This is a genomic window from Enterococcus bulliens (assembly GCF_053761865.1).
Window position 1 is genome coordinate 57,672 of sequence record NZ_JBSMXK010000004.1, and the last position, 57,671, is coordinate 115,342.

Genomic DNA, 57,671 nt, shown 5'->3' on the forward strand with positions numbered 1-57,671 from the left:
ACCTAGTAAAAAGTCCGCTAGCAAGGCAAGGATCGTAACAGGAATCGTTCCTGCTAAAATAAGATCTGGTTGATAATTGTTTAATCCGCTAAAAATCATATCGCCCAACCCACCAGCACCGATATAAGAAGCTAAAGTAGCCCAAGCAATTACATAAACTGCTGCCAAACGAATACCGGCCATAATTGTTGGCACTGCGAGTGGCAATTCTACTCGAAAAATCGATTCTAGATTTGTCATGCCCATCCCCTTAGCGACATCCTTATATTCTGGACTGACATTATTCATACCAATGTATGTATTTCTTAAAATCGGGAGTAAGGAATAGATAAAGAGCGCAATGATCGCGGGAAATTTCCCCACACCAAACAAAGGAATCATCAAGGCGAGTAAGGCAAGTGAAGGAATCGTTTGTAAAGCACTCGTTACGGTAATTATAAGATTTGCTATTTTTTTCGAGCGTGTCAATGCAATGCCTACAGGTACGGCAATCACAATACCTAAAAATAGGGCAATCGCTGAGATGTACAGGTGTTCTAAACTTTTTTGGAGCATTTCGACTCCGTACTTATCAAAAAATTCTTTCATTCCCTTTACTCCTCTCCTTTTGCATCTAAAGCGGTACTGATGGTTTCTTCCTCGCCCCAAATCACATCATATACAAGGTCAACCAACGAAGCTCTCGTTAAAATCCCGGTCAATTTGCGGTCATGATCCACGACAGGAACATATTTTATCCCACGTTTTAAAATTCGTTGCAAGGTATCACGTAATAGAGAATCTTGACGCACATAAAATACTTTGGTATTCATCGCTTCTTCTACTGTTTTTTTCGTTTTGCGCAAGCGGTCAATCATTTCGACATCGATAAATCCAGTTAAGGTATTGGCTTCATCAACCACAAGTAAAGTATCCACACGCTTTTCTCGCATGACGCGTATCGCTTCTTGTAGTGATTTGTCACGAGTGATGGTAATTGGGGTTGCCAATTGTACTTCACCGATCGTTGTTGCATCTGGTCTAGCTTGTAATAAGCGGTCTTCACCAATCAATTCCTCGACAAATGAATTAGCAGGTGCTTGTAAAATATGTTCCGGTGTATCAAACTGTACCACTTTTCCTTCACTCATAATCGCAATCCGGTTGGCTAATTTTAATGCTTCGTCCATATCGTGGGTCACAAAAACGATCGTTTTGCCTAAGCGTTCTTGTAAATCTTTTACCAAATCCTGCAACGCATCACGTGTGATCGGATCTAGCGCGCCAAAGGGTTCATCCATTAAAATAATATCTTGATCTGCAGCTAGTGCACGTACGACTCCAATCCGTTGTTGTTGTCCACCAGAAAGTTCTGCTGGGTAACGATCGAGCATCTCACGTGGCAATTCGACGAGATCGATCATTTTTTCAGCCGTGCGGTCACGCTCTTCTTGACTTACTTTTAACAGTTTTTGAACCAAGGTAATGTTCTCACGAATCGTCATATGCGGCATCAAGCCAATACTTTGAATCACATAGCCGATTTTCCGACGTAGATCAACAGGATTTAGTTCTTCGATATTTTGACCATCAATCAAAATTTCGCCAGTAGTCGGCTCATTCATGCGATTGATCATGCGCATGCATGTCGTCTTGCCACTTCCACTAGTCCCAATAAAACAAATAAATTCCCCTTTATTAAACGATAAATTGACATCTTCGACTGCAACTTTTCCCCCTTTATAAATTTTTGACACATGCTTAAATTCAATCATCTTTGTTTCCTCCTTTTCCCGTACTTCTTTATTTTATTATGCAAGAACTTTCGTCATTTTTCTACTTTAACGCTTTCAACTAAAAAACAGTGAACCTTTAAAGAAAGGTTCACTGTTTTTTTATTCACCTAAGCCTACACGTTCAAAAATCAAATCGACATTTTTCAAATGGTAATTATAATCAAATGCGTCATCTAACTCTTCTTTAGACAACGTAGCCATAATTGTTTCATCTGCTTCCAATAATGGTCTAAATAAGCGTTGCTCATCCCAAGCTTGTGCTGTTTTTGGTTGAACCAAATCATAGGCTTCTTCACGCGTCATGCCATGATCGATCAACTTTAATAAGACACGTTGGCTATAGATCAAGCCAAAAGTCGCATCCATATTGCGACGCATATTTTCTGGGAATACCGTTAAATTCTCTACCAAACGCGCAAAGCGATTGAGCATATAGTCCAATAGAATCGTTGTATCCGGTAAAATGATCCGTTCCGCAGAAGAATGTGAGATATCACGCTCGTGCCACAATGGAACATTTTCATATGCAGTTAAGACGTGCCCACGGATCACACGTGCAAGACCTGCCATATTTTCAGAGCCAATAGGATTGCGTTTATGTGGCATCGCCGAAGAGCCTTTTTGCCCTTTTGCAAAAAATTCTTCGACTTCACGAGTTTCAGACTTTTGCAACCCGCGAATCTCGGTTGCGAATTTTTCAATACTAGTGGCGATCAACCCCATCATCGCGACGTATTCTGCATGCAGATCACGTGGCAATACTTGCGTTGAGATTTCTTGAGCACGAATTCCTAGTTTTTCGCAGACATAACTTTCAACAAACGGTGGAATATTGGCAAAGGTTCCAACAGCTCCACTGATTTTCCCAGCTTCGACGCCTTTTGCCGCATGGTCAAAACGCTCGATGTTGCGTTTCATCTCAGAATACCACAATGCCAATTTCAACCCAAACGTAGTTGGTTCCGCATGCACGCCATGTGTGCGTCCCATCATGACTGTATGTTTATACGCTTTAGCCTTTTGACCGATCACCTCTGTCAAACGAACCAAGTCTTCTCTTAATAAATCATTGGCTTGTTTTAATAGATATCCGTAAGCGGTATCGACAACGTCTGTTGATGTCAATCCATAATGGATCCACTTGCGTTCTTCGCCAAGTGTTTCAGATACCGCACGTGTGAAGGCTACCACATCATGATGGGTTTGTGCTTCGATCTCTAAGATTCGTTTGCTATCAAATGACGCATGTTCACGAATTTTTTTGACATCACCTTTAGGAATCTCACCTAATTCTGCCCAAGCTTCATCGGCTAATATTTCCACTTCTAACCATGCATTGTAGCGATTTTCATCTGTCCAAATTTTCCCCATCTCAGGGCGTGTATAGCGTTCTAACATGTGTATCTCCTTTTTATTCCCAAATTTTTGTTTGTTTTACTTCTTCTAATGTCGACTCAACATCTTCAGTCGGAATGGTGATATGTCCCATTTTACGATAGATCTTTGCTTTGTCTTTTCCATAATAATGAAATTGCCAATGCGGTTTTTCAGGAATCATCGTATAGGATTTTTGCAGTTCAATCCCTAAAATATTGACCATAACGGCAGCAGTTGTTTGACGTACTGGAGCAAGTGGCCAACCACAAATCCCACGAATATGAGCGTCAAATTGACTCATCGTACACGCTTCGATTGTATAGTGTCCAGAATTATGCGGACGCGGTGCCAATTCATTGACATAAAGACTGCCAGAAGCCGTTAAAAACATTTCCACTGCTAATACACCGCGCAAATCAAGCGCTTGTGCCAATACCAACGCGATTCGTTTAGCCTCAGCAGCAACGTCGTCTGAAATTCTTGCTGGAGCGATCGTTTGGTATAAAATATTTTTACGATGCACGTTTTCGACTACAGGAAAAGTCGTATATTCACTCCCGTTACCGGCAACTAAAATTGATAATTCTTTTTCAAAAGGAATCCATGCTTCTAATTCACACGTTCCTTGGCGCAATAACGTCATCGCTTCAGAGACATCACTGCGACTTTTCAAGACCAATTGTCCTTTGCCGTCATATCCTCCACGCGTTTGTTTTAATACACAAGGATAACCTAAACTATCGATTGCATCTTGGATATCCGTTGGACTGATGATCGTAGCGTATGGGGCAATCACGATATTTTGTTCTTCTAAAAAGGCTTTTTCTAATAAACGATCTTGAGTAATAGCTAAGAGATCCGTCCCTTGAGGAATCGATGCATCTGCTGATAAATGATTCAATGCTTCTACACTTACATTCTCAAATTCATACGTCAACACATCACAGCGTTTAGCCAATTCACCCAACGCAAGTGTGTCTTCATAATCAGCGACAATATGCCAATCGGCAACTTGCGCTGCTGGACAGTCATTTGTTGGATCTAATACTCCTACTCTAAAGCCCATATTTTTGGCACTCATGGCCATCATTCTTCCAAGTTGTCCGCCACCGACGATTCCAATCGTCGCACCTGGCATCAATAGGTTACTCAAGTTGATCACTACTTTCTTCAACGATTTGCATCAATTCATTTCGATATGTTGCTAATTTTGCTTCTATATCTCTATCATATATGGAAAAGATTTGTGCCGCAAGTAGTCCCGCATTAATTGCACCAGATTTTCCAATTGCAGTCGTCGCTACTGGGATCCCACCTGGCATCTGTACGATCGAAAGTAACGAATCCATTCCATTCAATGCTTGACTTTTCACTGGTACCCCAATCACTGGCACTGTAGTTTTCGCTGCAACCATTCCTGGTAAATGTGCTGCTCCTCCTGCACCCGCAATAATCACATCGTAGTGCTCGCGAGCAGTACCTGCAAATGCATATAATTTGTCTGGCGCTCTATGCGCCGATACGACTGCTTTGTCATATGCAATACCAAATTGTTCTAATACTTCACAACTGTGCTTCATGGTTTCCCAATCCGACTTACTTCCCATAATTACTGCAACTTTTCGTTTCATCTCACCGACTCCTTTATTTTATCTAGCTCAAAAAAGCACATACGTCTAATTCGACGTATCTGCTATAGGCATTGATTTTTGTTTACGAGATTTTACTTGAAATAAACTATTTAAACAAACTGCACTAATACTGCTCATCACGATGCCATTGCTCGTAAACATTTGGATCGCTTCAGGAAAATGTGCAAATAAAGTCGGCATCATATTAAACCCTAAACCAAAACCTAGAGAAATTGCAACTGTCAATAAGTTCCGTTCATTTGAAAAATCGATATGATGCAACATTCTAAGGCCGGCCACTGCGACCATGCCAAACATCACTAGCATTCCTCCGCCTAATACAGGTTCTGGAATGACTTGGGCTACAGCACCTACTTTAGGAAATAAGCCCAATACGACCAATAGACCACCAGCGATCATGATCGGTTTACGCGAGGTGATCGCTGAAAGTTGAACAAGTCCGACATTTTGCGAAAAACCAGTATGCGGAAATGTATTGACGATGCCTCCTAATAAGATCGCCAATCCTTCTGTGCGATATCCACGTTCTAAATCTTTTGTTGTCAATTCTTTACCACTTAGTTCTGCTAAGGCAAAATAGACACCTGTCGACTCTACCATGCAAACTGTAACAATAATGATCATTAAAACGATGGGGATGACATGGAATGTGGGCAAACCAAAATAAAATACTTTAGGCAACTGAAACAGCGCAGCCTGTTGGATCGGTACAGTTGAAATCCCTGTTGTGACCATTGCAAACAGTGTTCCCCCAACTAGACCGATTAACACGGCGATCGAACGTAAAAACCCTTTACCAAATCCTTGAACCAGTAAAATCAGCACAATCGTAACAAAGGCTTGACTTAACGATACAAATGAACCAAAGTTTTCACCGTTTTGATTGCCACCACCCATTTTTTCAATAGCGACAGGAATCAGCGTCAATCCAATCGTCGTAATGACCGTCCCTGTCACGATCGGTGGAAACAAGCGCTTGATTTTTGAAAACGCACGTGCAAAGAACATTAAAAAGAAGCCAGCAGCAATAACTGCACCAAATACTGCGGGCAAGCCGTATTGTTGACCAATCAAAATCGCTGGTCCTACTCCTTGAATCGCACATCCTAGCATCACCGGTAATCCAATCCCAAAAAAGCGACTGATCGTTACTTGAAGTAAAGTGGCGATCCCACACATTAAAATATCGATAGATAACAAATACGTCAAGGCTTCATTGGATAAGCCTAACCCAGTGCCGATTAATAACGGCACAGCAATCGCACCTGCGTACATTGCGAGTAAATGTTGAATCCCTACTAAAGAAGCTTGTGCATGACGTGTCTTCATTTTGTCTCATCCTCTACAAATTCAATTTTTTCTTGTTCTAAAGAGGCGATTCTCGCCAAAGAATAAACTGATAATCCTAAAGATTCTAATACGTGACGTCCTGGCTGGAAGGATTTTTCAATCAAAATCCCAATACCACAAACACTAGCTCCAGCTTGTTGGCACAACTCAGCTAATCCTTTTGCGGCTTGACCGTTAGCTAAAAAATCATCGACAATCAAGATGCGATCTGATTTCTGTAAAAATTTTTTAGAGATCGAAATTTGGCTCGTTACTTGTTTCGTAAATGAATAGACTTCACTTGTGACTAATTCTTCATCCATCGTTAAACTTTTCGTTTTGCGGGCAAAAATCATCGGAACACCTAATGCTTGTGCTGTATAAACAGCCGGTGCAATACCAGAAGATTCTAGTGTGACGACTTTTGTAATGTGTTGTGCTTGAAATTTTCGGGCAAATTCTTGTCCAATCTTTGCCATTAATTCTGGATCAACTTGGTGTGTGATGAACGAATCCACTTTTAATACCCCTTGTATCAATACGTTGCCATCTTGTAGAATTCGATCTTGTAATTCTTTCATACGAAACCCCTTTTAACTGTAGTAAGGTATTTTCCACTGCCAAACTTATGTTAGTCTCCGTCAATAAAAAAAGTGCACCTTTTTTGCTACGCAAAAAAGATACACTAAGACAGCGTACTTTTTTACTCATAGTCTGATATTTACGGTATCAGGTAGAAACTGTCGACCAATTACGACGATATATAAGTAAGGACTAATTATGAAAAACTCAAGTTTTATTATGCCGATTATTTTACAAAAAAACAAGCAAAAAAATAGGTAAAGACCTATTTTTTTGCTGAATGTTCGGAATCAAACTGTTCTTTTTCAGATTCACGGTATTTTTTCATTTTTGCACTAAACAATTCTCCATTGGTAGGAGGCGTATAGCTGATCGCATTGGCTCCAGCTTTGATTGTTGCCAATATTTCTTTTTCTGTCGGGCCGCCAGTCGCAATAATAGGCAATTCTGGATATTTTTCTCGAAAATAACGAACAGTATCTGCCGTGTCTTTTCCAGCACTGATGTTGATGATCTTCACACCAGCTGCTAATTTTTCTTCAATTTCACTATAGCGACTCGTCACAGTACTAATTACCGGAATATCAACGACTTTACAAACTGATTTCACCGTTTGAACAGGCGTTGGTGCATTGACCACGACACCTAAAGAGCCTTGGGCTTCTGCAAATAGGCTCATATACACACACCGTTGGCCTTGAGTCAACCCTCCTCCAACACCAGAAAATACTGGGATATTTGCTGATTCAATGATACTTTTTGTAATTGCTGGATGAGGGGTAAACGGATAGACTGCAATCACCGCGTCTGCATTGGTGTTGTGAATTACGGCGATATCAGTTGAAAATAAAATCGATTTGATTTTTTTACCAAATAATCTGATCCCGCTTGCTTCTTTAATGACCTCAGGTACTTTGACGATGTCTTGACGTAATGCCGAACTGACTTCTGGAACAAATGCTTCCATTTGGATCACTTCCTCTAATCATATTGGTATAACGCATTTTCTTCGATAACAGTTTTGATTTTTTGCGCATAAGTAGGATCAGTTGCATAGCCTGCTTCTTGTAAAGCGTCCGCTGCTGCTTCATAATTTGTAGCCGTTAATACACCTTCATATTTTTGTGGATTCCAGGTTACTCCATTGACAAATAATAACGTGTGATCGTCCATAGAGGCTTCCCATGAATCATAAACACGAAACTCGCCTTTAATCGTAATCCACTGCTCATTGACGAATTCTTGTGTATCTAACTTGATTTTTTTTTGATTCCCATATGCTTTGATCCCAAATAAATTATTGTATTTACTTGCAAGTTCACTTTGGCCCCAATCGGATTCTAAAATCGCTTGCCCTAAAATAATACTAGGCAAGATACCATATCCTTCTTGTAATTCTTTTGCATGAGGAACTAGTGTCTCGATAAAGGCTTCGCGACTTACTGGTTCATTTGATTGTGTATGGGTTGCGTATTCAAAGATGGGTGTCGTCAGTTGCTTTAAGGAAAGGACAAACGCGCCTAAAATGAGTACAAACCCAAGCAAAATCATTCTTTTTTGACGTTGCTGCTTCTTTTTCTTCATGATCCCTCTTTTTTTAAATTTCTTCTAACCGCTCATTCATCCATTCGATCAAGGCTTGCGGCTCTCTTGTAATGGCTTTTTGCAAAACAGCCGGTACCCGAAAACTTAATACGTCATCAAAGCCCCACTCTCCATAAGCGACTGTTACTTTTAAATGCAACCACTGTTGGCCGTTTTGTTGCCGATCTTGTGGTAATAACTCTACCGATCCAAACCCATGTTGCAACCATTCTTGAGCAATTTTTAATTTCATTTTTCGATACTCTTCCATTGCAACAGTTCGTTTTTCTGGATAGATCACTGTTTGTCGGAGTACTTTTTGGACGACCATCCATTCATAGTCGCTAAATAAATTGACAATTTTTTGATTGAGTTCTGGTGAAAGATTCGTCAGGCCATCTTTCCATAATTGCCATTTTTCATCTGTGATCCCTAACGTGTTTGCCACAAATTCCTCTTCTGAAAGATATTTTTCCAAGATCGTTTGCGTTACGATATCTACATAAATCGAATGCATGTTTTTTCCTCCTTTTACTTTCGCTTGACATCTTTGAATGTATCAAAAAATTCGGATTTAATTTCGATAAATCCTTTAAATGATTGTAAAAATTGAAATAATCGCGCTCTGTTTTCAAATTCACTACGGTCTTTTGGCAAAGGTTGTTGTTGATAGAAATGAAATAGTTGTTCCACTTTTTCAAGTAGGCGTGTGCCATCATTCCGCTCTGCAAACGTATTGGCAGTAAAAGCTAAAACCAATTTCAACTCTACTAATAAAGCAGGGTCGACTGTGATCGTCTGTTGCAAAGCTAACATGTCTTGTAGCATGCGAACTTGGGCGCTACGCATCAAAAAATATTCTTCAAAATAAATCGGCTCGTCAAAGAAATGATCTTCTTGATACAAACGTGCCTGTCGTTGTCCTTCATGCAATTTATTCATTAACACGGTACTATCTTGAACCAATTCGACAAGTTGGTTGGCATCTGGCCATGTCGATAAATCCGATAACAACTGACGAAATAATGATTCTGTTGCTTGTTGTTGTTTCACCAATTCTTTTTGACGATCTGGCATATAAAGATTAAATAACACTGCCATTCCTGCTCCAATGCCCATCAACAAAAATTCGTTGACAATTAAAGACGGTGAAAAATGGGCTTCTGTCAAGTAATGCGTCACCAAAACCGAACTGACTACGATCCCTTCGGTTAACTTCAACTTTACAACAATCGGAATAAAAAGCAATAGATAAATCCCAAAGCCTATTGGCGAAAATCCAATCAACTCAAAAATGATAAAAGAGATCAATGTTGCAACGATTAATGATAAGAGTCGTTCAATCCCTGCGTGCAATGAATTTTTTTTCGTACCTGCCAAACTTAAAATAGCAATGACTCCTGCCGATGCGGAAAAATGCAGTCCTAATATAGATGCAAGATACATCGCAATCACACTGGCAATCGCTGTTTTGATCGTTCGTAATCCAATTCTCATCTAATTGACTCCTTTGTTACTCATTGGCTTTTAGCGCATCAAGCATATTGATTTTTTTAAGCGCGCGATGCGTCGCAACACCTACTATTGCGACAAATAAATACGTCAAACCAATAGCATAGACATAACTCATCGGATTAATCGTCGGTGAGAACATCGTTGTATCCATCTCGACAGTTTGAATGACATACCGATGCAACATCATCCCTAAGCCAGAACCTAAAGCCATTCCTACAGTAGCCAAAATGATATTTTCACGAACAATATAAAACGTCACTTCCCGATCAAAAAATCCTAAGACTTTAATTGTCGACAATTCACGTAACCGTTCGGCGACACTCATTGTATTTAAACTATACAGTACAATAAAGGCCAATAGACCCGCTGAAATAATCAAGACCCACATCACAATCGTCAATACGCCTAAAGAACTTTCCAATTCCGCTTTTGTTTTGCTTAAATAACTTACATTGATCACGTCACTGTTCGTTTTCCACTCATCAGCCAATTGATCTTGTAAGGTGGTTGTTAGAGGGCTGTTAAACGTCATGAGCGCTGTCGTATAAACGGGTGTTTCTTTTGTCACTTCTTGGTAGTATTTGTTTGTCATATAAAGAGCATGCCCAACATAATTTTCCGTAATTCCAGCGATCGTTACAGTAAACTCTTGGTCGTCTGTTTGTTTGACGGTAAATGTATCCCCTTTTTTTAACGAGAATAATTTCGCTAATTTTTGGGTAATGATTGCGCCTTGATCAGTTAAGGTCAACTTGTTTTTTTGATCAGGTGAGATCAATCGGTAAAAGTTTGGTAATGCACCGTTAGTTTCTGGCACAATCACTGAAACCGATTGTTTTGACGCATCTGTACTTGTTGTTGTCACTTCTTCCATAAAAATCGGTAACACTTGTTTGACTTCTTTAGTTTGTTCCAACGTTTTCATTGTAGACGGGTTTTCTTGACTCAGTGTCACGACAGCTTCATAACGCCATAATTTATCAAATTGTAACGGAATCATTTCACTGATCGAATCTTTTAGTCCAAACCCCGTCAAAATCATCGCCGTACAACCTGCAATCCCTAAAATCGTCATCCACATCCGCGTTTTATAGCGAAACAAATTACGAAACATAACTTTATAAGTAAAGCTCAAGCGACGCCATAAAAACGTAATACGTTCTAATAAAATCTTTTTCCCTGCTTTAGGGGCTTTAGGACGCATCAAGACTGCTGGAACCTTTGTCAGTTCGACACGAACGACAAAAAAGGCGACCACAACGGTACAAAGAAGCGAAACGCCTGTAGCTAAAAGTACAAGATTGATTTGCCACGGTGTTTGGTAACCGATAATATCATATACCTGTCCATACGCTTCGATGATAATCCGCGGAAACAAATAAAAACCAATGCTTAACCCCACGACGATACCACTGACACAAGCAAGCGTGACGTACAGTAAAAATTTAGATGCAATCTCTAGCGGACGATATCCTAAAGCAAAATATGTTCCAATTTCTAAACGCTTTTCCTCGACCATCCGGCTCACAGAAGTCAAACTGATCAATGCAGCGACAAAAAAGAAAATAACAGGAAATACGGTTGCCAAAGAAGCGATTCGATCGGCATTTTGATCATATTCTTCATATCCAGGTAGATCTGTTCGCGTCGTAATGAAAATGGGCTGTGAGAGAAAAGTTTGACGCGCATCTTCTGGTAGTGCCTGTGCTTGTTTCATTAGAGCATTTTTGTAGGCTGTTTCAATCGTTTGTTTCACTGCTGCTTTTTCTTTTTTTGTCGTGTGTGGATTAAAAGTCAAAGCCAATCGATTCGGAGTATCTGCTGTAAAATTTTCAGGCAGAGTATACGCAAAATAAGTCAACGAACCGTTTTTTAGCGTAGTCGTTCCACGATTGTCTTTTGCTAAAAATTCAGGACTTAATACGTATCCGACAATTTTATAGTTCTTTTGTTTCAGCTCTTTTGATTGCTCAAAGGTGAGCGTATCCCCCAACTGATAGCCTGTGACCCCTTGTACATTCGCATCGATCACGATTTCATCTTTTGCTTGTGGTAACTGTCCTTTTACAACGGTCAGTTTATTAAGAATTGGATCCTCATCATAAGAAAATAAACGAATGACGGCTTGTTGATCTTTTTGTGTCACGTCTACTCTATCTTGTGTTTGAACTTTAGCCACGTCTGATTCTTCGTTGATCGTCTGCACTGTCGATTCATCTAAACCACTTGGCGCGTAGATAAACCAATCGGCTAGATCTGTCCGCGTGTAATAATCAGTTGCGGCTTGTTTCATATCCGGACCCGTAGCGCTGATGCCCACAAAAAAGGCAACACCTAGTAAAATAATCGTCATCAGAGCGAAAAAGCGTCCGGGTGTCGACTTGATTTCACGTAAACTAGTTTTTAATAACGTTTTTTTCATCAGACCACCACCTCTACCATTCGATTTTCGCAACCGGTGTTGGATTTGGTTGATCGACGACACTCTTGACTTTTCCGTCATTCATACGAATCACGCGATCGGCCATCGGTGCAATCAAAGAATTATGTGTGATAATTACTACCGTCGTATTTTCTTGTCTAGCTGCTTGTTCGAGTAACATTAAAATCTGTTTTCCGGTTTCATAATCCAGTGCTCCTGTGGGTTCATCGCACAATAATAACTTTGGCTTTTTCGCTAATGCACGTGCAATTGTGACCCGCTGTTGCTCGCCTCCGGATAATTGAGCTGGAAAATTATGAATTCGATCTTTTAGCCCAACTTCTTGTAATGTTTGGGTGGCATCTTTCGCTTCTTTAACGATCTCTGTCGCCAGTTCAACATTTTCTAAAGCTGTTAAATTTGGAACTAAGTTATAAAACTGAAAAATAAATCCTACTGATTCTCGACGATAGCGAATCAATTCTTTTTTACTAAACTTCGCGATATCTTCTTGATCAACAATCACTTGACCGCTCGTTGGAGAATCCATACCACCTAAGATGTTTAGCACAGTCGATTTTCCAGCTCCACTAGGTCCTAAGATCACTGTCACGGCACCTTTTTCGATTGCAAAGGAAACTGCATCGTTTGCGGTTATCGTGGTTTCTCCCATTTGATAAATTTTTGATTCTTCAATCAATTCAATATAGGCCACACAAGCTCCCCCTTAATTTTATTCGTAAGCATAGTTTATCACAAAAATTACGAGGATTCGATTGATCTAAACGAAAGAAAAAATTAGTTGTTATCGCAACTATTTGCGAAAACAACTAATTGACTAACCTAATTTACGCTCATAGCGTTTTTGTCCATCTAAATATGTCGCCTGAAGATTCATCTTTGCATCCAGTACAATAAAATCCGCCGCGCGATTTTTTTGAATCCGCCCACACACATCATCGATTTTACAACTGACCGCAGGCACATATGTCGCCATCATGACTGCTTCTTCTGGTGTGGCAAGATCCCAATTGACAACATTTTGAATGGCTTCTTTTAATTTTAAAATACTACCGGCTAAATTTCCGCTCTCAAGACGAACCGTACCATCTTGAACGACTACCGGAAATTCACCTAGTTCATACGCACCTTCTGGCATCCCACCAGCCATCATACAGTCTGTAATCAGCGCTACATGTTCTGGTCCGACTTTATCGATCAACAGACCACACGCCTCTTTATGAACATGATGACCATCACAGATCAATTCAGAAAAAACGTGGTCAAGCTGCATCAACGCCCCTACCATTCCTGGTTCGCGATGATTCAATCCTCGCATGCCATTAAATGCATGGACAAACACACTCGCTCCAGCATCGACTGCAGCTTTTGCTTGATCAAATGTCGCATCGCTATGGCCTAACGCCACCACAACATCTTGCTTTGTCACAGCTTCAACAAAGGCTTCAACCCCTTGACGTTCGGGAGCTAATGCGATTTTTTTAATCAAGCCATTAGCTGCCTGTTGCCATTTTTCAAATGTTTCAATACTTGGATCATTGAAGTAAGCAGGATTTTGCGCTCCTTTGTGGACTTCATCAAAAAAAGGTCCCTCAAAATAAATTCCTGCAATCTTTGCACCAGTGACTTGCTCTTTTGCCTTGGAGATGGTGGCAGCAACTCGTGTCAAATGCTCTTCACTAGAAGTTAATGTTGTAGGTAAGAAGCTCGTTACCCCACATTCTAACAACGCCTCAGACATTACCTTAAGGGCTTCTAAATCATCATCCATCACATCGTGGTTTTTATAGCCATGAATATGGGTATCCACTAAACCGGGTGCGATCATGTATCCCGTATAATCAATCACTTGATGAGTTGAGGTGTCGATCATAGAAGAAAAATCGCCAAATTTTCCATCACTTATTTCTAAATAGCCTGGACCTTTTGTACCAGAAGGATAAAAAAATTTGTCTGCATAAATGTATGTTTTCACGAATGCCACTCCTTTTTGTATACTACTTCTTAAAAATACTCTCTTTTTCACGAAAAATCAAGAAAGGTCTACACCATTTTCATAATTTGTTAACGTTTTAATCGAATCAGCTGTTTTTGTCATCCAACGCGCTTTTTCAAAATTTCCCATTTTCTCATGTGATTCACTCGCAATATGCAACAGATCCTCGATATAGTAGTAGCTTAAGCGATCAAGTGACCATTTGATCCCTTGGATAGCTGTAGTGATACTTTTTTCATATTGCGCTTGCGTGCATAAAAAACGTGCATAATGATAAAAAACTTTCGTCACTTCGAATGTCGACTGTTCGATGGGTAAGGTTAATGCCAGTTCAACACTACGCTCTAAGCGTTTTTCAGCTTGTAAAAATCGATTCGTATCTGCATATATCCGGCCGATAAATCCAATAATCTGCACTTCGATCGACGAAAAATGATCTTTTTTATTTTCAGAATACGTATAAGATAAACCGTGTCGTAAGCCTTGGATGGCAGTATCTGGTCGCTTTTTCACAAAATATTCAACGATGGCTGCATGATAGAAATACAATTGTAAATCCGTATCTAAATACAAACAGTCTAAAATCTCTGTTTCATCTAACATCTGATCCATGTCACGATATTTTTTATGAATGAGTAATTTATTTAGTGTAGTAAAAAATTGTTGGACTTCTATAATTTGTGAAAATCTAGTGTACATTAACTGGTCCATCGTAATCGTAAGTCTAACACATAGTTGTTGTAAGACAGCAACGTTTGGAATTTCTAAATTATTTTCGATTCGACTCAATACACTTTGAGAACAAATTCCTTGTGCAAGCATTTTTTGCGTCATTTTTTTCGACTTACGGATCTGCTTGATTTTATCCCCTAAACATTCTTGTAATGCCAAATGATCGGCCTCCTTAAAATATGCGAATTCGCATTTTATCTTTTTGAGCTTTTAGCTCATACTAACAAAAAAGAAAGCGTATCATTTTTTTAGCTTATGATCCTCTATCTATGTTAAAGGAAGTGTTATTTTTATGGAAAATCAAGTTCAAATCGCATTTACCTGGGAAAACGAAACGTTTCAAGGATTCATCGAAAAAGAGTATGAAAATTCATATTTGATTCATGTAAAAAATCCTAATAGTGAGTTAGTGGAAAAATATAATGGACGGATTGTGCTCAGCAAAAAGAAATGTATAACAGATATTCTTTTATAAGGGAGAGAAAAAGTGGTTCGGGGGAACCACTTTTTTCTCTTTATTTTTGCTGATAAGTGGATAAAAATTGGCGCAGAGCATGTGAGGTCGTTTTTAGATCCTCCATATTCGGTAAGTATACCAATCTAAAATGATCTGGTGCTTGCCAATTGAACCCGCCGCCGTGGACGAGTAAAATCTTATGTTCATGGAGAAAATCAAGAACAAATTGTTCATCATTTTTGATATTAAATCGCTTGATATCCATTTTAGGAAACATATAAAAGGCCGCTTTTGGTTTGACTGCAGATAAACCTGGGATATCATTGATTGCTTGATAGATGTATTCTCTTTGTTCGTAAATTCGACCACCTGGCAACAATAATTCATCTACACTTTGATAACCACCTAAGGCTGTTTGGACGATTTGTTGCGATAATACATTGGAGCATAGTCGCATCGAAGACAACATATTTAATCCTTCAATATAATCACGGACACGCGTTTTATCTCCACTTAATACCATCCAACCTACACGAAAACCCGCAACACGATGCGATTTTGATAACCCACTAAACGTGACGACAAAGCGATCTGGTGCTAGTGTCGCAATCGGAATATGTTGGTGGCCATCCATGACTAAACGATCATAGATTTCATCTGAAAAAATAATCAAATCAAACTCACGAGCAACGGTAATAATTTGTTCCAATATTTCTTTAGGATAAACTGCCCCAGTTGGATTATTCGGATTGATCAATACGATTGCTTTGGTTTTTGCCGTAACTTTTGCACGGATATCTGCAATATCTGGATACCATTCACTTTCTTCGTCACAAATATAATGAACTGGCTTGCCACCAGCTAGTGAAACAGAAGCTGTCCACAAAGGATAATCGGGCATTGGAACCAATACTTCATCACCATCATTACACAATCCTTGCATACTCATCGTAATCAATTCACTAACGCCGTTTCCGATATAGATATCATTGATCGAAACATTTGGAAATTTTTGAAGTTGGTAATACTGTTCGATCGCTTTTCTAGCTGAAAAAATCCCTTTTGAATCTGAGTACCCTTCTGAAGCACGTACATTCATAATGAGATCACGGACGATTTCGTTAGGCGCTTCAAAACCAAATGGCGCTGGATTTCCAGTATTTAATTTTAAAATACTCACGCCTTCTTCTTGCATTCGGTCAGCTTCTTCTAATACCGGACCGCGAACATCGTAACTTACGCCTTCTAATTTTGTTGATTTTTCAAATTTTCGCATAAACATCCTCTTTTCAAAAAAGAACTAGTTTTCTTAAACTTTAAGTCATTTGAAATAAAATTGCAATTTTAATTTTTAGAATTTACAAACTTTTTAGCTTCTGCCTATTTTTCACTAGTTTAACCAAAAAAAGATTGACATTTAAAAGTCAAATCGCTAAAATTTTTCTTGTACCCTATTTGCGGATGTGGCGGAATTGGCAGACGCGTACGCTTGAGGGGCGTATGGCTTCGGTCGTGTGGGTTCGAGTCCCATCGTCCGCATCAACCAGTCACTTTTGGCTGGTTTTTTTATTTAAGTATTTTTGTGCTTTTTTTCACTTTTTTAAGGAAATTTGACGGAATCTTTGCTAAAATAATGATGTTGAGGTAATGAAAAAGAGACAAAATCGAAACGAAATGAGGAGTTTTTATGACAATTAGTGGAATCATTTTAATCATCATTGGCATTATCGGCTTTCTACTTTTACAAAAAAAAGGAACTAGCGTAAAACTTATAACGGGCGCGATTACCGTGGTCGGAATTATTTTATTGATCATCGGGATGACTTCATCAACTAAATCAAGCGACGAAACTGCTTCGCCTTCTACTACATCAACATCTTCACAAGAACTAAAACAGTCTAAAGAAGACCAAGTGAAAAATGAAGATAAATTAAAAGAAACCGTTCGGCTAGACGATCTTGAATTAGCGACCGAACAAGAAGATGCACAAAAAGAAGATAAGAGCACGTATGATGCAAAAACAAACTACGAAGAGTTAACGCAAACACCGAAAAAATATGAAGGTCAAAAAATCACATTAACAGGTGAAGTGATCCAAACCATTGAGGATGACGAAAAAGTCCAATATCGTTTAGCTGTTGACGGCGATTATGACAAAATGATCTTATTAGAGATTAAAAAATCCGAAGTATCGACTCCAGTAGCTGAAGAAGACAATGTGACTGTTTATGGGACGTTTTTAGGTATGGTATCGTATAATTCCACTCTAGGTGAAAAAATTTCCATTCCAGCGATGCACGTGCATATGTTAACGAAAAACTAAATAAACACCGGCTAAATTTCTTAGCCGGTGTTTGTTTTTGTGCACTATTCAAAATGCGGATCAGAATTTTGTTCTGTTTGTCCTTGATCGATCAAGTTAGATAAATCACGATTCAAGACGCCTTTTTTCTTTTCTTTCGTTTTAAATGCCGCTTTGTATTGTCCTCTAGTCATCGCAACAGGTTCTTGTTTGTTGAAACGTCTCACACTAGGTTCTTCGGGTTTTTTCTCCACATAATCATTTGACTCTTCAAACAATAAATAATGCTCATCTGTTTTTTGAAAGCCTGCAAGCAAAGCCTTCGTTTCTAGCTCTTCCTTCGGTTGATCAGGAATCAATGATTTAGGTGTAAATGTCGGAACAAAAGGAGTATGTGCCTGTTGTTCTAAAGTAGCACTTGGTTCTTGCATGCCTTTCGTTTCAGAGGGTCCAGCTGTTTCAACTGTGCTCACTGGTTGAGACGACACACGCGGCGCACGCGTGTAGTTTCCAAACAATTTTACTTTGCCTGTTTTCGTTTCTTCTCTTACTGGTTTTTTTCCGTAATCTGGTAATTGTTCACGATGCTTTTTCAATTCATCTTGTTGCGCCAAACTATGGCCATAGCGTTTAGAGACCGATTTAGGGATATACGTCGTACGTCTTCTTGCACGCAATGTTTCACTTTCTGTAAAATCAACTCCCGCTGATGTCGTAGACGGTGTCGTATTTGTTGTTTGACTTTCAGTTAAAATCCAGGGCTCAGTTGAAGTAAACGGTTTTCTTGTCGCATTGCGTTGCAACTTCACTCCATCGGAATCAGAAAACGCGGGAAAACGCGTGTATTTACGTTCAATATTTGAAACATCTACCATTGCCTTCACTTCTTTCTCAAATATACTCTATGGAGCTATCTTAACATAAAACCCTCCCTACTCGCTATCGCTTTTGCTGTTCTGGTTTTATATCGATTACAATAAATGGATCCATCTGTGTCTTTTTCAGAATACTAGCTATGATTTGTCCTTTCACAATCGGAGGTAACGCGTGATACGTATTTTCTAGTTGTACATAAGTGTGATCAGTTTGATAAGCTTTGACTTCATAAGGCACTTCAGGCGTAAGCAGATTCGTTTCGTGCAATGCTGTCAAAAAAATAGATGGACGAATCTTACGTTGTCGTGCAACTTTTTCTAAAATCACTTGAACTTGATCTAAAAAATACTCCGGATCAACATCACCGATTGTTTGTATAAGTTTCGGATAAAAACGCGACTCTTGTTGGCCGATAGCTTGAAAATAATGCGGAAGTGTATTGGCCATTTGTTGTGTGCTATATGCATCCATACCCAATTGACTCGTTTCAAGTGTGGCTGGATAACAAAAATCAAGTGTTTCAGGTAAAAATCCTATCCATTTTTGTTGCTGAAAATCTTTTGCTAAGGTATAGAGTTGAGCAGGTTTGATTGGTTTTGCCATAAGTTTTGCGACCCAGTCGTCTACAGTCGTTTGATTACTTTGTACCGCATCATACGTGATTGTTGTAAAATAACGACGATTTTCACGAATGATCAACTGCGCACGGATACATCGCTCTAATTTTTTTTCGAGTTTACTTGCAGGAAAGGCTTCTTTTAACTGCCTTAATGTCGGAGGTGTTTCTTGCTCTAGCAGATACGTCACCAGTTGTTTGTAAAATGGATCGGTAACGATTTGTTGTTCATTTGTTGTCAGATTCGCATAACCTAATTTCATTTCTTTCCCTCCAAAAAAAGACGTTTTTAGATTACTCTAAAAACGTCTTTTTATCTTATTGAAATGCTGCTGTTAATTGAGGTACAACTTGTTTTTTACGAGAAACAACCCCTGGTAAAAATGCACGATTATTCGTCAATTTCACCGCAAAGGCTTCTTCTACTGGCGCTGTTTGATCGCCAACCACTAAAATTTCAGAATTATTTTCTAAAATATCGGTAACGACTAAAACAAAAAGATCATACCCTTTTTCTTCATTTAATACAGCCATTTCTTTTTCAAGCTCTACTTGACGTTCAAATAATTCAGGAATCGCTACCGTATTCACTTGCGCAACACGAACTGTTTTATCACTCATTGGGAAGCTTTTTGCATCTAGATCTAATAATACAGATACTGTTTTGTCCGCTAGGTTCGTTCCTGCTTTTAATAAATCTAAACCGTATGCCTCTAGGTCCACTTCAGCGATTTGTGCCAATTCTTTTGCAGCAGCGATATCTTCTTTCGTACAAGTTGGTGACTTTAATAATAAGGTATCTGAAATAATTGCCGATAACATGATCCCAGCAATCGCTTTTGGAATCGTTACTTGATTTTCTTTAAACAATTTCAAAATAATCGTACTCGTACAACCTACAGGCTCAGCACGGTAATACAAAGGATTTGCTGTTTCAAAATTAGCGATACGGTGATGATCAACTACAGCTAGGACCGTTACGTCTTTGATATCGGCAACACTTTGTTGGAATTCGTTATGATCGACTAACATGACTTGTTCGGTTTCATTAGCAGCTGTTTCAATCACGCGTGGTGCGCTTAGGCCAAAAGCATCTAACGCAAATTGAGTTTCTTCATTTGGTGTTCCTAGCGCTACGGCCTCCGTTTGTTGACCTAACTCATTTTGTAAATGTGAAAATGCAATCGCAGCTCCAATTGCATCGGTATCTGGATTTTGATGTCCGAAGACTAAAATAGTTGACATGTGATTCGCTCCTTTAGTTGAGTTTCCGCTTCTATCATAGCAAAAAAAAAGAGATAAGAAAATAACAAATTTCTTATCTCTTTTACTTTATCTTGTTTGATACCCCGTATAATCCGCAACGTGTAATAGTTCTTTCGCATTTTCAACACGATCGTTTGTCGGTGGCTCAATGCCTTCTAACGGATATTTCAAGCCTAACTCATCCCATTTGAATTTTCCCATCGTATGATAAGGCAAGACTTCGACTTTATCGACATTACTTAGACCTTGAATAAAGTCATTTAATCGAATCAAAAACTCATCGTAATCACTACGAAATGGTACCAATACGTGGCGGATCCAAACAGGCTGGTTGATTTCAGATAAATAACGAGCCATATCTAAGATGTTTTCATTTGACTGTGTCGTTAATTGTTTATGGGCTTCGTTATCGATTTGTTTGATATCAAATAAAATCAAATCGGTATACTGCATCAGTTCATTGAATTTACTAAAGAAAGGCTCTTCTCTAGTAAATGGTTTGCCACACGTATCTAATGTCGTATGGATTCCTTTTGCTTTGGCTTTTTTAAACAATTCGATCAAAAAGTCGACTTGTAATAGCGGTTCGCCACCACTAACCGTGATCCCACCATCTTCGCCCCAATAGGCTTGATACTTCAATGCTTCTGCTAATAACTCATCTGCGGTGTATTCTGTTGCCGTTTTCGCACCGATCTTCCAAGTATCCGGATTATGACAAAATTGACAACGCATCCGGCAACCTTGTGTGAAGATGACAAACCGAACTCCTGGGCCGTCAACGGTACCAAAATTTTCTGTTGAATGTATACTTCCCTTGATTGCCTGATCCATTGCAATTCCTCTTTTCTTTTGCTAGTCGCGTAATGATTATAGACGGTCGTGAGAGGTACGTGCGATTACGTCTGCTTGTTGTTCTGGTGTTAGATCGCGGAATTTCACGGCATAACCAGAAACACGAATCGTTAAGTTTGGATATTTTTCAGGATGTGCTTGCGCATCTAACAGCAATTCATTTGTAAAGACGTTCACGTTGATATGGTAACCACCTTTATCAAAGTAGCCGTCTAAAACATTGCGTAAGTTGTTGATACGTGTCATATCATCTTTACCTAATCCATTAGGGTTGATTGTTTGGGTATTTGAAATACCATCTAGAGCATGTGAATATTCTAAACGTGCTGTAGAGTTTAATGAAGCCAACAACCCATATTTTTCACCTAAGAATTTACCATCTTGATAACTTGGGTTTGCACCGGGTGCTAATGGTTGACCCGCACGACGTCCATCTGGTGTATTCCCAGTGGCTTTACCATAAACCACGTTTGATGTGATTGTAAGTAAAGAAGTCGTTGGTGTTGAATGACGATACGTATGTTGACGTTTGATCTGAGTCATGAAGTAATCCAAGATCCAGTTTGCCATTTGATCGGCTTCTGCATTGTCATTTCCGTATGTTGGGAATTCATTTTGTGGAATATAGTCTACTGCTAATCCATCTTCATCACGGATGACTTTTACATTCCCGTGTTTGATGGCCATAATACTATCGGTCGCATGAGAGATACCTGCGATTCCTGTAGCGAATGTACGTTTTAAATCTGAGTCCATCAATGCTAATTGCGCTGCTTCATAAGCATATTTATCATGCATGTAATGGATCACATTTAATGTATTCACATACAATTCTGCTAACCAATCTAATGTCTGTTTGAAGCTTTCCATAAATTCATCAAAGTCAATATTTTCACCAGTTAATGGACGATATTTTGGTCCTACTTGCATTTTCGTTTTTTCATCAACACAACCGTTGATCGCATACAATACTGCTTTCGCTAAGTTCGCACGAGCACCAAAGAATTGCATGTCTTTTCCAACAACTGTTGCCGATACGCAACATGCGATCGCGCAATCATCTGAACCCCATTTTTCACGTAATAAATCATCGTTTTCAAATTGGATCGATGAACTTTCTTTAGCAATACGTGCTGCAAATGTACGGAAACCTTCAGGTAAGTGTGAAGAGTACAATACAGTTAAGTTTGGTTCTGGTGATGGTCCCATGTTGGTCAATGTGTGTAAGATACGGAAGTCATTTTTAGTGACCAATGAACGGCCATCGATTCCCATACCTGCAACACATAACGTTGCCCAAATTGGATATCCTGAGAACAATTGATTGTAATCTGGTGTACGGGCAAATTTCACCATACGTAGTTTCATGATCAAGTGATCGATCATTTCTTGTGCTTCAAATTCTGTGATCAACCCACGATCTAAATCACGTTGAATATAAATATCTAAGAATGCTGAGATACGTCCGATTGACATCGCTGCACCATTTTGTGATTTGATTGCACCTAGATAACCAAAGTATAGCCATTGGATCGCTTCTTGTGCATTTTCAGCTGGGCGTGAAATGTCAAACCCATAAGATGCTGCCATTGTTTTTAAGTCATTTAATGCGCGGTATTGTTCTGAAATTTCTTCACGTAAACGAATCACATCATCGGTCATTACTTTATTGCCGCAATTTTCATGATCTTTTTTCTTTTGTTCCATTAAGAAGTCGATTCCGTATAAAGCCACACGACGATAGTCCCCAATAATACGACCACGACCATACGCATCAGGAAGACCTGTAATGATTTTATTTTTACGTGCTAAACGCATTTCTGGAGTGTAGGCATCAAATACTCCTTGATTATGCGTTTTACGCCAATCTGTAAAGATTTTCGTCATTTCAGGATCAACTTCGTACCCATTAGCGGTTAAGGCATTGTTGGCCATTTTGATTCCACCGAATGGTTGGAAAGCTTGTTTCAATGGTACATCTGTTTGCAAACCAACGATTTTTTCTTCTTCTTTGATTAAGTAGCCTGGACCATGAGAAGTTAGCGTAGATGGAATGTTATTGTCCATATCGTACACGCCATTTTTTTGATGTTGTACTTCAAATAGTTCTTGTAATTTGTTCCATAATTTTTCAGTACTTGGCGAGATTGGTTCTAAAAATTGATCGTCGCCACGATATTCCGTGTAGTTTTTTTGGATAAAGTCACGTGTGTTGACCTCAACTTGCCATTCTCCACCTTTAAATCCGTCCCATGCTTTTGTTGTTTCTGTATTGGTCATTTCCATTGTCATCTACGGTTCCTCCTTTTGCGTTGCTACTGCAACAACTTTACAAAGATAGTATAACACATCACAATCTTTATGCAAGTGTTTTCAGCCTTTAAAATCCTATAAAATCAAGTATGTAACAAAAACGTTCGTAAACTCAATAAATATAAAGGTTTATTTTGTGAATTAAATCCTTATATTTTAAGAAAAAGTAAAACACATCTCCAAACTGTATTGATACAGTTTGGAGATGTGTTTTAAAAAACTATAACAGTTCTTCGGTTTCTTGTACATAGACTTGCGTCACTAAGCCACCGTCTTTTTCATTTAGTACAAATGAGCCATTCGATTGTCGATCAGTAATCGGATAATGCAGTACCGACAATTCCAGTTGTTCGCCTTTTTGATTGACAATTTGCAACTGAACTTCCCCTTCAGAAAGTGATATGACACGATGGGCTTGTTTTTTCAATTCTCTAAAGATCATCAAGCCACGTTGAGCACGGGCGGTAACTGGGATCTCTTGAGCAATCATTCGTTTTAGCGCTCCACGTTGAGTAATATAGGTGATAGCCGTTTGATCGAGCGGATCAATCAATAGCACACCGACTACATAATCTTCAGCTTTTAAGTTGACCGCTTTGACTCCAGCAGCTTTAGCCCCTACTATCGGGATTTCAGCTATCGGGTAACGTAAAGCAAATGCTTGATGTGTTGTTAAATAAACATCTGTCTTCTCAGGTACCGTCTCAAAAACAGCGACTAACTCGTCAGCAGGATCTTTTAGTTTCATCATTACTTGCGAACGCGTTTTATAGGTACGCCATGGTTCAAATTCAGTTTGCCAAGTTTGTTTCGTGTATCCTTGTTTCGTAAAGAACACAAATGTAGCGTCCTTAGAAAGCTTTTGGTAAGCAAATACTTTGAAAATCGTTTCATCGATCCCAAGATTAGTCAACATCTGTGAAATATGCTCCCCGACTTCTTTAAAACGCAATTCAGGAATTTCATGTACCGGACGATAAATGACATTTCCTTTATTGGTTACCAACAATAAATGGTCCAACGTATTGGCTTGTTGTTGATATACTACAAAGTCGCCTTCTTTCATACCTGTAGGTTCACCGTTTGAAGCACTATAAGAGCGTAAGCTACTGCGTTTGATATAACCTTCATGCGTGATCGTCACCATCACATCTTCTTGAGCTACTAAAACTTGTGTGTCGATTGTGATTTCAGTGATTTCTTTTTCGATCGTAGTGAGACGTTTTGTTCCGTATTTTCTCTTGACTTCACGTAATTCTTGCTTCATCAATTTAAATAATTCATCTGGACGTTGAATTATTTTTTCTAGTTTAGCAATCGTAAGCGCCAATTCTTCTGCTTCTTTTTTTAATTGCGTGATATCGGTATTGGTTAGACGATATAATTGTAACGTTACGATAGCTTCAGCTTGCTCGCTTGTAAAAGCATGCAACATCACTAAATTATTTTTCGCATCTTTTTTGTCTTTACTTTGACGAATCGTTTCGATGACTTGATCTAAAATCGACAACGCTTTGATCAAGCCTTCAACAATATGCTGACGAGCCAACGCTTTTTGTAATTCATATTGACTACGTTTCAAGATCACCGATTGACGATGTTCGATGTAACTAGTCAACATTCGTTTGAGACCTACTTGTTGCGGACGCATATTGTCGATGGCTACCATATTGAAATTGTAGTTGATCTGTAGATCGGTATTTTTAAATAAATAATTTAAAATCCCTTGAGCATTGGCTTCTTTTTTTAGTTCGACAACGATCTGTAATCCAGTACGATCACTTTCGTCGCGCACTTCTGCAATGCCATCTACTTTTTTATTGATTCTAATTTCATCCATTTTCTTCACTAAAGTCGCTTTATTGACTTCATAAGGAATCTCAGAGATCACGATTTGCGATTTTCCACCTTTGATCTCTTGAATCTCAGTTTTTGAGCGTACAATCGCTTTCCCGCGACCGGTTTCGTACGCTTTTTTGATTTCATCGCTACCTTGCAGAATACCCCCTGTTGGAAAATCAGGTCCTGGAATAAATTGCATCAATTCTTCAACACTAGCTTCTTTGTGATCAATCAAATGAATCGTACCATCAATAATCTCACTTAAATTATGCGTTGGAATCTCCGTAGCATATCCTGCTGAGATTCCAGTCGATCCATTGACCAATAAATTCGGAAATTTGGCAGGCAAGACAGTTGGTTCTTTTTCAGTATCGTCAAAATTCCATACAAAATCAACGGTTTCTTTTTCGATATCTTTTAATAATTCTCCACTAACTTCAGACAGACGAGCTTCAGTGTACCGCATCGCAGCTGGTGGATCCCCATCCATACTCCCATTGTTTCCATGCATCTCAATCAAAACATTACGCAATTTCCAGTCTTGACTCATCCGTACCATCGCTTCATAAATACTACTGTCACCATGTGGATGATAGTTCCCCATGATATTTCCGACAGACTTAGCAGATTTACGAAAGCTTTTTTCATGTGTATTGCCATCTTGATTCATCGCAAATAAAATACGACGTTGTACCGGTTTTAATCCATCACGAATATCAGGTAATGCTCGTTCTTGGATAATATATTTTGAATAGCGACCAAAGCGGTCTCCCATTACTTCTTCTAATGTCAATTCCTGAATATTTTGATCGTGTTCCAAGAAATCAACTCCTATTCTTCAACTAAACTTCATTCTTATGCTTCGGAAATTTTTTCTTCCGTTGTTTCTAAAATACTACCTTCTTCTTCTAAGGTAAACTGAACATGCGCTTCGATCCATTTTCGACGTGGCTCGACTTTATCACCCATTAGCGTTGTGACACGACGTTCTGCTTGTGCAGCGTCTTCAATGCGCACGCGAATCAGCGTACGATGTTCAGGATCCATTGTCGTTTCCCATAATTGGTCAGCATTCATCTCTCCTAGCCCTTTATAGCGCTGGATCATATAGCCTTTTCCCATTTTTTTCGTTTGTGTCGCCAACTCATCGTCAGTCCAAGCATAGGCGATCTGTGCTTTTTTCCCGATTCCCTTTGAAATCTTATACAAAGGTGGTAACGCAATATACACCCGTCCTGCTTCGATCAATGGTTTCATGTAACGATAAAAGAACGTCAGCAAGAGCACTTGGATATGGGCTCCATCCGTATCCGCATCGGTCATAATGATCACTTTATCATAATTACAATCTTCAAGCTCAAATTCCGGACCAACACCTGCTCCGATCGTATAGATCATCGTATTGATTTCTTCATTTTTCAAAATATCTTGCATTTTTGCTTTTTCAGTGTTGATGACTTTCCCACGAAGCGGTAAGATTGCTTGAAATTTACGATCACGACCTTGTTTGGCTGAACCACCAGCAGAATCTCCTTCGACTAGGTACAACTCATTTTTCTTGGGATTTTTTGATTGTGCAGGTGTCAATTTACCTGAAAGCAACGCTTCCCCTTTTTTCTTTTTCTTCCCATTACGACTATCTTCACGAGCTTTACGGGCTGCTTCACGGGCTTCACGGGCTTTGATCGCTTTTCTGACGATTGATTGGCTCATTTCGCTATTTTCTTGTAAATAAAAACCTAATTGATCCCCAACGATGGTATCCACGGCATTACGTGCTGCAGGTGTCCCTAATTTTTCTTTTGTTTGTCCTTCAAATTGCAACAAATGTTCCGGAACACGAATCGACAACACACTTGCCAGACCTTCACGAAAATCAGTTCCTTCTAGATTTTTATCTTTTTCTTTTAATAAACCTGCTTTTCGCGCATATTCATTGAACGATTTTGTCAAGGAAGCTTTTAAACCAGCTTCGTGTGTTCCGCCATCTTTTGTTCGAACATTGTTTACGAAAGATAGAATCGTTTCTGAAAAACCATCATTATATTGAAAGGAGACCTCGACTTCGATGCCTTCTTTTTCACCAGAAAAATAGACGATTGGTGTCAAAGCATCTTTTTCTTCATTTAAATACTCAACGAACTCTTTGATCCCTTCTTCATAATGAAATACTTCTTGAATGGTTTCTTCCTTTCGTTCGTCGGTTAGAGTGATTTTAACATCACGCAATAAAAACGCCGATTCGCGCAAACGTTCTGCTAATGTGTCATATGAAAATTTTGTCGTACTAAAGATTGAAGCATCAGGTAAAAAATGGACCGTTGTCCCATTTGGCTCCTTTGTTTTGCCAATTTCAACTAGCGTTCCTTCAGGTTTTCCACCATCAATAAATGTTTCTTGATATTTTATCCCATCACGAACGATCGTCACAGTAAGCCAAGAAGACAGCGCATTAACAACACTCGCTCCAACCCCATGTAACCCACCAGATGTTTTATAGCCACCTTGACCGAATTTCCCTCCAGCATGTAGTACTGTAAAAATAACTTGAACGGTAGGAATCCCAGAAGCATGCATCCCAACCGGCATCCCCCGTCCAAAATCTTGGATACTAATACTTTGATCGTGGTGGATCGTAACTCGAATCTCTTGACCATATCCTGAGAGCGCTTCGTCTACTGCATTGTCGACAATTTCATAGACTAAATGGTGCAACCCTCGATGATCGGTTGATCCAATATACATCCCTGGACGTTTTCTAACGGCCTCCAATCCTTCAAGGACTTGGATGGACGCATCATTATATTCATTGGATTTATTTACCAAATTGAACTCTCCTTTATGTAATTTTCTAAAATGTAAAACAATACTTCTCATACTCTATAGGAAAATCTCAAAAAAGAAAAGTGGCAAAATACTTTTTTTTAGGATTTCGATACGATACTTATGATTTGATGAAAAATTTTATGAACAATTGTTGTTGTGATGATTTCATGATAAAATTCTGCTAGGTTAATAAGAAAGTGGGATATTATGACAATTATTCTTTTATTCATAGGTGCATATCTTTTAGGTTCGATTCCTTCAGGAGTTTGGATCGGCCAACTATTTTTCCACAAAGACATTCGAAAATTCGGCAGCGGCAATATGGGAACGACCAATACGTTTCGTGTGTTAGGTCCAATCGCCGGAACAGTAGTCTTGTTTATGGATATTTTAAAAGGAACGCTTGCCACGTTACTTCCAAGTTTTTTTGATATTCATACCGTCAATCCGTTATGGTTTGGTGTATGTGCTATTTTAGGGCATACGTTTCCGATCTTTGCGAAATTTAAAGGTGGCAAAGCGGTCGCAACAAGCGCTGGGATGATCTTGGCGTACAATCCACTCTTTTTTACATATTCAACGGTTATTTTTCTGGTCTGTTTATATTGTACGAGTATGGTGAGTTTGACAAGCATGCTAGCTGCGGTACTGATTACCTTGTCCACGATCCTTTTGCCTTTATTGCACACACCGATTTTGCCTACATTCAATTGGCTTTTAACGTTGATAGCTTGTGGCGTAACTATCTTTATTTTTTATCGCCATAAGGCCAATATTGCCCGAATCAAAGCAGGAACTGAAAGTCGTATCGGCTTTGGTCTTCGTAAACAATCAAAATAAGCTTTTCACTCAATTAAAACGATTAATTGAGTGAAAAGCTTTTTTAAAATACAGTGATCGTATATGCTGCATCAAATACTTCATGTGCATCTAAACGCTCGATACCTAATTTTTGCGTAAACTCACCTGTCGCATCTATAACATCAGCGATTCCTGCCCAAGGCTCCAAACAGACAAAATTAGAGGCAACAGGTGCCGTCGACCAAACCCCAAAGTATAGAAAGTCTTTGTAGGATAACGTCACACCATGTTTGGATCTATCTGAACAAATCGAAAAAGCTGTTTTTCCTTTGGTTTCAAAAATCAATGCATCCTCTTTGAACAATCCGTGGGTCAAATCAATTGCCGTATTGGTTTGGCCCAGTGTTTTATGTTCAAGATCAATCAAATCGTGTTTAAGCGGCAAAAATGTCCGTGATTTTAAGGGTTCTGAGACCAAATAATAATCTTCAAACGACAAGCCAGGTTCTAGTGGAACATTAAAAGCTGGATGGCCCCCAATTGAAAAATATAGTGGCGCTTCGTCTGGATTACTGACTTGGTAGCGTACTTCTAGTGCATTGTTCGTTAGCGTATACAAGATCTCTAAACAAAACCCAAAAGGATAGACTGCGCGCGTCTCGTTTGTATCTACTAAGCGAAAACGAGCAGTTGAGTTGGTCTGTTCGACCAACTCAAACTCTTGATCACGTGCAAATCCATGGCGCGGTAGAGTGTACGTTTTTTGTGCTACTTGATACTGATTATTTTTTAATGTCCCTACGATTGGAAACAATACAGGAGCGTGGCGTTTCCAATGTTTAGGATCCGCTTGCCACATATACTCGATTGCATTAAGTTTATCAAAAAATTGTTGAATCTCTGCACCTAATGTCTCAATCGTTACTTGGTATTGTGCATTTTCTAACATTACCTTCATTTATTATCCCTCCAATTACGAACGAGCTAATTCTTCTTTGAAGCGTGGATTGAGCACTTTCAAATAGGTTCCCTTCATGCCCAGCGAACGAGACTCGATAATACCTGCAGATTCTAATTTACGCAAGGCATTGACAATCACCGAACGGGTAATGCCGATTTCATCTGCAATACTAGAAGCCGTCAAACGGCCTTCATCACCATCTAGTTCATCAAAAATGGCTTGAACTGCTTTTAATTCACTGTACGACAACGTACTGATCGCCATTTGTACAGATGTTGCACTGCGGATCTCTTCTTCGATCGAACGTGATTGTTGGTATAAAAATTGCATCCCTACTACTGTGGCACTGTATTCTGCTAGAACCAAATCTTCTTCGTTAAACGTCGTTTCCACACGAGATAAAATAATCGTTCCCAAACGTTCACCAGCGCCAAAAATAGGTACGACTGTCGTCAATCCATTAGGATACAATTCACGGCTTTCAATCGGAAAAGCCGTCATATCACTGCTAATTGGAATATTCGATTCTGTTTGCATCAACCGATCCACCATATCTGTGTAATTGTCGGGAAATTGTTTTTCTACTAGCATATTTTTCACTCGATCATTATTAAAATCGTGCTGTTCTGTAAACCCTAACAAGGTACCATCACTACTGATAATATACGTATTGCTATCTAAGATCGAACCTAGACTTTGCGCCATTTGGTTATAAGGTAAATCCGCATGTACCCGAAATGTATTTTTTTGTTGCAATAATTCGTTGATACGACGTGTTTTATCTAACAGTCTTTCCATGGTTTTCCCCTCTCGCCTATAAAATATAACGGCTTAGATCTTCATCTTGTGCAATATCATTTAGTTTTTCATTTACATAGGCTTCAGTGATCGTAATTTCGGCCATTTGCATATCTGAAGCTTCAAACAATAGATCTTCTAAAAGTTTTTCTAAAATCGTATGCAAGCGACGTGCACCGATATTGTCTGTCTCTTGATTGACTTGATAGGCAATGTGAGCGATCCGTTCAATTGCTTCTAACGTAAAGGTAACCGCTACGTCTTCTGTTGCTAACAAGGCCACGTATTGTTTGATCAGTGCATTGTTTGGTTCAGTCAAAATTTTGACAAAATCCTCTGTCGTCAAATCATCTAGCTCCACACGAATTGGAAAACGACCTTGTAATTCGGGAATCAAATCGCTTGGTTTTGATAAATGAAATGCTCCCGATGCCACAAATAAAATATGATCAGTATTGATCACGCCATATTTCGTACTGACTTGTGACCCTTCCACAATCGGCAAGATATCTCGTTGCACGCCTTCACGCGAAACTTCACCAGAATTGCTTTGTGATTTTGAAGTGATTTTATCGATCTCATCGATAAAAATAATTCCACTTGATTGCGCTAATTTAATCGCCGCACTATGGATATCCGCATCATTGACTAATTTTGCTGATTCTTCTTGGATCAATAATTCGCGTGCTTCTTTTACGCTAAGTGTCCGTTCGATTTTTTTGCTTGGTTTTAGCGCACCTAACGTTTCATTTAAATCAATCCCCATTTGCTCTAATCCATTGTTCATTGCTGGAGCTTGTACTTTTGGTTCTTCGATTTTGATCGTCACTTCGCGATCATCTAACACGCCACGTTCTAGTTGTTCAAAGATCGCTTGACGATTCGAGCGAATTTCATCGGTCAATTCTTCTTTTGGTTCTTCTGTTTGCTGAGTTGCATTGAACATGCTCATCATTTGTTCGTAAGGATTTGAACTAGTCTGTTTTTGTTCTTTTTTGATTCCAGGCACTAATGCTTTGACTAAACGACGGTTCGCTTTTTTTGAAGCTTGCGCGTAGACACTATCATATTGTTCTTTTTTCACTAACTGGATCGCGTGTTCGACTAAATCACGGACCATAGATTCTACGTCACGACCAACGTATCCAACTTCTGTGAATTTCGTCGCTTCGACTTTTACAAAAGGTGCAGAGACGATTTTTGCTAATCGACGTGCGATTTCAGTCTTACCAACACCAGTTGGTCCGATCATTAAAATATTTTTCGGTGTCACGTCATGTTGCATTTGTTCATCTAGTTGCAAACGGCGGTAACGGTTGCGTAATGCTACCGCTACAGATTTTTTCGCTTGGTGTTGACCAATGATATATTCATCTAAATCTTTGACGATTTCTTTTGGTGATTTGGCTTGATTCATCATGTTAAAATTCCTCTACTATAATATTATGGTTGGTAAAGACGCAGATATCCGCTGCGATATTCAAAGCATTACGTGCAATCTCAGTGGCGCTTAACTCACCACCGTATTCTTTCATTGCGCGTGCTGCAGCCAATGCATAATTTCCACCTGATCCGATCGCTAAAATCCCGTCGTCAGGAGCAATGACTTCACCCGTTCCAGAAACAAGTAACATTTCCTTTTCGTTCATGACGATCAACATGGCTTCTAATTTTTGCATCGCTTGTTGGGTGCGCCATTCTTGTGCCAGTTCAACTGCTGCACGTTGCAAGTTTCCGTTATATTCATTTAGTTTTCCTTCAAATTTTTCTTCCAATGTGAAGGCATCTGCCACGCTTCCAGCAAATCCTACTACCACTTGATTGTTATAGATACGACGGACTTTTCTGGCAGTACCTTTCATGACGATTTGCTCGCCCATTGTGACTTGACCGTCTCCAGCCATTGCAAATTTTCCGTCTTTTTCAACGGCACAGATCGTTGTTGAATGAAATTCTGATTTCATAAATTGATACTCCTTTTATTTGGCACGTGGATGAAATTGACGATAATTTTGTTGTAACGTCTCTTTGGTCACATGTGCATAGATTTGTGTAGTCGATAAATTACTATGGCCTAAAAGCTCTTGGACAGTACGCATATCCGCACCATTATTTAATAAGTGAGTGGCAAACGTATGCCGCAATTTATGTGGATGGATTTCACTATCTAAGTGACTTTTTTTTAATAACTGTGTCAAGATATAATCCACGCCAGCTGTAGTCAGTGCTTGACCACGATGATTTACAAAAAACGTGTCATGGACAGTGCGACTTTTTTCACATAGCGCGATCCGACCTTGATTCAAATACGTTTGCATCGCGAGTTTGGTATGATCATTAAATGGAACGATCCGCTCTTTATGACCTTTTCCGATCACTTTCAAGACTTGCATCTGAAAATCGATTTGGTGTACCGCAAGCGTCGCACATTCACTCACACGTAAGCCACAACCATATAAAACTTCTAGTAATGCACGATTACGTTGATCTAATGGCGTTGAACCTGTGATGCTATCAAATAGCTCCTGTACCTCATCTTCATAAAAAAAACGCGGCAGTTTCGGCTGCTTCTTTTTTAATTGGACATAGGTGAACGGATTTTCTGTGATCACTTCTTGGCGCAATAGGTACTGATAAAATGAACGCAAACTGGCAATTTTTCGGCCGATACTATTACGGCTGTAGCCATGTTCACTCAAACGGCTCAAATACAATCGCACATCGCGATAGTCAACTTTTGTATAGTCGACACAAGTAATTTCTTGTAAAAAAACTTGAAATTGTAAAAAGTCTTCGGTATATGCAGCTGTCGTTTTTTCTGAATAGCCTCGTTCGACCGTCAAATAACGACAAAATCGTCCAAACCAATCTTGATCCATCTACTTGCCTCATTTCTTGATTCCATCACGTTTGGTTACACTTACATTCCAAACGATGATTAAAATTTAGCACAGTCTTTTGAAAAAAACAAATAAATTGTCAGAATTTAACAAATTGTTCAAAAATCCTTTACAATTCTGAAAATTTACGAACGAACCTCTCATTTTTTCTTAAGAAAAAACCGTATGAACAGCTATAGCCATCCATACGGTTTGATTAATGACGAATGCGATTTAATATCCCTTTTAGCATTCGATAGGCTTGATACTTCATTGGTGAAACGACTTTTGTATAGACGCCAAAACGTTCTTCGACTTGTCCATTGAACGCATCTTTAAATTTCAATACACCATCAGAACCATCATAGACCCCTTCGATCCCATAAAAATTGTAACGTGGGATCTGACGAGCGATTGCTTCTTGCATCATATAGTCTTGAATCAAATAAGGTGCATAGAATTTTTTATATTTTTCATACGTGCCACTAAATAAGTAGACAACCTCTGTGGATTCGATTGCAAATAATGCACCAGCTAAGATGACTTCACCAGGTTCTTCTTTAGAAAAAGCCTCTGCTTCTTCAATTCGTACCTGAACTGTACGTAGTTCATCTTCAAATTCACGTTTTTGGTTATTTTTTTTCCGACTTTTAGGATTGATGGTTAAAAAGTCATTGATCTCATCTAAGGTACTTTGGATTTCTTTAGCACGATGCACCAAGTTCTCTTTGTAAGTTTCAAAATTGATCTCCGCAACAACAAATTTTGCTTTTTGACCAAAGGCGTTAAAAAAGGCTTGGTAATACGCTAAACTTTTATCTGAAAAGCCACGGCGCTCGCTGGTTTCTTCGGTTAATTTTTTAAACTTCGGTAGCTCTTCATAAGACAATTCACGTAAGACGATCCCATAATCTTTTGTTTTTTTCACACTATACTGGGCGGATTTAGTGTACGACGAGCGTAACGTGTCGAGTGTGAGATCGGATAGGTCTTTAATAAAAAAAGGCTTACCATAGCTAATATAAGCATCTGAATCCATCGCATCGATCGTAAACCCTTGTTGTAGATAGGTCTTGTCATAATCGACTGGCGCTTCTTTTAACACTTCACCTTGGGTCGTTAACCAACGTTTTGCTTGATTCGGCGCGATCGTTAGTGTAAGTCCTTGATTCTTCTTTGTATAAGTAGTTAATTCGGCTAAAAAAGTTGCCAAACAAGTCTGATCGTCTTCATTGACCATCATTCCACCATTGATCAGATAGAGTTGACCAAAGCCTAGTTTCGTATGCGTCAATAAAGAAGACGCTACGATTGCACCTTGATCATCTTTTAGCCCTACAAATTCACCGTACCAGCCATTTTGTTCTTGTACTTGTTTCATTTCGATTGTTTGTAAAAAATTTGCTTGCGTAAATTGCGCTTGATGCGCTTGAAATTCTTCGGGTGTTAATTTCATAAACGTATACATATAGGACAACTCCAATTTTCACTTTCTTTTCACAAATTTAGTTTATCGCTTGTTAGTGTATCACTCTTTCTTTCAATTGAAAAGTTGTGATGTTAGAGTTTACTAAAATCTTCAAAAAAAGACTGTGACAGCGTTCTGCCACAGCCATCTTTGATCATTCCTTGGAGACTTCTTGATGCGATGAGTTTACTGTTTGAACGGCTTCCACTAACTCACGATTTCCTTTTGTCGTAGCCGTTGAGTCATTGATTAATGTGATCAAATCTAAACCGGTCGTTTCTTTGATGGTTTCAAATGTACGTGCAAGGCCGGCTTGTCCCATTTCATGCACACCATCCCCTTGACCAAAGCTGACAATCTTGTCGATATTGCTAATTGGTGCGTTTACTTCTTTGGCAATTTCTGGCAAGACTTTGATAAACTCGATCAAAATTCCTGCTTCGTTTAATTTTTGAAGTGCTAAGGCCATTTGTTCTTGTGTTTGCGCTTGCGCTTGTCCTACTTTGGTAATTTTTTGCGCTTCGGCTTCCCCAAGTTTCGTCACTTTTTCTGCTTCTGCTTGTGCGGCTAAACGAACTTTCTCGGCTTCTGCTTCGGCATACGCAATTTCTTTGGCTTTTTCAGCTAAAGCACGTTGTTCGACAACATATTTTTCTGCTTCGGCTTGTTTACGTAGCGTGGCATTCAGTTCTTTTTCCGTCAATTCGGCCTGTTTGCCTTGGATCTCAATATTTTTTTCTTGTTCAATCAAGTTGACTTTCATTTTTTCCACAACAGCGATTTGTTCCGCTTTTGCATCCGCAACTTCACGTTCTTGTTTATATTGCGCTTCTTTTAAAGCCATTTCTTTATTGGCTTCTGCAATTTCTGTGCGGCGACGGATCTCTTCTTGTTGGGCTAATTGTTCATTACTTGCTTGTTTGATTCTGGTTTCTCTTAATGCATTGGATTCTGCAACTTCCGCATTTTTTTTCACTTCTGCAATTTGGGGACGACCTAATGCATCTAAATAGCCATTCGGGTCACTTACATCTTTGATCGTAAAGGAAACGATCTCCAGACCCATTTTACGTAAATCTGTCGATGCGACTTGTTGGACTTGCTCAGCGAAATCATCACGGTTTTTATAGATTGCTTCAACCGTCATGGTTCCTAAAATCGCACGTAGATGGCCTTCTAGGACTTCGCGTGCTTCATCTTCTAACTCTTCTGTAGACTTACCGAGATATTGTTCGGCTGCCGTCTTGATCGAATCCACACTATTGCCAATTTTTACAAGCACTGTCGCGCTTGCTTTGATTGGCACACCTTGTTCAGTATATACTTCAGGTGTGCCAATTTCTAATTTGTGGGTCAAAAGACTCAAAGTATGCGCTTTTTGTACAATTGGAATCACGAAAGTTCCGCTATTTTTTAGAATCTTGATCCCATCTTTTCCTAAAAAAGATCCTGTTACAATCAAGGCCTCATCGGGTTTTCCGATGCGATAACGAATCATTAAAAACGTGATGATCGCAATGATCACTACCACTAGCCAAACAATCGGGTTCGTCAATAAATCGATAATCATAATGTATTCCCTCTTTCTAAAATTGGATTTGCTCTTACAACACGCGCTACTCCTTCTTGATCAAATTCAATGATCAACACTTTCGTTCCGACCGAGTATAAAATGTCCGCTTCTTGTTCATCTAATTGAAATAAGCGTGCTGGATATAAACTTTGGTGCTCAGTATCTAACACTTCGCCATATCCTTTCCCTTGGATTTTAAGTGTGATCTCACCTAGATAATAGGTTTTTTCTTCATCAACATTGGATTGATTTTTATCTGTGAGTTTATTGTATAGATACATCCCAGGTGCAAAACATACACTTAATAAAAGATAGGCGAGAAGAATAACGAGTAACAACATTAAAATTTTTAATACAAGTGGGGCTTCTTGAATCGCTTGTATACTTTGATTTATCATGCGTTTCACCTCTTCTCTTTTCATCATATCTTAATTTTTGAACGCTTACAATAATTTTCTAAAAAAACAGACGATCGCGTGACGCGATCGTCTAGTACAACTTATTTTTCTACTAAAACCTGATCCATTTGTGCTAAAGCATCCAACGCGCGATTTGCTAATGTTTCATAACGCGTTTTTTTGTCGCGAATACGTTCAGGTAATTCTGGGAACAGTCCGAAGTTTGCATTCATCGGTTGGAAATGTTTTCCTGAGGCATGGGTAATGTAGTAGGCCATCGATCCGATTGCCGTTTCTTGTGGAAAGACGACTAATTCTTCTTCTTTCGCTAATTTCGCCGCATTGATCCCAGCAACTAACCCACTTGCTGCACTCTCAACATACCCTTCAACACCAGTCATTTGGCCTGCAAAAAACAAGTCTTCACGTTTTTTAGATTGATACGTTTGGTGTAATAATTCTGGTGAATTCATAAAACTATTGCGATGCATGACACCATAACGTACGATTTCAGCGTTTTCAAGTCCTGGGATCATTTGAAATACGCGTTTTTGTTCGCCCCATTTCAAATGCGTTTGGAATCCAACGATATTATACAGTGAAGCCACGGCATTGTCTTGGCGCAATTGAATGACTGCATATGGACGTTTCCCTGTTTTAGGATCTTCTAATCCAACTGGTTTCATTGGTCCAAACAACATCGTTTTAGGACCACGAGTTGCCATCACTTCGATTGGCATACAGCCTTCAAAGTATTTTTCTTCTTCGAAATCTTTCAATGGTGCGACTTCAGCATTCACAAGTGCTTCACGAAATGCTTCAAATTCTTCTTTTGTCATCGGACAATTTAAATAAGCCGCTTCTCCTTTATTATAACGTGATTTCAAATATACTTTATCCATATCGATGGTGTTTTTATCGATAATCGGAGCAGCCGCATCATAAAAGTAAAACCCATCTGATCCATTGAATGCTTTAATCGCTTGGGCTAGTGGTGCTGAAGTTAGCGGACCAGTAGCCACGATCGTGATCCCTTCTGGAATTTCGGTGATCTCTTCTTCTACTACAGTCACTAAAGGATGTTCTTTTACACGTTTTGTGATCAATTCTGAAAAAGTATCGCGATCAACTGCCAACGCGCCACCGGCTGGGACAGCCGTTTGATCAGCAGACGTGATGATCACTGAATCCAAACGACGCATCTCTTCTTTTAACACACCTACAGCATTGGTTAGGTTATTTCCACGTAACGAGTTGGAACACACCAGTTCAGCAAAATTTGCTGTATGGTGAGCTTCTGTTGATTTTTTTGGACGCATTTCATATAAGCGAACCGGTACCCCCGCTTTTGCGACTTGCCAAGCTGCCTCGCTTCCAGCTAGACCTGCACCGATGACATTTACTGTTTTCATACTGTTTCCCCTTTGTTCATCAAATTATTTTTGTACATCTTCTTCATAATCGCCAGTCGGACACACCACTTGTTTGCCACCTTTGACTTTTTTCTCTACTAAATAATGCGTACATTTTGGACAATCACGTCCAACTGGTTTATCCCAAGAAGTAAATTCACACGTTGGATAGTTCGTACAACCATAAAAAATACGATTTTTTTTCGATTTACGTTCAACGACTTGTCCTTCATGACATACAGGACATGGCACACCGATTTCTTTGACAATCGGTTTGGTATTACGACAGTCTGGAAAATTGCTACATGCATAGAACTTTCCATATTTCCCTAACTTGATCACCATCGGATGACCGCATAATTCACAATCAAAGCCTGCTGGTTCATCTTTGATTTGGATTTTCTCGATTTTTTCTTCTGCTTCTGTCAATTCTTTTTCAAATGGACGATAGAAACGATCAACGATATTGACCCATTCTTCTTTTCCTTCTTCAACATGATCGAGATTTTCTTCCATTTCGGCTGTAAAACGGACATCTACGATTTGTGGGAAGAATTCTTCCACTAAATTATTGACGATTTCTCCTAATTCAGTCGGCTCAAAACGTTTTTGTACCAACTTAACATAATAACGTCGTTGAATCGTTTCTAGTGTTGGCGCATAGGTCGACGGACGTCCTACCCCATTTTCTTCTAACGTACGAATCAATGTCGCTTCACTAAAACGCGCTGGTGGTTGTGTGAAATGTTGTTTAGGTTCGATATCGACTGATTTGACAAGATCCCCAACTTCTAGATCTGGTAAGATGTTTTCTTTATCTTCTTTCCCATCATCACGACCTTCGATATAGACTTTCATGAATCCTTGAAACTTGACTTTAGAACCATTCGCAATGAACATCACGTCATTTTGCTCCAACGTAACTTTCATCGTATCCAATATAGCCGGTTTCATTTGACTAGCAACTAGACGTGACCAAATCAAACTATATAACTTCATTTGATCTTTATCTAAATATTTTTCTAACGACTGTGGTGTACGCAAGCTACTTGTCGGACGAATCGCTTCATGGGCATCTTGTGAGCCTTGTGCATTGGCTAATTTTCTAGTTGAATGCGCTGCGTATTCTGCTCCATATGTCTCTTCAATAAATCCCGTCACTTCAGCTTTTGCAGAATCAGCGATCCGTTTTGAATCCGTACGCATATACGTAATCAATCCAACTGTCCCTTGTTTTCCAAGAGAGATTCCTTCATACAATTGTTGTGCGACCATCATCGTTTTTCGTGTTCTAAAATTTAATTTACGAGCTGCCTCTTGTTGCATGCTACTTGTCGTAAACGGCGCAGCGGGATTGCGTTTGCGTTCGTTTTTTTCCACTTTTTTCACTTCAAATTCACGTTCAGTCAAACGACTCGTTACCGCTTCAACAGCTGCTTGATCGGCTAGTTTTTGCTTTTTACCTGCGATCCCCCAAAAATTGGCTTTGAATTTTTTACGTGCTTTTAAAAAATTGCCTTCAATCGTCCAATATTCTTCAGGTTTGAACTGGCGAATCTCTTTTTCTCGATCAATAATGATTTTTAAAGCTACCGACTGGACGCGCCCAGCACTCAATCCTTTTTTCACTTTTCGCCATAGAATCGGACTTAGTGAATACCCTACTAAGCGATCTAAGATCCGTCTTGCTTGTTGTGCATCTACACGATCAAGATCGATCGTACGTGGTTCTTTAAACGCAGCTTTGACTGCTTCTTTTGTGATTTCGTTAAAAACCACACGATTTTTTTCTGTCAAATCAAGACCAAGAAGATAGGCTAAATGCCAAGCAATCGCTTCTCCTTCTCTATCCGGGTCACTTGCTAAAAAGACTTTTTCTGCTTTTTTTGCAGCTTTACGTAACTCTTTGATCACATCGCCTTTTCCGCGAATCGAAATATAATGAGGCTCATATTGGTTTTCAACATCGATTCCCATTTTACTCTTAGGTAAATCGCGAATATGGCCGACACTGGCTACTACTTTATAATTTCTTCCTAAGTATTTCTCAATCGTTTTTGCTTTTGCTGGTGATTCTACAATAACTAAATATTTATAGGCCATAAAAATGGCTCCTTCCTAAAAGTTTCTACTATATAATAGGTACTTTTTTGTGTTCCAAATCGTAGCTAATCATATCGAGTAGAAATTTATTTGTCAAGAAGTGAGCAAATTTTTTTCATGATTTTTCTAAATTTTAACGATAAAAGTGAGCTTCTGTAACAATTTGTTGTCCACTTGTCGTGCAGATCGCACCATCTAAAATCAACTCATGGCACCCATGTGACTGACCCGATAAAATATCGCCTGGTACAGCGAATACATCTTTTCCATACTCTAAAGCTAATTGTGCAGTAATCAGTGCTCCACTTCTTTGTTTTGCTTCAATGACACAAAGAGCATCGGCAATTCCTGCGATTATTCGATTGCGCATCGGGAAAAAATAAGGCTTTGGTCGAATTCCTTTTGGATGTTCACTAAGGACTAAATGTGTCTGACACATCTCGTTAAATAACGAAACAGCTTCCTTAGGATAACAATAATCTAAACCACAAGCGACTACACCGATAGTCTTTCCACCTTTTGTTAGAGTTTGATAATGCGCAGCACAGTCGACTCCTTTTGCTAAGCCACTAATGGTGATGATATTTGATTCAACTACTGCTGGAATCATTTGTTGTACGACACGATATGCATATGTCGTCGCTTCTCTAGCTCCGACAACCCCTAGACATTTCGTTGTGTTCAACAACTCGATATCCCCTTTATAAAATAACACACAAGGTGCATTATGGATTTCTTTTAATTGTTTAGGATAACGAGGATCAAAATAGGTGATCCATTGTTGATCGAGGATTTTTAACTCTAATGCTTCATCTGTCAAACGCGTAAAACTTTCTATAAATTGGTGCTTCGTACGATTTAACTGCGCTATATGGCTGAGCTGATTAGCTGAGTAATTCACTGCTTTTTGTTGAACAAGCTGTTTCAAAATTTTACCTTTTCCAATAATTCCGATCCCTTCACAATATGTCAAACGCAATAATAGTTGATCATAAGTAGTGAATTGTTTAAATTTTAGCAAAAAAATCCCTCTTTTCCGTAAAGTCGTTACTACTACTTACGTCAAAAGGGATTCAATTAACAATATTTTTTTACTGGTGCAAATGTTTTACGGTGAATCGGCGTAATGCCATAAGTTTCTAAAGCCGTTAAATGTTTCGCTGTACCATAGCCCGCATTGTGCTCAAAATCATATTCAGGATAGCATTGGCTGTAGTCTGACATTTTTTGATCACGAATCGTTTTAGCGACGATACTCGCTGCAGCAATCGAGACGGAACGCGCATCGCCTTTGATAATTTTTTCTTGCGGAATCGCTACATCTAGTTTCATCGCATCGATCAATAAATAGTCTGGTGTAAGCGTTAATTGTTCAATCGCCGCATACATCGCCCGTTTACTCGCCTCATAGATGTTGATTTCATCAATGACTTTAGGCGATACTTCACCGACACCAATCGCTAAGGCACAAGCTTGGATTTGTTCATATAACGCCAAACGCTTGGCTTCACTCAATTTTTTTGAGTCGTCAAGTCCTATAATCCCATGGTTTTCAGGCAAAATCACTGCTGCAGCAACAACGGGTCCAGCCAATGGGCCGCGACCGACTTCATCGATACCTGCAATATACTGGGCGCCCTTTTGACGCGCTTCTTGTTCAAAAACAGACATTTCGATGCATTTTTGAACTAATTGCATATGCTGTTCTTGGCGTTTGTGATACTGTAAAAATGCTTGTTGTACACCTTTACGCGGATCTGCTTTGAATTGACTGGTTTCTTGTTCGGATAACCGGTCGACTGTTTTTAGATACGCTTTAATGTCTTTAATCGATTGCATCTAGTTCTTCCTCAATTTCATCGACACGGTCTAACGTGAAGCGACCTAAGCGTTCTTGGCGAATATCAAGTAAGATCCGTTCACTTGCTCGCTCATAATCGTCTCTAAAACCTAATTTTTTTGTAATTTCCATCAGTAACTCAGGAGCTGGCCCTTGTTCCATTTCTTGAGCAAATTTATACCGTGCGCTCAAACGATTCGGATAATACCGGACAAAAAAGTCGATTCCATATAACGCGATATCATCTAAGTGCAAAAGTTGGTCTTTGATTGCTCCACTTAATGCCAATTTTTTACCGATCAATTCATCTTCAAATTTCGGCCATAAGATTCCTGGAGTGTCCAAAAGCTCCAGTTCATTGGCTACACGTAGCCATTGTTGACCTTTCGTTACACCTGGTTTATTTCCTGTTTGCGCGATTTTTTTTCCGATCAAACGATTCATCAATGTCGATTTTCCGACATTTGGGATCCCAATGACCATCGCACGAATCGCTCTTGACTGGATACCGCGAGCTTGATCACGTTCGCGTTTTTCTGCTAATACTTTTTTTGCCGTTGCCATAATCGCTTTAACACTAGTGTTTTCTTTGGAATTAATGGCTAAAGCATAGAATCCTTGTGCTTTAAAATAGTGAATCCACTGTTTTGTTTGGACTTCATCTGCTAAATCTGCTTTATTTAATAAAATCATTCGCGGTTTTTGTTGAACGATTTGGTCTAACATCGGATTGCGTGAAGATAGCGGTAAGCGTGCATCGACCAATTCGAATACCATATCGACAAATTTTAATTTTTCTGTCACTTCACGTCTTGCTTTGGCCATGTGGCCGGGAAACCATTGGATTGTCATCGTTTAATTCCTCTCACTTTACACTCATTGGATCCATTTCATCTCACGAATTGGATAATAGACAAAAAAGGCTTTACCGATGATTTGGTCTTCACTGATTGCACCAAATGATCGGCTATCTTTAGATACTCGGCGATTGTCTCCAATCACAAAATAACTATCTTTCCCTAGTTTGTCGACATTCATCAATTCTTCTAATGAAAAATCGTTTGTATATGAATTTTGATTCTGATCTTTTGCTTTATTTTCGGCTAGATAAGGTTCTGCCATTTTTTTGCCATCGATATATAATTGATCTTCTTTGTAACTGACTGTTTCACCTGGCAGTCCAATCACCCGTTTGATATACGTATTCCCATCAGCTAACTGAAAGATAACGATATCAAAACGCTTGATTTTTGTAAATTTTTCAACCAATACCCAGTCATTTTGTTTTAACGTTGTATTCATTGAATTTCCTTCGACTGGGATCGGTAGAAATAAAAACCCTCGAACAATCAGTGCAATAAATGCCACTACGACACTATACTTACAGGCTAGCCAAAAATACTCGAGAAGCAATCGTTTCTTCATGTTTATCGGCTCCTATTTTTTCAGCTCCACAAGCGCCCGTTCATACATCGCGTCTTTTTCTTTTAATAAGGTCGCCGCTGCTTCTTGAATTTTTTTAACCGTCTGTGCATCGACAATACCAGTCACACTCAATCCTTGGTCTTGTTGAAATTGTTCAACAGCTGTTTTTGTGGCATCTGTGAATTGTTCCCCAGAAAGATCGCCATACCCTAGACCACTTAAATACGTATTTAGACTTTTCACAGCTGTCGCACTGACTCCTAGCGATAATTCTTGATCTGTTGGCAATGGTGTGGCGTAAACAAATACTGGATAGTCGACTTCGATTGTTGGTGTGATCCCTTTTTCATGGATCCAATTTTTATTTGGTGTCAACCATTTTTTGATCGTTAATTTCACTTCACTACCATCTTGATATTCTGTGATCGTTTGCACAGTTCCTTTACCAAACGTTTTTGTTCCAATCAACGGGATATTCGCCGATTCATTCACAGCACCTGCGAAAATCTCTGAAGCCGAGGCACTGCCGCCATCGACAAGTACAACGGTAGGTTCTGTTACTTTGAATCCACCATCTAATTCTTTAGAGGCAACCGTCTTTTGGATAGTGCCATCACGATCTTCTAATTGGACGATGGTTTGACCATCTTTTAAGAACATACTTGCCATATTACTTACTTGATCTAACAGCCCTCCAGGATTTTGGCGCAAATCGATTACAAAAGCAGTTGCACCTTGCTTACGTAAGGATTCGATCGCTTCTTTCAATTCTGTCGCCGTTTTTTCTGCAAAGGTTGTAATTTCGATTTTACCAATTTCAGGATGTTTATCGTCAATACTTGATGTCACTGAGTATAATGGAATCTTATCACGCGTTAGTGTGACTTTAAATGTATCGTCACCACGTTTTAACGTTAGCGTTACATCCGTCCCTTTTTCTCCTCGAACTTGATTTACGATCTCTGTTAACGTCTTATCCGTCGTCTCTTTATCATCTACAGCTAAGATTTGATCTCCCGCTTTTAATCCGGCTTTTTCAGCTGGTGTATCTTTGATCGGCGCTTGTGCGATTTTTGGAATACCATCGATCAAAGTCAACGTCGCACCGATTCCTTCAAAGCTATCAGATAGAGATTGGTTTAGTTCGGTGGCTTCAGGTTTTTCAAGATATGTCGTATACGGATCGTCTAAAGCTTCCGTCATTCCCTTTAACGCACCATCAACTAATTTATCCGTATCGACTTTTTTATAGTAATTTGCTTCTAACACATCATAAAGCGCATGTAATTTAGCTAATTCATCTGTACTCGCTACTTGATTTGGCATCAAGGTATTGTTTGTAAAGTGATCCACACTAAACACCACACCACCAGATACAACGGCTGTGAGTAGTAATGAACCTACGAAAAGCTTTTTAGAAATTGGTTTTTTCTGTTTCATAAAGCGGCCTCCAACAGTTCTCATTTTACACTATCTTCCTTATACTACCATGAGAAAAAAAAAAGAAAAAGAGTGGATACTCTTTTTCTCTTATTTCTTATTATGGGCCACATAAAGCTCCCAAATTTCATCGAATAACTGCATGCTTGACACATAGTCTGTTTCAAGTTCTAAATATGAAGAAATCTCATCATATTCACAACTTTGTTTAGGGAATTGAGCATCTAAACTCACTGCTTGTGCAAATAAAGACACTGGATCATGTGTCAAGGCGCCACGTAGCGTAAGAACATAGTGATAGAAACTTCTTGTCATCGCCAATTTTCCTCAACAAATTGCGCCCGTTTTGCATGATTGCGTGCAAAGTTTTCAGGATCTTTTTTATAATACTCTTGATGATAGATTTCAGCCGGATAAAAATCTTGCGCCGCTTCGACCGTCGTCACGATCGGATCAGTAAAGCGTTGGCTATTTGCCAAGCGTTCTTTACTCTTTTCTGCGGTGATGCGTTGTTCATCCGTAACATAAAAAATCACAGGACGATAATTATCACCTCGGTCTTCAAATTGACCAAATGCATCCGTGGGGTCAGTTTGTTGCCAATAAACCTCTAATAATGCTTCATAAGAAATCACAGCTGGATCAAAGATGATCTCAACAGCTTCTGTGTGACCTGTTGTATGTTGTTTCACTTGTTCGTACGTTGGGTTTTTAACATGTCCTCCAGTATAGCCAGAGACGACGGAATGAATTCCAGCTTGTTCGTCAAAAGGCTGAACCATACACCAAAAACACCCTCCTGCAAATATTGCGCGTTCCACACACTTCACTCCTATTCTTTAGTTGATGCCGGTAAGTATAAACTAGCTTGGATCACATCGTCAACTAGATCAATCTTTTCTGCTTTAATAAACAATCCATTTTGCATTCTAAATTGATCTAAACGGATCATGACCGTTTTTTCTTTGGCATCGATTTCGATCCATTCTGGTAATTCATAACTGCGTTTGATCAGCTTCATCACTTCACTGATCGGCACTCCTAATGTTCCGATTGAAAGTGATTTAGCTTTTAATTGCACATTGCCATCTTCCATTACATAGGGATCGAAATATAAATAAAAATTGATCGGCACTCCCAATAATTTAAATTCACCTGTTAGCATCGCTTGATCATTTAGCACAAATTCATAATCCAATCCACTTTTCTCACGGTAATCGGCTAAATAAAAATCGATCAATTCGTTGACTTGTGTTTTATTGCTCGAGATATTGACGACTGGTGTTCCATTCCGCTCAACAATAGCTGGTGTCTCTTTCACCGGAAATGGCTTCGTGTCAAGTATCCGACTTGTGATAAATACACCTGTTCCTAAGATCAGTCCGACCAAAACTAAAAAAGCAATTTTCCAATAATTGTGTTGCTTTTTATTTTGATGAGATATTTGCTTATCTGTTTTTGGTTCCATTTTGCTCACTCCTTTAGTAGCCATTCTGAATGGGTATCGACAATCTCTGTTTTCAATGCTTTACCGATCAGTTGATAGCCCAGTTTATTAGGATGAAATTTATCTGATTCTGATAAGACATTATTTTCGACGACATCTTGTAACACGCTACTTGAAGCGGTACTATTGGTCGTTTGCTTTTCGACAGATTCATCGGTTTGTAACGTTTGACCTTCTGTTCCTTTGTAGATCAAATCATTGATCGGGATAAAGTACATGTTACGTTGTTCTTTGATGGTTTCTTGTGTTGCGTCATTCCAATTATCGACAATCGTCTGCATCTCTTCAATATTTGAAAAATTCAAATAAAAAGGATTGTAAACACCGATAATATAGACTGGTGCTTGCCCATTGAGTTCCCGAATTTTCGTAAGTAGTGCCGTTACATGCTCTTGATAACTTGCTTGTTGTGTTTTCACTTTTTTTACAGATAATGAAAAGATATTTTGTTGGATCACTTTCATTAAATCATTGCCACCAAAAGACATCGTAATAAAATCAGCAGACTTGATTTTTGCTTGTAATGTGTCATCTTTGTTGATTCTATTTAAGATCTGATCACTTCTTTGTCCAGCGACTCCGGCATTGGTTGCGGTAAAAGATACGGTTTTATATTGTTCTTCTAATGCTTTTTCTAAAATCGACACATATCCACCTTGATCAGTTTGATCTCCAATTCCTTCTGTCAATGAATCCCCGATTGCGACAAACTGGATTGACTTCTTATAAGATTGACTAGCTGTTTGTGTGACAGGCGTTTCTTTGGTCGACTCTTTTGGTATGAGCGCATTTAACCCTAACCAAGTAGCCAGTCCTATGATCAAGATCAATCCGATAATCAAACTAAATTGCGAAAGTTTCTTCATCTATTCACCCCTTGGATTTGAAAGAAAAAACCACAAGAGCACGTCACACCCTTGTAGTTTTTTCTATTATTCACTATAGTACATCATCGCAAATGCACCATTTCCCGTGTGTGTTGCAATAATCGGTGTCGTGTGTAAGATCGGAATATGCATATCGGGAAACATTTGCTCTAATTCAGCTTTGAATTCCAACATTTGCGCATGTTCTCCAGCATAAGAAATCCCGATTTGCTTGACGTGTTCTAGAGCAATTAATTCCTCTTTGAACTGTTTAAAAAATTTCGTATATGTCTTAGCACCTCGACCTTTAACGGTTGGAATCAATTCAGAATCTTTTAATTCCATGACAACGCGAATACTTAAAAAACTAGAAAGCAAGCCAGTCACTCGGCTGATTCGTCCACCTTTGACTAGATTTTCTAAATTTGAAACGCCGATATACAGTTTCGTGTTCTTTAAAATATTTTGAACTACCGCATACGTTTCATCTAAAGAAGCCCCTTCTTTTGCCATTTGCGCCGCACGAATAACGGCAAAAGACAATCCTTGGTCTGTCATATCTGTCTCAACAACTGTTACTTTACTTTTGGTCAATTGACTCGCTTGATGTGCCGCATCTACTGTCCCGCTAAGTGCTCGCGTCATGTGGATTGATAGAATCTCGCTGCCATCTGCACCTAATTCATCATATAATGCGACGAATTCGCCAATTGGCGGTTGGCTAGTCTTCGGTAATTCTTTGGCGTTTGCCATCATCTCCATAAACTGCTCACCAGATAATTGATCGTCATCGGTGTATAGTGTCCCGTCGATCATGACGGATAAGGGTACCACAGAAATAGCTAATTCATCGCGAACGTGCTTTTCCATCGTACACGATGAGTCTGTTACGATCTTAAGTTTTTGCATGCTTTGCTCACTCTCTCTTTAAAAAAAGTCTATTTTCATGTACACTACTGATAGACATAGTTGTGTTTAGTATAACAGACTGCTATGGTTTTTTCATCTATTTTATCATTAAACTGCAAAGGGATGAGGTTCGTGCAACAAACGAAATTTACTAGAAAATACTATATTTTAAATGAAATTTTAAATGCCTGTACACACGGGATCGGCTTTGGCTTAAGTGTTGCTGGATTGGTGCTCTTACTGATCAAAGGAGCCCATCAAGATGCGTTACACGTCGTTTCGTATGCGCTATATGGCTCAATGATGATTTTGTTGTTTCTCTTTTCGACTCTATTCCATAGTTTAATTTTTACTAAAGCAAAAAAAGTATTTCAAGTGTTTGATCATGCTTCCATTTTCTTATTGATCGCAGGAAGTTATACCCCGTTTTGTTTATTAAGCGTAGGTGGTTTATTTGGCTGGATCTTGTTTGGCTTGATTTGGCTTATGGCTTTGGCTGGCATCGTGTATAAATCTTTAACCTTGCACAAAGCACAGCACGTATCAAAAATCTCGACGATCATTTACGTCATTATGGGATGGCTATGTGTGCTTGCAGCTCCACAATTATTGCATTCCTTAGGTACTAGTGGAATGTTGCTTTTATTCTTTGGTGGTGTATCCTATACAGTTGGGGCTGTTTTGTACAGCTTAAAAAATATTCGTTACATGCACGTCGTATGGCACTTATTCGTCATGCTTGGTGCAGCATTAATGTTCTTTTCCGTCTTGTTTTATACATAACAATAACCCGCTTTTCCTATTTAACATTCAGAAAAGCGGGTTATTGTTATTTTTTTTCAAATAATTCAAATGTATGCGCGTAATGGTTTTGTTCATCCACAATCCCAGGGATCGTCTTCGTCAATTGCCAATCGTCCATATTGACACAATCTGTTGGGAACAACACATCCCCTGTAAACGTTGCATGGATCATAGTACGATAAAGATGCGTACAGTAAGGTAACATCGAACGAAAAATACCTGTACCACCGATCAAATAGTAGGTCTCTTGATGGTTTTCCATATAGTCTAAAATTTCTGCAGGTGTATGGAAAACCAGTACGTCTTTTGCTTGGTAATGCGGATCTGTCGTCAAGACAATATTGACCCGGTTTGGCAAAGCGCGCTCGCCCATCCCTTCAAACGTTTTGCGCCCCATAATGATCGCATGCCCCGTCGTTTGCTCTTTAAAAAACTTCATATCATTTGGCAGTGACCACGGGAGTTTTCCGTCTTTACCAATCACGCCATTTTCATCTTGTGCCCATAGTGCAATTAACATCTTTCTCTCTCCTTTATACCGCAATCGGTGCTTTAATCGCTGGGTGTGGATCATACCCTTCTACTGTAATATCTTGAACATCCAAATCAAAAATCGAAGAAACCTCTTCATTGATCCTAAGTTTAGGGAATGCTTTGATTTCACGTGACAATTGCATTTGCATTTGTTCTAAATGATTACTATACAAGTGGGCATCCCCAATCGTATGGATAAATTCTCCGACTTCTAGACCCGTTTCACGCGCGATCAAGTGCGTCAACAAAGCATAACTAGCGATATTAAAAGGAATTCCTAAGAAGACATCTCCGCTACGTTGGTATAATTGACAACTTAATTTATTCTCGTGAACATAAAATTGAAACATCGTATGACATGGAGGTAAAGCCATCGTTGGGATATCTTCTGGATTCCAAGCAGAAACAATCAAGCGTCTAGAGTCTGGTGTCGTTTTGATCATGTCGATCACATCTTTGATTTGATCGATCGTCTCATTACGACTCGTCTGCCAATGACGCCATTGATAGCCATAAACTTTCCCTAAATCACCAAACTTGGCTGCAAATGCTTCATCTTCTAGAATTCGTGTGCAAAATAGCTGCAATTCTTTCTGATATTGTGCGTTAAATGCTTCATCGACGAGACAGCGGCGCCCAAAATCGGTCATATCGACGCCAGTATAGTCTTCACTTTCAACATACTTTTTAAATGCCCATTCATCCCAAATATGATTGTTGTGCTCTAATAAATAACGGATATTGGTATCCCCTTTTAAAAACCATAACAATTCACTTTTGATTAAACCAAACGGTACGCGCTTGGTCGTCAATAGTGGAAAACCCTTTGTCAGATCAAAACGCATTTGATACCCAAATACACTTTTTGTTCCTGTACCCGTTCGATCGGATTTTACGTTTCCTTCTTCTAAAATTTTTTGTCCTAGCGCTAAATAAGCTGCCTCCATCATTGTTCCTCCTTGATTAAACAAATTGACTCAAATACTCCCAACGTGCATAGCGTTCTTCTAGTTGTTCATTTTGTTCATCGATTTGTTTTTGTAACATTTGCAATGCAGTAAAATCCGATCCTTGATGCAACATCTCTTCATTTAACGTCACAAGCTTATCCTCAATCGTTGCGATCTCGTCTTCAATTACTTCCCATTCTTTTTGTTCAAGATAACTTAATTTGGTCTTTTCTTTCGTTACAGGCGTAGCGATCGCTTTGACTTCTTTCACTGGTTCATTCGTATCTGTCTTTTTTTGTGCAAGATACTCTTCGATCGTACCAAAATAAGTATCAATATTTGCTTGACCGTTAAAGATGACTAATTTTTCTGCTACCTTATCTAAAAAATAACGGTCATGTGAAACAGTTAAGACCGCACCAGGGAAAGTTTGTAAGTAGTCTTCTAAAATCGTTAGCGTGGCAATATCTAGATCATTTGTTGGCTCATCAAGCAATAAAACATTTGGTTGTTCAATCAATAATTTTAATAAATACAAACGGCGACGTTCACCACCTGATAATTTAGCGATTTTGCTACCGTGTGTGTGACGTGGAAATAAAAAGCGTTCCAACAGTTCGGTCACACTGATCGTCGTGCCATCTGAACGTTGTATTTCTTCTGCTACTTCTTGTAGGTAGGTGATCATCCGTTTTTCAGGATCGATCGCTTCGGTCTGTTGCGTATAATACGCCAGTCTAACCGTTTCTCCGATACTGATCGTTCCTTGTTGCGGTGTCAAGTATCCACTGATCAGATTGAGTAAGGTCGACTTGCCCGCACCGTTTTCACCCGTGATCCCTAAGCGTTCACGCGCTTGTACAAGTAAAGAAAATCGATCTAAGATTGGTTGATGCTCGATTTGATACGATACCTCTTTTAACTCAATGACTTTTTTACCTAAACGTGTTGTATCAAAATCCAGTTCAATCGCTTCTTCTTGTGTCCCTTGTTTGAGTGAACCTTTTAATTCATCAAAGCGTTTGATACGCGCTTGTTGTTTGGTCGTACGTGCTTTTGCACCTGCACGCATCCAAGCTAATTCTTGCTTATAAAGCTGTGCGCGTTTACTTTCTTGTTCCTGATCGATACGGTCGCGTTCAGCTCGTTCCACCAAATAGTTTTCATAGTTGCCTTTGTATTCGGTCAGTTCGCCATTAGACAATTCAAACATGCGATTGACGACTCGATCTAAAAAGTAGCGATCATGTGTCACAACAAGCAACGCCCCTTTATACTGTGCTAGATACCCTTCTAACCAGCTAATCGCTTCATAATCTAGATGGTTTGTTGGTTCGTCTAATAACAATAGATCGGGGGCAGTGATTAAGACTTGTGCCAATCCGACACGTTTTTTTTGTCCTCCAGAAAGACTGGCAATCGTTTGCGTTAGATCTGAAAGTCCTACTTGCTGGAGAATGCTTTTTGCTTGTGCATCGATCGTCCACGCATCTAATTCATTCATTCGTTGCTCGGCTTTTGCATATTGTTGTTGCGCAACTTCGTCTACTCCATTTTCACTAAGTCGAGTAAGTGCCTGTTCGTAGATTCGTACAGCATTTAACTGCGGCGTATCTGCTTGAAATACGGCTTCTAAAATCGTTTGTGTTTCATCAAGATCAGGTTCTTGAGCCAAGTAACCGATTTGGTAGTCACTTGGATAAAAGACTGTTTGCTGATCACCATCTCCGCGGTCAATCCCTGCTAGAATTTTCAATAGACTCGATTTTCCCGTACCATTGATCCCAATCAAGCCGATCCGATCTTTTTCATGGATCAAAAAGGATATTTGATCAAAGATCGTTTTTTCACCATATGTTTTATGTAATTGGACGACTTTTAATTCTTTCATCGGACCACTCCTTTTTTTCATCTTGCCTATTTTAACATAGTTTGTAACAACAATCTAAAAAAACTTCTAGATCGTAAAATGATCTAGAAGTTCAACTTAATCCTTAACCTGTTGCAAGGCATACGATTCTAATAAATTCACTTTTTGACGGTATTCGTTTGCCGAAAACAGCGTGATTTTATCAGACCCTTCATACTCATCGATGATCTTACGCTCTAAATAATACCCACGTAAAATCTCTTTCGCATAAGCTGGTTCTTGCTGAACGGTAAACGAAAAAGGTAAGTGTACATGTTGGATTTGCTTTTTCATATCTTCACGACGACGCAAATAATACTGAACGATCGTTGGCTCAAAAATATCTTCTAAAGTCGATAAACTTTGTAAAACCAATTCATTATTTTGTAAAAAGACCTTTCGAACATCCAATACATCTCTTTGGATGATCTCTAAACGTGTATCTGCTCTGGTACTTTGCCAAAAGCGTTTTGGATGAAGTACAATCCGAAACATCCGCCGCCAGAAGACTAAACTAAAACTAAAAAATGAAAAGACTTGACGTTTAAATGAAGTTTCATAACGTTTTAGAAAACGAGAATACAAGCGGTATCCATTCATCGAAATTTCACCTTTACGATATGACTCTTCTAATCCTTCTTGCTCGATTGCTAAAATCAAGGCTTGAATCTCCTGAACTTCTTGTTGCTCTGATTCCGTCATCGATTCGGTATACAATTCCCAAACACGTGAATGGTAATGATCAATCACGGCTTCGATCGCAATGATGTCGGTCTCTTCTAGATCAGCTTGTTCAATATCTTGATGTAAGTTTTCGATTACTTCACTTAAAATGGCGACTTCATTTGGATCGATCGGCTTTTCCGCTTCTCCATCTGAAAGTAATGGCAAAGCAATCATTCCACCCACTAAAGAGACCATAATCACACAAGCTGTTAAAAAGAGCAACAAGGGCCGCTGATCAAAATCCAAGCCATTGATGGAGACCGGCAGAATAAAGATCGTGGCTAAACTGACAGTTCCTTTGACACCACCAAAAGTTAGCATTAAAATCTCACGAAACTTCCCTTTTAAGTGCGTAAACCCTTTTGTAAATCCAAAAAATAGCGAGATCCCAATTAAACGAATCAAAATCAAGACGATTGCAATAACTAAAATTACAAATACTAAGTGCATATTTGCATATTCTTGACTTTTCCAAATCGGTGAAAACACTTGTGACAGTTCAATCCCTAAGAATAAGAACACCAGTGAATTTAATGTAAAACTAATTGTTTTCCATGTACTATCTGAAATATTTGCTAATTCAGCTTCGAATAACGTTACTTTTCGATAGCCCATCGATTGTAGCACTCCAGCAACTACCGCTGCGATAATTCCTGAAGCATGAAACATTTCAGCTAGTAAATAGGCCACAAAGGGCAAGAGTAACTCGATCAAAAGATACACGATCACATCTTGTGCTGAGATCCGCTCAATCAATTTAATGATACGATTTTTGATCCAAACCACAGCAAAACCTGCTACAGCTCCACCAATACTAGAAAGAACTAAGCTCAAAGAGGCATTGATCAAAGAAAATGAGCCGGTGATCAGCGCAGCTACCGCAAATTGAAAGGCAGTTACCCCGGAAGCATCATTTAGTAATCCTTCTCCCTCTAAAATATGCAAAACACGTGGTGGGATTTTTAATCGTTTAGCTAGAGAGCCTACAGCTACGGCATCGGTTGGTCCTAATGCCGCACCAAAGGCAAAGCACGCCGCAAGAGGAATTGACGGAAGCAAAGTCTTCAGCGTTAATCCGATAATGACTAACGTTCCGATCACTAATCCAAAGGCTAAAAATAAAATAATTGAAAAATTCTTTAATACTTCTGGTACATCCGCAGCTTCACCTTCTCTAAATAGCAAAGGGGCAATGATCATAATCAAAAAGATTTCAGGTTCAAACGCAATATCGGATGCATACTTTGTCATCCCCAAAAGAATTCCTAAAAAGATCTGTGCTAAAAAAACTGGCACAGTGGGTACCACTTTACTAAAAATATTTGAGAAAGTGATGGCTATGGCTACAATGACGAGTAGCTCGATAATTTCCATAGCATCATCTCCGTTCTTCTTTTTTCTTTACCTCGACCAATAATTTTAAGAAAGCTTCTTTTTTATCCAAGACTTTCTTTTCCACTTCAGATAGATCTGTCTCATGCTTGCCGTCTAATTCTAACTGTGTGCGTTTTGCTTCTAAACGAACAATATCATGTTTGAGTGATTCTGTACGTCTAAATGTCAATGGATAACGTTTACGTAGACATTCACGCATCGCCTTGCGTTCTTCCAACGTGAGATTCCCATATTTTTCATGTAGTTGTTTCATTTTCACTTCAAATTCCGTTGTCATTTGCGTTTACTCCTTATATCCGATTCAAGTTCTAACAAATACAAAAGTATACTCTCTTTTTGTGAAATTGCAACACTATAATAATAGATCAGAACGGATTGTTTGTCCAATTCTGATCTATCTTTTTTATTTCGCTAAATACATGTCATAATAAGCATCCATGATGTCTTTTGTAATCGAAAGGTTTGGATACGTATGGTTCGTTTGTTTGATTCTTGGGATCATGATCGCCACAGCGATTTCTGGATCTTCTGTTGGTCCATAAACAACCGCATTTAAATTGTTTACTGGAATTTCTTGTCCATCTTTATATGCATATGCTTCAGCTGTACCAGTTTTTGCGGAAAGATCCATCTTCGCACTTGCTAAAGGACGAGCAGTAGTATACGGATCATTTCCATGAACAACATCGTGCATCCCTTGTTGGATAATTGCCATTTCTTCTGGCGTGATCTCAATTTTGTTTAAGACTTTGGTTTCGATTGCTTGTTTGACTTCACCAAGATCACCATTTTCATTGTTTCCATAGATTCCCTCAACAAAGTGTGGTGCCACACGCTCACCACCATTTGCGATCGCAGATACATATTGAGCGAGTTGAATCGGTGTATACGTATCAAACTGTCCAAATGCTAAATCGAGGACTTTCCCGCCATCAAAATTCGCATCGGATAATTCATTATAAGCAACTTGGCCACCTACAGCCTCTTCAGGCATATCGACTCCTGTTTTCACACCTAATCCATATTGCGCAAATCCTGCACGTAATTCTTCATATGCTGTTTTTTGATCGGCTAAACCTGGAATTTGCAAAGTGCCTCCTTTGTAGTCGATCCCTAACAAACGTAAAGCAATTTGCATCATATACGAGTTTGATGAAATCTCTAACGCTTGAGCGGCATCGATATAACGGTTATTTGAACCATACGGGTTAAATACTGACGCTTTAGCTGGAGATCCGGCTAAATAGATCGGTTGATCGTATAAAGTATTGCTTTCAGGTGTAATGACGCCATGATCAAATCCAGTCGTAATCGTTGCTGCTTTGATTGCAGAACCTGGTTCAAACTGACGTCCAACGAACGTACCAACCGCATCGTCTTGGATCTCAGAAGAGCCTTCTTCGTGATAATAGCCAGACACGCCTAAAATCGCTCCTGTTTTAGGATTCATCGCTACCGCATAAATACCATTTGAAAACTCAGCATCACCTGAATCAATCAATTGTTGATAACCGTTTTTGACGATCGTATCAAATTTGTCTTGGAACGCTTCATCAATCGTTAGTTTTAAATTGTCTCCTTTAGAACCTGCGGATAATTCTTTCGTACTTGAAATCGTCCCGTTATTGTCAATGGTTACTTCATATTCAGATTTCTTTCCTTGTAACTCACTTTCGTATTGCTTTTCTAAGAAACTCGTTCCAACACGGTCATTTGAAAAATAACCTTTTTTCAAGTATTCTTCAGCTTCTTCTGAAGGTAACCCTTGTTTTGATGTCGACACACGCCCAATAATACTTGCAATCGGATTACTTGCCGTAATGACTTCACGACTCCAATCTGTCCCTGTTGAAATACCTGGTAATTTCGACGCATTCTCTGCTACAATGGCTAACTCTTCATTGCTAACATCTTCATTCTTCACAAAAACAGGTTTCAAGTTTTGTCCGCTGTTTAAACGCGTGAAAATAGTGGCAATTTTTAACTCATTGTCATCAAAATTCAACTGATCGTCTTTGATTTGATCGATCATTAACTGATATTGATCACCACTTGATTTTAACTGATCTTTAGCAGATAATTTTTTTTGTGCTGCTTCTAAGTGTTTTTTATCTGCTAAATAATAGTCTTTTAAATCCCGCTGACTCAAGTTTTCATCTACTGGCATATCGATCAATTGATTTAGCTCTTTTGCTAGATCTAACATGTCAGTCGCACTCATATCATTTGTGCGAGTAAACGTAATCGCCGCATTGGCTTGATTGGTCGCCAAAACTTTTCCAGTCGCGTCATAGATCGAACCACGCGGAGTACTTTGTTTGACAGTAGTAACAGTGGCGGATTTGATCTCTTTTTCCCACTTGTCACTATTGACGATTTGTAGATTTCCTAGACGTAAAATCAGCGCCACAAATAGCACAAAAATAATCAAAAATAAAAAATTCAATCGAAATGGAATATGTCCTCGTTTATTTTCTTGCCCTTTCTTGGCGTCATTTAATTTTGTTTTCCATGCGTGCTTTGATAAAAAATCTTTTCTTCTCATTCTTTCAATCCTTCCTAGAAGACCATTCACCTTATTTTATCAAAAAAAAAGACATTCGTACAAAAAACCTGATATATTTTAAAAACTTTC

The 57,671-nt window shown here is 39.1% G+C and carries 53 protein-coding genes, 1 tRNA gene and 1 riboswitch (1 of these 55 only partly in view); of the genes, 5 read left to right on the plus strand and 49 right to left on the minus strand.

Annotated elements, in window-relative coordinates; genetic code table 11:
- The 15 genes from ACWOEC_RS03450 to ACWOEC_RS03520 all read right to left on the minus strand — a co-directional run.
- Window positions 1-588, minus strand: partial view of an ABC transporter permease gene (locus ACWOEC_RS03450; RefSeq protein ID WP_455305949.1) — the 5' portion only. 75 nt of this gene lie to the left of the window's left edge; 588 of the gene's 663 nt are visible here — the first part of the coding sequence; the start codon lies at window positions 586-588; the stop codon falls past the left edge of the window.
- A 5-nt stretch (window positions 589-593) separates the two neighbouring features.
- Entirely contained in the window at window positions 594-1,754 is a 1,161-nt protein-coding gene (locus tag ACWOEC_RS03455) for a betaine/proline/choline family ABC transporter ATP-binding protein (RefSeq protein ID WP_455305950.1), read from the minus strand.
- Window positions 1,755-1,874: 120 nt separating this feature from the next.
- The gene (gene purB / locus ACWOEC_RS03460) at window positions 1,875-3,173 is read right to left on the minus strand and encodes an adenylosuccinate lyase (protein WP_455305951.1); all 1,299 of its coding nucleotides are present in this window, start codon (window positions 3,171-3,173) and stop codon (window positions 1,875-1,877) included.
- Between the two features lie 13 nt (window positions 3,174-3,186).
- Complete coding sequence (gene purK / locus ACWOEC_RS03465; RefSeq protein WP_455306026.1) at window positions 3,187-4,314, minus strand: 5-(carboxyamino)imidazole ribonucleotide synthase; 1,128 nt, start codon at window positions 4,312-4,314, stop codon at window positions 3,187-3,189.
- A complete protein-coding gene (gene purE, locus ACWOEC_RS03470; protein ID WP_455305952.1) occupies window positions 4,298-4,783 on the minus strand; it encodes a 5-(carboxyamino)imidazole ribonucleotide mutase in 486 nt (161 codons plus the stop codon). Before purE ends, purK begins: the two co-directional genes overlap by 17 nt.
- A gap of 45 nt (window positions 4,784-4,828) precedes the next feature.
- Window positions 4,829-6,133, minus strand: coding sequence for a nucleobase:cation symporter-2 family protein (locus tag ACWOEC_RS03475; protein WP_455305953.1), 1,305 nt, complete (start codon window positions 6,131-6,133; stop codon window positions 4,829-4,831).
- Window positions 6,130-6,714, minus strand: coding sequence for a xanthine phosphoribosyltransferase (locus ACWOEC_RS03480; protein WP_455305954.1), 585 nt, complete (start codon window positions 6,712-6,714; stop codon window positions 6,130-6,132). The genes ACWOEC_RS03475 and ACWOEC_RS03480 overlap by 4 nt, the downstream gene beginning before the upstream one ends.
- Before the next feature lie 109 nt (window positions 6,715-6,823).
- Window positions 6,824-6,920, minus strand: a riboswitch (purine riboswitch).
- Window positions 6,921-6,980: 60 nt separating this feature from the next.
- Entirely contained in the window at window positions 6,981-7,682 is a 702-nt protein-coding gene (locus tag ACWOEC_RS03485) for a beta/alpha barrel domain-containing protein (protein ID WP_297076016.1), read from the minus strand.
- A 14-nt stretch (window positions 7,683-7,696) separates the two neighbouring features.
- The gene (locus ACWOEC_RS03490; protein WP_455305955.1) at window positions 7,697-8,299 is read right to left on the minus strand and encodes a glycoside hydrolase family 73 protein; all 603 of its coding nucleotides are present in this window, start codon (window positions 8,297-8,299) and stop codon (window positions 7,697-7,699) included.
- Window positions 8,300-8,312: 13 nt separating this feature from the next.
- Window positions 8,313-8,816 (minus strand): hypothetical protein, encoded by a 504-nt coding sequence (locus tag ACWOEC_RS03495; protein WP_297076013.1) that lies wholly within the window; start codon window positions 8,814-8,816, stop codon window positions 8,313-8,315.
- Between the two features lie 14 nt (window positions 8,817-8,830).
- Window positions 8,831-9,796: an aromatic acid exporter family protein gene (locus ACWOEC_RS03500; protein ID WP_455305956.1), complete on the minus strand. Its 966-nt coding sequence runs from the start codon at window positions 9,794-9,796 to the stop codon at window positions 8,831-8,833.
- A gap of 16 nt (window positions 9,797-9,812) precedes the next feature.
- Window positions 9,813-12,236, minus strand: coding sequence for an ABC transporter permease (locus ACWOEC_RS03505; protein ID WP_455305957.1), 2,424 nt, complete (start codon window positions 12,234-12,236; stop codon window positions 9,813-9,815).
- Between the two features lie 13 nt (window positions 12,237-12,249).
- Window positions 12,250-12,951: an ABC transporter ATP-binding protein gene (locus ACWOEC_RS03510; RefSeq protein WP_455305958.1), complete on the minus strand. Its 702-nt coding sequence runs from the start codon at window positions 12,949-12,951 to the stop codon at window positions 12,250-12,252.
- Between the two features lie 123 nt (window positions 12,952-13,074).
- Entirely contained in the window at window positions 13,075-14,232 is a 1,158-nt protein-coding gene (gene nagA / locus ACWOEC_RS03515) for an N-acetylglucosamine-6-phosphate deacetylase (protein WP_455305959.1), read from the minus strand.
- Window positions 14,233-14,289: 57 nt separating this feature from the next.
- Window positions 14,290-15,144 carry a helix-turn-helix domain-containing protein gene (locus tag ACWOEC_RS03520; RefSeq protein WP_455305960.1) on the minus strand — a complete coding sequence of 285 codons (855 nt, stop codon included), beginning with the start codon at window positions 15,142-15,144 and terminating at the stop codon, window positions 14,290-14,292.
- A 133-nt stretch (window positions 15,145-15,277) separates the two neighbouring features.
- Between ACWOEC_RS03520 and ACWOEC_RS03525 the strand changes: the two genes are divergently transcribed.
- Complete coding sequence (locus ACWOEC_RS03525) at window positions 15,278-15,460, plus strand: DUF2187 domain-containing protein (RefSeq protein WP_455305961.1); 183 nt, start codon at window positions 15,278-15,280, stop codon at window positions 15,458-15,460.
- A gap of 40 nt (window positions 15,461-15,500) precedes the next feature.
- On the opposite strand, the gene ACWOEC_RS03530 is transcribed toward ACWOEC_RS03525, so the two are convergent.
- Window positions 15,501-16,718 carry a pyridoxal phosphate-dependent aminotransferase gene (locus tag ACWOEC_RS03530; protein WP_297075998.1) on the minus strand — a complete coding sequence of 406 codons (1,218 nt, stop codon included), beginning with the start codon at window positions 16,716-16,718 and terminating at the stop codon, window positions 15,501-15,503.
- A 181-nt stretch (window positions 16,719-16,899) separates the two neighbouring features.
- On the opposite strand from ACWOEC_RS03530, the gene ACWOEC_RS03535 reads away from it, so the two are divergent.
- Window positions 16,900-16,981: transfer RNA gene (locus tag ACWOEC_RS03535), tRNA-Leu, on the plus strand.
- Between the two features lie 148 nt (window positions 16,982-17,129).
- On the plus strand, window positions 17,130-17,765 hold the full coding sequence (locus ACWOEC_RS03540; RefSeq protein WP_455305962.1) for a hypothetical protein: 636 nt from the start codon (window positions 17,130-17,132) through the stop codon (window positions 17,763-17,765).
- Window positions 17,766-17,809: 44 nt separating this feature from the next.
- Here ACWOEC_RS03540 and ACWOEC_RS03545 read toward each other — a convergent pair whose 3' ends face one another.
- The 7 genes from ACWOEC_RS03545 to parE all read right to left on the minus strand — a co-directional run bounded on the left by ACWOEC_RS03545 (window position 17,810) and on the right by parE (window position 28,338).
- A complete protein-coding gene (locus ACWOEC_RS03545) occupies window positions 17,810-18,619 on the minus strand; it encodes a hypothetical protein (protein WP_455305963.1) in 810 nt (269 codons plus the stop codon).
- A gap of 64 nt (window positions 18,620-18,683) precedes the next feature.
- Entirely contained in the window at window positions 18,684-19,499 is an 816-nt protein-coding gene (locus ACWOEC_RS03550) for a DUF1803 domain-containing protein (protein WP_455305964.1), read from the minus strand.
- Window positions 19,500-19,554: 55 nt separating this feature from the next.
- Window positions 19,555-20,481, minus strand: a complete 927-nt coding sequence (locus tag ACWOEC_RS03555) for a manganese-dependent inorganic pyrophosphatase (protein ID WP_297075988.1) — start codon at window positions 20,479-20,481, stop codon at window positions 19,555-19,557.
- An 87-nt stretch (window positions 20,482-20,568) separates the two neighbouring features.
- Entirely contained in the window at window positions 20,569-21,336 is a 768-nt protein-coding gene (gene pflA / locus ACWOEC_RS03560; protein WP_297075986.1) for a pyruvate formate-lyase-activating protein, read from the minus strand.
- 36 nt (window positions 21,337-21,372) lie between these two features.
- Window positions 21,373-23,649, minus strand: coding sequence for a formate C-acetyltransferase (gene pflB / locus ACWOEC_RS03565; RefSeq protein WP_455305965.1), 2,277 nt, complete (start codon window positions 23,647-23,649; stop codon window positions 21,373-21,375).
- A 241-nt stretch (window positions 23,650-23,890) separates the two neighbouring features.
- Window positions 23,891-26,332 (minus strand): DNA topoisomerase IV subunit A, encoded by a 2,442-nt coding sequence (gene parC / locus ACWOEC_RS03570; RefSeq protein ID WP_455305966.1) that lies wholly within the window; start codon window positions 26,330-26,332, stop codon window positions 23,891-23,893.
- Between the two features lie 35 nt (window positions 26,333-26,367).
- A complete protein-coding gene (parE, locus tag ACWOEC_RS03575; RefSeq protein ID WP_455305967.1) occupies window positions 26,368-28,338 on the minus strand; it encodes a DNA topoisomerase IV subunit B in 1,971 nt (656 codons plus the stop codon).
- Between the two features lie 207 nt (window positions 28,339-28,545).
- Here parE and plsY point away from each other — a divergent pair, with 207 nt between their 5' ends.
- The gene (gene plsY / locus ACWOEC_RS03580; RefSeq protein WP_297075976.1) at window positions 28,546-29,178 is read left to right on the plus strand and encodes a glycerol-3-phosphate 1-O-acyltransferase PlsY; all 633 of its coding nucleotides are present in this window, start codon (window positions 28,546-28,548) and stop codon (window positions 29,176-29,178) included.
- Window positions 29,179-29,221: 43 nt separating this feature from the next.
- Here the strand turns inward: plsY and ACWOEC_RS03585 are convergent, their stop codons facing one another.
- The 20 genes from ACWOEC_RS03585 to ACWOEC_RS03680 all read right to left on the minus strand — a co-directional run bounded on the left by ACWOEC_RS03585 (window position 29,222) and on the right by ACWOEC_RS03680 (window position 48,718).
- Complete coding sequence (locus tag ACWOEC_RS03585) at window positions 29,222-30,097, minus strand: aldose 1-epimerase family protein (RefSeq protein ID WP_455305968.1); 876 nt, start codon at window positions 30,095-30,097, stop codon at window positions 29,222-29,224.
- Window positions 30,098-30,112: 15 nt separating this feature from the next.
- The gene (gene codY, locus ACWOEC_RS03590) at window positions 30,113-30,898 is read right to left on the minus strand and encodes a GTP-sensing pleiotropic transcriptional regulator CodY (protein WP_297075971.1); all 786 of its coding nucleotides are present in this window, start codon (window positions 30,896-30,898) and stop codon (window positions 30,113-30,115) included.
- Between the two features lie 16 nt (window positions 30,899-30,914).
- Entirely contained in the window at window positions 30,915-32,318 is a 1,404-nt protein-coding gene (gene hslU / locus ACWOEC_RS03595; protein ID WP_455305969.1) for an ATP-dependent protease ATPase subunit HslU, read from the minus strand.
- 1 nt (window position 32,319) lies between these two features.
- Window positions 32,320-32,862: an ATP-dependent protease subunit HslV gene (hslV, locus tag ACWOEC_RS03600; protein ID WP_297075970.1), complete on the minus strand. Its 543-nt coding sequence runs from the start codon at window positions 32,860-32,862 to the stop codon at window positions 32,320-32,322.
- Window positions 32,863-32,877: 15 nt separating this feature from the next.
- The gene (xerC, locus tag ACWOEC_RS03605; protein WP_455305970.1) at window positions 32,878-33,777 is read right to left on the minus strand and encodes a tyrosine recombinase XerC; all 900 of its coding nucleotides are present in this window, start codon (window positions 33,775-33,777) and stop codon (window positions 32,878-32,880) included.
- Between the two features lie 217 nt (window positions 33,778-33,994).
- The gene (locus tag ACWOEC_RS03610; RefSeq protein WP_455305971.1) at window positions 33,995-35,245 is read right to left on the minus strand and encodes an aminoacyltransferase; all 1,251 of its coding nucleotides are present in this window, start codon (window positions 35,243-35,245) and stop codon (window positions 33,995-33,997) included.
- A gap of 154 nt (window positions 35,246-35,399) precedes the next feature.
- Window positions 35,400-36,815, minus strand: coding sequence for a flotillin family protein (locus ACWOEC_RS03615; RefSeq protein ID WP_455305972.1), 1,416 nt, complete (start codon window positions 36,813-36,815; stop codon window positions 35,400-35,402).
- Window positions 36,812-37,216, minus strand: a complete 405-nt coding sequence (locus ACWOEC_RS03620) for a hypothetical protein (protein WP_297075439.1) — start codon at window positions 37,214-37,216, stop codon at window positions 36,812-36,814. Before ACWOEC_RS03620 ends, ACWOEC_RS03615 begins: the two co-directional genes overlap by 4 nt.
- A gap of 101 nt (window positions 37,217-37,317) precedes the next feature.
- Complete coding sequence (gene trmFO / locus ACWOEC_RS03625; protein WP_297075436.1) at window positions 37,318-38,628, minus strand: FADH(2)-oxidizing methylenetetrahydrofolate--tRNA-(uracil(54)-C(5))-methyltransferase TrmFO; 1,311 nt, start codon at window positions 38,626-38,628, stop codon at window positions 37,318-37,320.
- A gap of 24 nt (window positions 38,629-38,652) precedes the next feature.
- The gene (topA, locus tag ACWOEC_RS03630) at window positions 38,653-40,731 is read right to left on the minus strand and encodes a type I DNA topoisomerase (protein WP_455305975.1); all 2,079 of its coding nucleotides are present in this window, start codon (window positions 40,729-40,731) and stop codon (window positions 38,653-38,655) included.
- Window positions 40,732-40,864: 133 nt separating this feature from the next.
- On the minus strand, window positions 40,865-41,752 hold the full coding sequence (gene dprA / locus ACWOEC_RS03635) for a DNA-processing protein DprA (RefSeq protein ID WP_455305977.1): 888 nt from the start codon (window positions 41,750-41,752) through the stop codon (window positions 40,865-40,867).
- Window positions 41,753-41,808: 56 nt separating this feature from the next.
- Window positions 41,809-42,570, minus strand: coding sequence for a ribonuclease HII (locus ACWOEC_RS03640; RefSeq protein WP_455305979.1), 762 nt, complete (start codon window positions 42,568-42,570; stop codon window positions 41,809-41,811).
- Complete coding sequence (gene ylqF, locus ACWOEC_RS03645; RefSeq protein WP_455305981.1) at window positions 42,557-43,423, minus strand: ribosome biogenesis GTPase YlqF; 867 nt, start codon at window positions 43,421-43,423, stop codon at window positions 42,557-42,559. The genes ACWOEC_RS03640 and ylqF overlap by 14 nt, the downstream gene beginning before the upstream one ends.
- A 24-nt stretch (window positions 43,424-43,447) precedes the next feature.
- A complete protein-coding gene (gene lepB, locus ACWOEC_RS03650; protein ID WP_455305983.1) occupies window positions 43,448-43,996 on the minus strand; it encodes a signal peptidase I in 549 nt (182 codons plus the stop codon).
- A gap of 12 nt (window positions 43,997-44,008) precedes the next feature.
- Window positions 44,009-45,436, minus strand: coding sequence for a S41 family peptidase (locus tag ACWOEC_RS03655; RefSeq protein WP_455305985.1), 1,428 nt, complete (start codon window positions 45,434-45,436; stop codon window positions 44,009-44,011).
- A 90-nt stretch (window positions 45,437-45,526) separates the two neighbouring features.
- The gene (locus ACWOEC_RS03660; RefSeq protein ID WP_297075419.1) at window positions 45,527-45,751 is read right to left on the minus strand and encodes a YozE family protein; all 225 of its coding nucleotides are present in this window, start codon (window positions 45,749-45,751) and stop codon (window positions 45,527-45,529) included.
- Entirely contained in the window at window positions 45,748-46,257 is a 510-nt protein-coding gene (gene msrA, locus ACWOEC_RS03665; protein ID WP_455305987.1) for a peptide-methionine (S)-S-oxide reductase MsrA, read from the minus strand. Before msrA ends, ACWOEC_RS03660 begins: the two co-directional genes overlap by 4 nt.
- An 11-nt stretch (window positions 46,258-46,268) precedes the next feature.
- Window positions 46,269-46,904, minus strand: coding sequence for a YpmS family protein (locus ACWOEC_RS03670; protein ID WP_455305989.1), 636 nt, complete (start codon window positions 46,902-46,904; stop codon window positions 46,269-46,271).
- A 5-nt stretch (window positions 46,905-46,909) separates the two neighbouring features.
- Window positions 46,910-47,809 (minus strand): SGNH/GDSL hydrolase family protein, encoded by a 900-nt coding sequence (locus tag ACWOEC_RS03675; RefSeq protein ID WP_455305991.1) that lies wholly within the window; start codon window positions 47,807-47,809, stop codon window positions 46,910-46,912.
- A gap of 66 nt (window positions 47,810-47,875) precedes the next feature.
- Complete coding sequence (locus ACWOEC_RS03680; protein ID WP_455305993.1) at window positions 47,876-48,718, minus strand: DegV family protein; 843 nt, start codon at window positions 48,716-48,718, stop codon at window positions 47,876-47,878.
- 132 nt (window positions 48,719-48,850) lie between these two features.
- Between ACWOEC_RS03680 and trhA the strand changes: the two genes are divergently transcribed.
- The gene (gene trhA / locus ACWOEC_RS03685; RefSeq protein ID WP_297075411.1) at window positions 48,851-49,501 is read left to right on the plus strand and encodes a PAQR family membrane homeostasis protein TrhA; all 651 of its coding nucleotides are present in this window, start codon (window positions 48,851-48,853) and stop codon (window positions 49,499-49,501) included.
- 46 nt (window positions 49,502-49,547) lie between these two features.
- Here trhA and ACWOEC_RS03690 read toward each other — a convergent pair whose 3' ends face one another.
- The 6 genes from ACWOEC_RS03690 to ACWOEC_RS03715 all read right to left on the minus strand — a co-directional run bounded on the left by ACWOEC_RS03690 (window position 49,548) and on the right by ACWOEC_RS03715 (window position 57,581).
- On the minus strand, window positions 49,548-50,042 hold the full coding sequence (locus ACWOEC_RS03690) for a dihydrofolate reductase (RefSeq protein WP_455305995.1): 495 nt from the start codon (window positions 50,040-50,042) through the stop codon (window positions 49,548-49,550).
- A gap of 13 nt (window positions 50,043-50,055) precedes the next feature.
- A complete protein-coding gene (locus tag ACWOEC_RS03695; RefSeq protein WP_455305997.1) occupies window positions 50,056-51,003 on the minus strand; it encodes a thymidylate synthase in 948 nt (315 codons plus the stop codon).
- A gap of 16 nt (window positions 51,004-51,019) precedes the next feature.
- Window positions 51,020-52,897, minus strand: coding sequence for an ABC-F family ATP-binding cassette domain-containing protein (locus tag ACWOEC_RS03700; protein WP_455305999.1), 1,878 nt, complete (start codon window positions 52,895-52,897; stop codon window positions 51,020-51,022).
- Between the two features lie 96 nt (window positions 52,898-52,993).
- Window positions 52,994-55,015 carry a cation:proton antiporter gene (locus ACWOEC_RS03705; RefSeq protein WP_455306001.1) on the minus strand — a complete coding sequence of 674 codons (2,022 nt, stop codon included), beginning with the start codon at window positions 55,013-55,015 and terminating at the stop codon, window positions 52,994-52,996.
- Window positions 55,016-55,019: 4 nt separating this feature from the next.
- Entirely contained in the window at window positions 55,020-55,313 is a 294-nt protein-coding gene (locus tag ACWOEC_RS03710; protein WP_455306003.1) for a hypothetical protein, read from the minus strand.
- Window positions 55,314-55,439: 126 nt separating this feature from the next.
- Window positions 55,440-57,581: a penicillin-binding transpeptidase domain-containing protein gene (locus tag ACWOEC_RS03715; RefSeq protein WP_455306005.1), complete on the minus strand. Its 2,142-nt coding sequence runs from the start codon at window positions 57,579-57,581 to the stop codon at window positions 55,440-55,442.
- Window positions 57,582-57,671 lie beyond the last annotated feature (90 nt).

Bases quoted from the DNA above. Each gene is read 5' to 3' on its own strand.
- ACWOEC_RS03680 (WP_455305993.1), bottom strand. From the start codon at position 48,718: ATGCAAAAACTTAAGATCGTAACAGACTCATCGTGTACGATGGAAAAG.
- lepB (WP_455305983.1), bottom strand. From the start codon at position 43,996: ATGAAGAAACGATTGCTTCTCGAGTATTTTTGGCTAGCCTGTAAGTAT.
- ACWOEC_RS03690 (WP_455305995.1), bottom strand. From the start codon at position 50,042: ATGTTAATTGCACTATGGGCACAAGATGAAAATGGCGTGATTGGTAAA.
- ACWOEC_RS03640 (WP_455305979.1), bottom strand. From the start codon at position 42,570: ATGCAATCGATTAAAGACATTAAAGCGTATCTAAAAACAGTCGACCGG.
- ACWOEC_RS03675 (WP_455305991.1), bottom strand. From the start codon at position 47,809: ATGAAGAAACTTTCGCAATTTAGTTTGATTATCGGATTGATCTTGATC.
- ACWOEC_RS03700 (WP_455305999.1), bottom strand. From the start codon at position 52,897: ATGAAAGAATTAAAAGTCGTCCAATTACATAAAACATATGGTGAAAAA.
- ACWOEC_RS03505 (WP_455305957.1), bottom strand. From the start codon at position 12,236: ATGAAAAAAACGTTATTAAAAACTAGTTTACGTGAAATCAAGTCGACA.
- trmFO (WP_297075436.1), bottom strand. From the start codon at position 38,628: ATGAAAACAGTAAATGTCATCGGTGCAGGTCTAGCTGGAAGCGAGGCA.
- ACWOEC_RS03585 (WP_455305968.1), bottom strand. From the start codon at position 30,097: ATGAAGGTAATGTTAGAAAATGCACAATACCAAGTAACGATTGAGACA.
- hslV (WP_297075970.1), bottom strand. From the start codon at position 32,862: ATGAAATCAGAATTTCATTCAACAACGATCTGTGCCGTTGAAAAAGAC.
- ACWOEC_RS03480 (WP_455305954.1), bottom strand. From the start codon at position 6,714: ATGAAAGAATTACAAGATCGAATTCTACAAGATGGCAACGTATTGATA.
- pflB (WP_455305965.1), bottom strand. From the start codon at position 23,649: ATGACAATGGAAATGACCAATACAGAAACAACAAAAGCATGGGACGGA.
- ACWOEC_RS03550 (WP_455305964.1), bottom strand. From the start codon at position 19,499: ATGAAATTAGGTTATGCGAATCTGACAACAAATGAACAACAAATCGTT.
- ACWOEC_RS03475 (WP_455305953.1), bottom strand. From the start codon at position 6,133: ATGAAGACACGTCATGCACAAGCTTCTTTAGTAGGGATTCAACATTTA.
- ACWOEC_RS03695 (WP_455305997.1), bottom strand. From the start codon at position 51,003: ATGGAGGCAGCTTATTTAGCGCTAGGACAAAAAATTTTAGAAGAAGGA.
- codY (WP_297075971.1), bottom strand. From the start codon at position 30,898: ATGGAAAGACTGTTAGATAAAACACGTCGTATCAACGAATTATTGCAA.
- ACWOEC_RS03655 (WP_455305985.1), bottom strand. From the start codon at position 45,436: ATGAAACAGAAAAAACCAATTTCTAAAAAGCTTTTCGTAGGTTCATTA.
- xerC (WP_455305970.1), bottom strand. From the start codon at position 33,777: ATGGATCAAGATTGGTTTGGACGATTTTGTCGTTATTTGACGGTCGAA.
- ACWOEC_RS03615 (WP_455305972.1), bottom strand. From the start codon at position 36,815: ATGATTATCGATTTATTGACGAACCCGATTGTTTGGCTAGTGGTAGTG.
- ACWOEC_RS03710 (WP_455306003.1), bottom strand. From the start codon at position 55,313: ATGACAACGGAATTTGAAGTGAAAATGAAACAACTACATGAAAAATAT.
- ACWOEC_RS03500 (WP_455305956.1), bottom strand. From the start codon at position 9,796: ATGAGAATTGGATTACGAACGATCAAAACAGCGATTGCCAGTGTGATT.
- ACWOEC_RS03455 (WP_455305950.1), bottom strand. From the start codon at position 1,754: ATGATTGAATTTAAGCATGTGTCAAAAATTTATAAAGGGGGAAAAGTT.
- ylqF (WP_455305981.1), bottom strand. From the start codon at position 43,423: ATGACAATCCAATGGTTTCCCGGCCACATGGCCAAAGCAAGACGTGAA.
- ACWOEC_RS03545 (WP_455305963.1), bottom strand. From the start codon at position 18,619: ATGGTAGATGTTTCAAATATTGAACGTAAATACACGCGTTTTCCCGCG.
- pflA (WP_297075986.1), bottom strand. From the start codon at position 21,336: ATGGATCAGGCAATCAAGGGAAGTATACATTCAACAGAAAATTTTGGT.
- ACWOEC_RS03705 (WP_455306001.1), bottom strand. From the start codon at position 55,015: ATGGAAATTATCGAGCTACTCGTCATTGTAGCCATAGCCATCACTTTC.
- ACWOEC_RS03490 (WP_455305955.1), bottom strand. From the start codon at position 8,299: ATGAAGAAAAAGAAGCAGCAACGTCAAAAAAGAATGATTTTGCTTGGG.
- purB (WP_455305951.1), bottom strand. From the start codon at position 3,173: ATGTTAGAACGCTATACACGCCCTGAGATGGGGAAAATTTGGACAGAT.
- ACWOEC_RS03660 (WP_297075419.1), bottom strand. From the start codon at position 45,751: ATGACAAGAAGTTTCTATCACTATGTTCTTACGCTACGTGGCGCCTTG.
- ACWOEC_RS03485 (WP_297076016.1), bottom strand. From the start codon at position 7,682: ATGGAAGCATTTGTTCCAGAAGTCAGTTCGGCATTACGTCAAGACATC.
- purE (WP_455305952.1), bottom strand. From the start codon at position 4,783: ATGAAACGAAAAGTTGCAGTAATTATGGGAAGTAAGTCGGATTGGGAA.
- ACWOEC_RS03555 (WP_297075988.1), bottom strand. From the start codon at position 20,481: ATGTCAACTATTTTAGTCTTCGGACATCAAAATCCAGATACCGATGCA.
- topA (WP_455305975.1), bottom strand. From the start codon at position 40,731: ATGGCCTATAAATATTTAGTTATTGTAGAATCACCAGCAAAAGCAAAA.
- ACWOEC_RS03610 (WP_455305971.1), bottom strand. From the start codon at position 35,245: ATGTATACGTTTATGAAATTAACACCCGAAGAATTTCAAGCGCATCAA.
- hslU (WP_455305969.1), bottom strand. From the start codon at position 32,318: ATGATGAATCAAGCCAAATCACCAAAAGAAATCGTCAAAGATTTAGAT.
- ACWOEC_RS03715 (WP_455306005.1), bottom strand. From the start codon at position 57,581: ATGAGAAGAAAAGATTTTTTATCAAAGCACGCATGGAAAACAAAATTA.
- plsY (WP_297075976.1), top strand. From the start codon at position 28,546: ATGACAATTATTCTTTTATTCATAGGTGCATATCTTTTAGGTTCGATT.
- ACWOEC_RS03530 (WP_297075998.1), bottom strand. From the start codon at position 16,718: ATGCGAAAATTTGAAAAATCAACAAAATTAGAAGGCGTAAGTTACGAT.
- ACWOEC_RS03540 (WP_455305962.1), top strand. From the start codon at position 17,130: ATGACAATTAGTGGAATCATTTTAATCATCATTGGCATTATCGGCTTT.
- ACWOEC_RS03525 (WP_455305961.1), top strand. From the start codon at position 15,278: ATGGAAAATCAAGTTCAAATCGCATTTACCTGGGAAAACGAAACGTTT.
- ACWOEC_RS03495 (WP_297076013.1), bottom strand. From the start codon at position 8,816: ATGCATTCGATTTATGTAGATATCGTAACGCAAACGATCTTGGAAAAA.
- ACWOEC_RS03670 (WP_455305989.1), bottom strand. From the start codon at position 46,904: ATGGAACCAAAAACAGATAAGCAAATATCTCATCAAAATAAAAAGCAA.
- ACWOEC_RS03620 (WP_297075439.1), bottom strand. From the start codon at position 37,216: ATGATAAATCAAAGTATACAAGCGATTCAAGAAGCCCCACTTGTATTA.